Below are 55,504 nucleotides of genomic sequence, written 5' to 3' on the forward strand. Positions count from 1 at the left end.
GGGGGGGGGGGGGGGGGGGGGGGGGGGGGGGGCCGGGGGCGGCCCCCGCCGCGCCGGGTCAGGAGGCGTACACCTCGAACTCGGACAGCTGGCCGGCCGGCCAGCCGGTGTTGCCGGTGAAGGTCAGCCGCACGAAGCGGCGGTCACCGGCGGGCAGCGCGATCGACACGCTGTTGCCGCCCGCCGGGTCGAACGTGTAACCCGCCGCCGCCTTCAGGGTCGAGAACGACGAGCCGTCGGTGGAGCCGAGCACGGTGACGGTCTGGGTGCGGGTCTGCCAGGCCGCCGACGGGGGCAGCTTCAGCACCACCCGGGCGGCCGGCCGGGCACTGCCCAGGTCGACAGTCACCGACTGGGGGAAGGCGTTGTTGGCGCTCTCCCAGTAGGTGTTCGCATTGCCGTCGACGGTGTTGGCGGCGCCGTACACGTCGGCGTGGCTGGTCTCGGCGACCGGACGGCCCGCCGCGAGGTTGCCGGCCGGCGGCGCGGTGGTGGGCGGCTGGGTCGTGGCGGGCGGCGGCGTGGTCGGCGTGGTGGTGCCGCCGCCGTACACCTCCAGCTCGGCGAGCTGGCCCGCCGGCCAGCCGGTGTTCCCGGTGACCGTGACCCGGACGAACCGCCGGTCGCCGGACGGCAGCGCGATCGACACGCTGTTGCCTGCGACCGGGTCGAAGACGCGGCCCGCCGACGCGGCCAGCGTGGTGTACGCGGAGCCGTCGGTGGAGCCGAGCACCGACAGCGTCTGGGTACGCCGTTCCCAGCCGGGCGGGAGCTTGAGCACCACCCGGTCGACGGTGCGGGACGCGCCGAGGTCGACGGTGAGCGACTGCGGGAACGCGTTGTTGGCGCTCTCCCAGTAGCTGGCGGCGTTGCCGTCGACCGCGTTGCCGGCGGCGTACGTCTGGGTGGTGCTGGTGGCGGTCGCCGGGCGGCCCAGGGCCAGGTTCCCGCCGGCCGGCGGCGTGGTCGGCGGCGCGGTGGTCGGCGGGGCCGTCGTCGGCGCTGCCGTGGTCGGCGGCGGGCTGGTGGGCGGCGGGCTGGACGGGCCGTTGCCCCACTGCGGCTGCGGCCACGGCCCGCAGTACGGGGTGGGCGTGTACCAGCCCGAGTTGCCGGCGCCCTGGGTGATCTGGAAACCGCTGCCGACGCAGTTGTGGATCGGGTTGGACTGGGCGATGCCGGTGGCCCGGACGTTGGTGAACCGGACCTGGCTGGGTGCCTGCACCTGGAGCGCGTACGTGCCCGCGCCGTCGATTCGCACGTTGTCGAACGAGATGCCGCTGGTCTGCCCCTCGATCCAGTGCAGCGCCGCGTACGAGCTGTCCAGGATGTCGGTGTCGGTGACGTTGATCGCGGCGCCCTGGATCGGCTCGTTGAGCGCGGAGAACCAGATCGCGCCCACGCCGAACTGCCAGTTGTAGTCGGAGTTGCCGTTGCGGATCAGGGTGTTGCGGGCCACCGTGATGGTGCCGGACACGGCCGTCGGCCCGGTGACGCCCGGATAGCGGTTCGCCACGTGGATGCCGCCGCCGTTGGTGACCGAGTCGGCTGTGACGTTGTCGGCGATGGTGATGTCCCGGCCGCCGTAGGTGACCAGGTGGTTGGCCAGGATCGTCACGCCGATGGTGTTGCGGGTGAATGAGTTGCCCACATTCGGCACGCTCTGCGCCCACATGGCCAGCGCGTCGTCGCCGGTGTTGCGGACGAACGTGTTCGTCACCGTGGAGTTGGTGACGCCCCAGTGGAAGTTCACCCCGTCGGCGGTCTGGTCGAGGATGCGGCTGTTGCGGATGGTGAAGTTGTCCATCGGACCGTCCATCCAGGCGCCGACCTTGGTGTGCTGCAACCACAGGTTGTCCACCACCGAGTTCGTCATCGCGCCGCCGATGGCGTTCACCTGGTCCTCGTCGACGCGTTCCCGGATGTCGCCGATGACGGCGAAGTCCCGCAGCGTGACGTTGCGGCTGGGCCCGCCGGCCTCGTGCGGGCGGATCTCGCCGGAGTAGCCGCCGCCCGGCACGTACTTGCCGTAGATGCCGGCGGCCCGTTTGCGGTCGGTGGGGTGGCGGCCGCCGAGCACCGAGTACCAGGGGCCGGCGCCGCGCAGCGTCACGCCGTCGACCACCACGTGGTCCCAGAGCGTGAACGTGCCGGCCGGGATCCACACCGCCCGGCCCTGCGCCTTCCCCGCGTCCACGGCGGCCTGGAACTTCGGCGTCGAGTCGGTGGCGCCGGTCGGGTCGGCGCCGAAGTCGGTCACCACGTCCAGCACGCCGGACGGCTTGGTGATCTGCGCCCCGACCAGCTCGAAGTCGGCCAGGTCGATGGTGAACGCGGGCGACTGGGCGGTCGAGGAGACCTGGAGGCGGATCTTCGTGCCGGCCGGGTAGGTGGTGCCGAACATGGTGCGGGTCTCGTCGTAGAAGTGGTGCGGGTTGGTGTCGCCCGGGTTGTTGTTGAACGGGTAGCCGCCGTAGTACCAGCCGTACCGGGAGGTGACCGGCACGGCCTTGACCAGCGTGCCGTTGGCGCGCAGGTCGATGGTGGCGTCGCGGCCGGTGCCGGCGGCGTTGTCCGGCAGGCTGTACCGGAACGTGACCGCGTTCGCCGGGGCGGTGAGCGTGAACTCGACGTACTCGCCGACGGCGTCGAGCGTGACCGCCTCCCGGCCGGACGCCTCGGACGGCAGCGTGCCGTAGCGCCGGTCGGGGCCGATCCTCGTGCCGGTGTGTGCGGCCTGTTCGGCCTCCTGCTCCCGGAACGGCACTGTGGCGCCGCGTCCGGTGATGTCGAACGGGGACAGTCCGGCGGCGTGCGCCGGGGTGGCGGTCGTGGTGAGCGCCACGACGACGAGTGCCGAGGCGGCGAGCGCGGCGGCGGCGAGGGCGGCCACGCCGGTGCTGCGGTGGCGGTGCGCGGTGCGGTGCTCGGCCATGCGGGGTGTGCTCCCTTTCGTCGGTGGCCAGATCCCCCCGTGCGGCGTTGCCTCTCCTTCCTCCTCCCCAGGTGGCGGCGTGGCGGCGGCCGGGACGGGCCGCCTGCGCCGCGGTCAGGCCGACCGGGTACGCAGCCAGACCGCGGTGTCCGGTGGCAGCCGGTCGTCGTCGAGTGGGCCGCTGGCGAGCAGCAGCCGGTCGTGCGCGGGCAGTGGCACTGCTTCGCCGCCGAGGTTGACCAGGCAGGTGAAGCCGGGTTCGCGGGCGAACGCGAGCACGCCGTGCGGTGCGGGCAGCCAGGTGAGCGTGCCGTCGCCGAGCGCGGGTTCGGCGCGGCGCAGCGTCAGCGCGGCCCGGTACAGCTCCAGCATCGAGTGCGGATCGCCGGTCTGGGCGCGGACCGTGCGGTCCTTCCAGTCGGCCGGTTGCGGCAGCCACGGCGCGGCGGTCGCGCCGTCGGGGCTGAACCCGAACGGCGGGGTGTCGCCCTGCCAGGGCAGCGGCACCCGGCAGCCGTCGCGGCCCGGGTCGACCCGCCCGGACCGCTCCCACATCGGGTCCTGCCGCAGCTCGTACGGGATGTCCTCGACCTCCCAGAGGCCCAGCTCCTCGCCCTGGTAGACGTAGGCGGCGCCGGGCAGCGCGAGGGACAGCAGCGCGGCGGCGCGGGCCCGGCGGGTGCCCAGTTCCAGGTCGGTGGGGATGCCCTCGCGCTTGGCGGCGAAGCTGAACCGGGTGTCGGCGCGGCCGTACCGGGTGACGTGGCGGGTGACGTCGTGGTTGGACAGCACCCAGGTGGCCGGTGCGCCGACCGGGGCGTGGGCGGCGAGCGTGCCGTCGATGCTCTCCCGCAGCGCTGTGGCGTCCCAGGCGCAGCCGAGGAAGTCGAAGTTGAACGCGGTGTGCAGCTCGTCCGGGCGCAGGTAGTTCGCGAACCGCTGCCGGTCGGGCAGCCACACCTCGCCGACCAGCGCGCGCCCGCCCGGGTACGAGTCGGCGATGCGCCGCCACGCGCGGTAGACGTCGTGCACGCCGTCCTGGTCGCGGAACGGGTGCGGCCGGTCGGGGTGGACCTCGGGCAGCGTGCCGTCCTTGACCAGCAGACCGGCCGAGTCGATGCGGATGCCGTCCACGGCCCGCTCGAACCAGAAGCGCAGGATGTCCTCGAACTCGGCGCGGACCCGGGGGTGGTCCCAGTTGAAGTCGGGCTGCTGCGGGGCGAACAGGTGCAGGTACCAGTCGCCGGGCGTGCCGTCCGGGTCGGTGGTGCGGGTCCAGGTCGGTCCGCCGAACTCGCCGGTCCAGTCGGTGGGCGGCAGGTCACCCCCCGGTCCCCGCCCGGCGCGGAACCAGAACAGCTCTCGCTCGGGCGCGGCCGGCCCGCCGGCGAGCGCGGCCCGGAACCACGGGTGCGCGTCGGAGCAGTGGTTGGGCACCACGTCGACGATGCTGCGGATGCCGAGCGCGTGCGCCTCGGCGATCAGCGCCTCCACCTCGGCGAGCGTGCCGAAGACCGGGTCGATGTCGCGGTAGTCGGACACGTCGTAGCCGGCGTCGGCCATCGGCGACGGGTACCAGGGGCTGAACCAGATCGCGTCGACGCCGAGCGCGGCGAGGTGGTCCAGGCGGGACCGGATGCCGGCGACGTCGCCGATCCCGTCCCCGTCGCCGTCGGCGAAGCTGCGCGGGTAGACCTGGTAGATCACCGCGGAGCGCCACCACGAGCTGTTGTCGGCCATGGACACGGGCACCTGCTTTCTGCGGGGTCGGTTCTGCGGCGGTCGTGCGGCGGGCTCGTCGGCTGCCGGGTTGCAGCCGAGGGTGCCCGGTCAGCCCTTGAGGCCGCCGGTGGTCAGGCCGGACATGATGTTGCGCTGGAAGATCAGGAACAGCACGACGGTGGGGATCGCGGCGATCACCGACGCGGCGATGACCACGTTCATCGGGGTGCCGCCGGCGAAGGCGTAGATGCCGACGCTGACGGTCCGCGTCTCCGGTGACGGCATCACCAGCTTCGGCCAGAGGAAGTCCTTCCAGACCGCCGTCACCGCGAAGATCGCCACCACGCCGAGGATCGGACGCGACATCGGCAGGACGATGGACCAGAGCGTGCGCAGCGGGGAGGCGCCGTCCATCACGGCGGCGGCCATCAGGTCCTCCGGGATGGAGTCGAGGAACCGCTTCAGCAGGAAGATGTTGAACGCGTTCGCCACCAGCGGCAGCCAGATCGCGAACGGCGAGTCGAGCAGGTTGACGTGCACGATCGGCAGGTCGATCACCGTCACGTACTGCGGGACGATCAGCACCATCGCCGGGATCATCAGCGTCGCCAGCATCATGCCGAGGATCAGCTTGCCCAGCACCGGGCGCAGCTTCGACAGCGCGTACGCGGCGGCGGTGTCGAGGACGAGCTGGAACAGCACCGCCCCGGTGGCGTAGTAGAACGTGTTGAACAGCAGCTTCGCCAGGTCCAGGTTGGTCCAGGCGTCGACGTAGTTGCCCGGCTGCGGGTCCTGCGGGAACAGCGTCGGTGGTGTCTGGGCGATCTCCTGGCCGGACTTCAGCGCGCCGGTGACCATCCAGTACAGCGGGCCGAGGAACACCAGCGTGAACCCGGCCACGACCACTGACAGCACGATCCAGTAGAGGACGCGGCCACGACCGCGCCGCAGCTGGGCGTGGGAGACGAGGGTACGGGTGGTGAGGTCGGCGGCCATGTCCTAGTCCTGTCTCGCGGTCAGTCGCAGGTAGACGGCGGAGAACCCGGCCAGCACCACCAGCATGATCACGCCGAGCGCGGCGGCGCCGTTGAGGTCGTTCTGGAAGAACCCGTGCTGGTAGATCAGGTACGCCACGGAGGTCGCCGAGTCCTGCGTACCGGCGCCGTTGGCGAGGATCAGCGGCTCGATGAACAGCTGCATGGTGGCGACGATCTGAAGCATCGCCAGCAGCGCCAGGATCAGCCGGGTCTGCGGGACTGTCACGTGCAGGATGCGCCGCCACAGCCCGGCGCCGTCGATCTCGGCGGCCTCGTACAGCTCGCCGGGGATGTTCTGCAACGCGGCCAGGTAGATCAGCACCGCGCCGCCCATGTTCATCCAGGTCGACGCGATCACCATGGCCGGCATCGTCATGGTGGGCGACTGCATCCACTCCGACGTGGGCAGTCCCAGAGCGGTGAGGATCGCGTTGAACAGTCCCGCCTCGCTCGGGTCGTACGCGTAGAACTTGAACAGGAACAGCGCTGAGGCCGGCGGCAGCATCACCGGCAGGTAGACCAGCACCCGCAGGTAGCCCTTGGCGTGGCGCAGCTCGTTGAGCAGGATCGCCACGAAGAACGGCACCAGGTAGCCGAGCACCAGCGCCAGGCCGGTGAAGACGAACGTGTTCTTCCAGGCGGTCCAGAAGCTCGGATCGGCGATGATCCGGCTGTAGTTGTCCCAGCCCACCCAGGTGGTCTCGCCCCGGCGGGTGCGCTGGAAGCTCATCACGACGCCGCGGACCATCGGGTACCAGGAGAAGACGGCGAAGCACGCGACCGCGCCGATGAGGAACGTGTGCCCGGTGAGGTTGTCCCGGACCTTGCGGCCGAGACCGGCGCGGCGTCCGGCGGTACGCGACGGCGGCGGCGCGACGGGGCCGGTACGGCGGGTGGCGCCGGGGGCGGTGGTGAGCGCCAAGGCGACTCCTGCGGTGCTCGGGGAGGTGGGGCCGGTGCGCCGGCCCCACCTCCGGTCGGATCAGCTCTGCGCGGCCAGCAGCTGGTTGACCTTGTCCTCGGCGGTCTTGAGCAGCGCGTCGATGTTCGCGTTCGGGTTGGTCAGCACCCCGGACATCGCGGCGTCGAGCACCGCGTAGATGGCCTGGGCGTTGCGCGGCTCGCCCTTGATCGGCACCGGGTTGGCCTCGAAGACCGCGAAGTTGGTGGTGTCCACGTTGGCGTTGGCCTTGCGCAGCTCCAGTTCCTGCTTCTGCGCGTCGCTGCCGTTCGCGAACAGCAGCGGCTGGGGCAGACCGACCGGGTAGTTCTGCGGCTTGGCGCGCACGTAGTCGAACTGGCCCTTGCCGGGGGTCAGCTTCTGGTAGGCGAGCCACTTCAGGCCGGCCTTGACCTGCTCCGGGCTCAGGCCCTTCTTGAAGAAGTAACCCTCGCCGCCGCCGAGCGTCGCCTTGGCCGGGCCGTCCTGGCCGGGCAGCGGGCCCATCGCCCAGTCCTGGTACTTGCCCTGGAACTGGCTGACGATCGCCTGGGTCGCGTCCGGCGCGCCGATGAACATGCCGACCTTGCCGGCGCCGGCGTTGGTGAGCAGGTCACCCCACTGGAGCAGCTGCCGGCTGCCCATGCTGTTGTCGCCGTACCGCATGTCCTTGAGGTTCTGCAGGACCTGCTTGCCCATCGCGTTGTTGAAGTCGGCCTTCTTGCCGTCGGCGCTGAGCACCTGGCCGCCCTGGGAGTAGAGCAGCGAGGTGAAGTGCCAGCCGCCGGTGTTGCCGGCGCTGTATTCGGCGTACCCGGCGATGCCGTCGCCGAGCGCGGAGATCTTCTTGGCCGCGGCGCGCACCTCGGGCCAGGTCTTCGGCGGGTTGTTCACGTCGAGCCCGGCCCGCTGGAACAGCGCCTTGTTGTAGATCAGGCCCATCGAGTAGTTCTTCACCGGTACGGCGTAGAGCTTGCCGCCGTCGGTGAAGACGTCCTTGAGCGCCGGGTCGACGCTGTCCCAGGTGGCGATGGTGTCCTTCGTGGCGTACTGGCCGATGTCCATCGCCTGGCCGGAGTCCAGCACCTGCTGGAGGTCGGTCATGTAGCCGTAGAACACGTCGGTGACGGTGCCGCCGGCCAGGCGGGCGGTGAAGTCCGGCGGGTTGTTGCACTGCTCGCCGACGCTGACGCTCTTGACGACGATGTCCGGGTTCTGCCGCTGGAACTCGGCGACATCGTCGTTCCAGTTCTTGAGCAGTTCCTTCTGCGCGCCGACCGGCTGGCAGTCGACCGTGATGGTGACCTTGCCGCCGGCGTCGCTGCTGTCGTCGCTCTTGGTGGAGCACGCCGCAAGGCTGAGCCCGAGGCCGGCCGCGAGCGCGAGCGCCGCGACCTTCCGATACTGCGGTACGGACATCTGTCCATCCCTTCGGGAACGGGTGTATCCATGGCCTTCACTGATGTGCGGTGACCGCGCGGCTGCCTCGGTGGTGGAACGGCAACCGGCGCGCGCCCTGCCTCCGGAAACCGCGCCCCGGGTCAGGTGTGAGTGGAGTCACTGTAACGACGTGAACCATCGGCAGCAAGATGCCGACTCAACAACGCAAGAACACGACTTGGTCACGCAGATCGCGGAGCCGGTGTCACCTCGGGGAACGACGGCAGGCCCCGGGTCCTGGATGGACGCGGGGCGAGGCAGGAGAGGGTCGGGTCAGCGCCGAGGGGCGGGAGCGGTGGAGCCGCGTACCACCAGCTCGGGCTCGAACAGCAGTTCGTCGTGCAGTACGCCGGCGCCGTCGATCTGGGTCACCAGCAGGTCCACGGCAGCCTGGCCCATCGTCTCGATCGGCTGCCGCACGGTGGTCAGCGGTGGATCGGTGCAGGTCATGAACGCCGAGTCGTCGAACCCGACCACCGACACGTCGGCCGGTACGGCGCAGCCCAGGCGGCGGGCGGCCCGGATGGTGCCCAGCGCCAGCACGTCGCTGGCGCAGACGATCCCGGTCGCGCCGCGCTCGATCAGTTTCGTGGCGGCGACCCGGGCGCCCTCCATGGAGAAGCTGGATCGCTCCACCAGGGACCGGTCCTCGCCCCAGCCGGCGGCCCGGACCATGGCGTCGAGCTTGCGGCGCGAGGGCACGTGGTCGGCCGGGCCGAGCACCATGCCGATCCGCTCGTGGCCGAGGGAGCGCAGGTGCCCGTACGCCTGCTCGACGGCGACCGCGTCGTCGGTGGACACCCGCGGGAAGCCCAGTTCCTCGACACCGGCGTTCACCAGTACCACCGGCAGGCCCCGGTCGGTCAGGCGCCGGTAGTGCTCGTGCGAGGCGTCGGCCAAGGCGTACGAGCCACCGGCGAAGATGACGCCGCTGACCTGGTGGTCGAGCAGCATCTCCACGTACCCGGACTCCGGCACGCCGCCGATGGTGCGGGCGCACAGCGCCGGGGTGAAGCCGCGCTGCGCGAGCGAGCCGGTGACCACCTCGGCCAGCGCCGGGAAGATCGGGTTCTGCAACTCCGGCAGCACCAGGCCGACCAGGCGGGCGCGCTCGCCGCGCAGCTTCGTCGGGCGCTCGTAGCCGAGCACGTCGAGGGCGGTCAGCACGGCGGTCCGGGTCGCCTCGGACACGCCGCCACGGCCGTTGAGCACGCGGCTCACGGTGGCCTCGCTGACACCCGCCTTGCGGGCCACCTCGGTCAGGCGCTTCGTCACGGCGGCAATCGTACGTCGGATTCTTGCAAGAAATGAACAGCCGGAGCGGTCAGGTCTTGCCGTCCGGGCGGGCAATCGGTCCGAAAGATGCGAGCAGATTGATGCTTGAAAGGCAACAGGGCGCCGGAATAACATGAGGAGCCTTGTCGATGGCCTGCGCCGCCGAGGCCACCCCTCCCCCGAGAAAGTGGGTGCCCCGATGTCGCGGAGCGTGCCGAGGATCCTCGCGGCGCTGGTCGTCGCCGCCGCCCTGCTCGCACCACCCGGTGCCGCCGCGGCGGGCCCGCCGCGCGGACCGTCCCCCGTGGTGACCCGCGCCGGGCTCGACCCCGCGCTCGTCGCCGGTCGCGGCGCGACGGTGGACTACGTCGAGCAGGAGGCGGAACACGGCCGCACCACGGGCACCGTGATCGGGCCGGACCGGTCGGCGTACACACTGGCCGGCGAGGCGTCCGGCCGCCGGGCCGTGCGCCTGCTGCCCGGCCAGCACGTCGAACTGACGCTCCCCAGGTCCACGAACGCGCTCACCGTGCGCTACAGCATCCCGGACGCGCCGGGCGGCGGCGGGATCACCGCGCCGCTGCGGGTCTCAGTCGGGCACGCGCCCCCGCGCACCATGACGCTGACCTCGCAGTACGCCTGGCTCTACAACCAGTACCCGTTCACCAACGACCCCGGCGCCGACCTGCTGCACCCGGACTGGTGGATCACCGAGTGCTCCTGCGTCCCGGCCGCCACCACGCCCGCGCCGGTGATCGGCAAGCCGTTCCGGCCGCACCACTTCTACGACGAGCAGCGGATGCTGCTCGGCCGTACCCACCGGGCCGGTGAGGTGGTCCGGCTGACCGCGCCGCGCGGCACGGCCGCCGCGTGGACGGTGATCGACCTGGTGGACGCGCACCTCATCGCACCGCCCCGGACGGTCCCCCGCGCGGTGAACGCGCTGTCCTTCGGCGCCGATCCGACCGGCCGGCGGGAGTCCGCCGACGCGTTCGACCGCGCGATCGCGTACGCCCGCCGGGTGGACCGCCCGCTCTACCTGCCGCCTGGTACCTACCAGGTCAACCGGCACGTCGTCGTCGACGACGTGACGATCGCCGGGGCCGGCAGCTGGTACACGGTCGTGCGGGGACGCGAGGTGGCGCTGGAGACGCCGGCACCCGACGGCTCCCGCCACACCGGCGTCGGCTTCTACGGCCGCGACGCCGCCGACGGCGGCAGCAGCGACGTGCACCTGTCCGGCTTCGCGATCGAGGGCGACGTACGGGAGCGGATCGACACCGACCAGGTCAACGCCGTCGGCGGGGCGCTCAACCGCAGCACGATCGACGGCCTCTACCTGCACCACACCAAGGTCGGCATGTGGTTCGACGGGCCGATGACCGGCCTGCGGGTCACGAACACGGTGATCGCGGACCAGATCGCCGACGGGCTGAACTTCCACACCGGCGTCACGCACTCGTCGGTGACGAACTCGGTGGTCCGCAACAGCGGTGACGACGCGCTGGCCATGTGGTCGGAGGGCACGGCGAACGCGTCGAACACGTTCGCGTACAACACCGTGCAGTCGCCGGTGCTCGCCAACGGCATCGCGCTGTACGGCGGCGCCGACCTCACCGTGGCGCACAACCTGATCGCCGACCCGGTACGCGAGGGCAGCGCGATCCAGGTGGGCTCCCGGTTCGGGGCCGAGCCGTTCACCGGCCGGCTGCGGATCACCGGCAACACCACGGTCCGGGCCGGCACGTACGACCTGAACTGGAACATCGGCCTCGGCGCGATCTGGTTCTACGCGCTGGACCGCAGCATCGACGCGGCGGACATCGAGGTTCGCGGTGACGCGTACCTGGACAGCACCTACAACGCGATCATGCTGGTCAGCGACTGGCCGGTGAAGGACAGCGTCCGCATCGACAACGTCCGCTTCCGCGACATCCGGGTCGACGGCACCGGGACGTCGGTGGTCAGCGCGCGTACGGCGGGCGGGGCGAGCTTCGCGAACGTCGACGCCCGCAACGTGGGCGCGGTCGGCGTGAACAACTGCGGGTCGTTCCACTTCACCCCGACCGGGTCGGAGTTCGGCCTGACCGACCTCGGCGGCAACGACGGCGGCTGGCTGGCGTCGTGGCTGCTGCCGAACACCATCACCTGCGACGACCGGCCGCCCGTGGTGCCGCCGCCTCCGCCCTCGCGCTGGTGACACGACGCGACCCCCGCCGGCCGGGCCGGCGGGGGTCGCGGTACGGGTGGCTCAGGCCTCGGTGAGCTGGCCGCGCAGCTTGGTCAGGGCGCGGGCGAGCAGCCGGGACACGTGCATCTGGGAGACACCGACCCGGGCGGCGATCTCGCTCTGGGTCAGGTTGCCGTAGAAGCGCAGCGTGAGGATCTTCTGCTCCCGCTCGTCGAGCGTGGCGAGCGCCGGGCCGAGCGAGGCGCGCAGGTCGGCCAGCTCGTACTCGTTGTCCTCGGTGCCGAGCGTGTCGCCCAGCTCGGTGGCGCTGTCGCCGTCGCCGATCGGGGTGGACAGCGAGACCGCGTTGTACGCGCGGGCGCCCTCCAGGCCCTCCAGCACCTCTTCCTCGGTGACGTCGAGGTGGGCGGCGATGTCGGCGACGGTCGGGGCCCGGTTGAGCGTCTGGGTCAGCGTGCTGTTGGCCTCGGAGATGCGCAGCCGCAGCTCCTGGAGGCGACGCGGAACCCGGATGTTCCAGGTGCGGTCGCGGAAGTGCCGCTTGATCTCGCCGAGGATGGTCGGGATGGCGAAGCCGGCGAAGTCGACGCCGCGCGAGGCGTCGAACCGGTCGACGGCCTTGATCAGGCCGAGCGCCGCGGTCTGGGCCAGGTCGCCGGCCGGCTCGCCGCGACCGCTGTAGCGGGCGGCCAGGTGGTTCGCCAGCGGCAGCCACGCCTCGATGACCTGGTTGCGCAGGGCGGCCCGCTGGGGGTGGTCGGCGGGCAGCGCGGCGAGCGCCGCGATCAGCTCACTGGCGCGGCTCTCCTCACCGGTCTGCGGCGCGCGCTGCACCTCGGTCGCGGTCGATGCCATGGTCATCGTGGTCATGCTGCCCTTCCTGTCCTCGGAGAACGGGTGGCCTCCCACACCGGTCGTGCCAGCCACACTAGACCAAAGGTCACCGCCAAATCAACCGAACGGACGATGGAGATTTCGGTTCATATCCGGACAGAGCAGCGAGGAAGGGTGTCAGCGAGGTAACAGTGGCCGGTAGTCGGCGGCGGTGAGCGGCAGCGCGGAGAGGCTTCCGTCCGCGCGTGGCACCTCCAGCGGCTGCCCGTCCCGGCGGAACGCCACGCTGTACACGTCGGGCCGCTGAGTGAGGCTGCACACGATCTGCCCGAAGGCGAGCACCTCGTCGTTGCGGCCGGTCTCCTCCCCGGCCTGGCGCACGTCGACGGTGGCCAGCGTGCCGGTCAGCGTCGCCCCGGCCACCGCCACCGTCCCCGGCAGCGCCGTGGCCAGCCCCTGACGGCGCTCGCCGCCGTCCGGCCCGGCCAGCAGGTGCTGGAGGTGCGAGTCCACCCCGGGCAACCCGTCCACCCGGCGCTTGACCACGACCAGCCCGTCGTCGCGGACGAAGCAGAACGGCTCGTCCACCCGCCCGTCCCCGTCGGCGGTCGAGGACACGGCGGGGGTCGGGAACGCGCCGGGCGGCGTCTGCACCACGCGGGGCTCGTCGTCCACCGGCACCCCGCAGCCGCCCAGCAGCACGGCCGCCAGCAGGCCGGGCAGGAGCCGCCGGCGGCTCATCGCAGCGCTCCGGGCAGCTCGACCCGGAAGCGGGCGCCGGGCCCGCGGTCCAGCACCGCGGCCGTACCGCCGTGCGCGGCGGCGTGCTGCGCCACCAGCGCGAGCCCGAGGCCGGTGCCGTCGGTGCCGGCCCGGTCGTGCGCCGCCCGGCCCCTGACGAACCGGTCGAAGATGATCTCGCGGTCGCCGGGCGGCACGCCCGGACCGTCGTCGTCGACCTCCAGCACGCCCACGCCGTCGCGCCCGCCGAGGCGTATCGCGACCGGCCCGCCGCCGTACCGCTCGGCGTTCTCCAGCAGGTTCAGCAGCGTCTGGGCGAACCGGCGCCGGTCGACCCACCACAGGCGCGGGGCGTCGCCGCCGACGGTCACCAGGCTCTCCGGCAGCGACCGTTCCCGGCAGGTGGCCCGGGCCAGCTCCACCACGTCGACCGTCTCGCGGTGTGCCGGCTGCTCGGTGCGGGCCAGCTGGATGAGGTCGTCGACCAGACGCTGGAACCGGGTCACCTCGTCGGCGACCAGGCCCGCCGCGGTGGCGGTGCGCTCGTCCTGGTGCTCCCGGCGGCGGTTGAGCACGCTCGCGGCGGCGGCCAGGGTCTGCAGCGGCGAGCGCAGCTCGTGGCTCACGTCGGCGGCGAAGCGCCGGTCCCGCTCGATGCGGTGCACCAGCTTGTCGACCATCTCGTTGAACGAGCTGGACAGGCGGGTCAGGTCGGGATCGGTGGTCGGGTCGAGCCGGGTGGCGAAGTCGCCGGACGCGATCCGTTCCGCCGCGTCGGCGACCGCGGTGAGCGGCCGCAGGCTGTGCCGGGTGGCGTACCAGCCGAGCGCCGCGCCCGCACCGGCGACCATGATCGCCACCGCGATCAGCGCCAGGCCCACCACCTGGAACGTCTCCTCGACCTCCCGCAGCGAGGTCAGCTCGTAGTAGCCGAGCGCGCCGGGCAGCGGCACGCCGACCAGCAGCGCGGGCTGCCCGTCGAGCCGGATGCGCTGCACCGCGGGCTTGCCGTCGGCCACCATCCGCTGCAGCTCCACCGGCACCGAGCTGGCGCCTACGTCGGCGGTACGGGCGTACCAGCCGTCGGGCAGGTGCAGCAGCGGGCGGCGGGCACTGCCGGTGTCGAGCGAGCGCAGCACGGCCACCACGTCCGGGGTGCCGGTGTCCAGGCCGGAACGGACCACGGCGGCGTCGTAGTAGGCGGCCCGGACCGCGGTGCGCTCCCGCTCGTCGAGCAGCGAGCGCCGGGTCAGGTCGTACGAGAACAGGGCCATCAGCGCGGACAGCAGCAACGCCCCCACGGCGAACGCCGCGGTGACCCGGGCGCGCAGGCCGGGACGGGTCATCGCTGGAGTTTGTAGCCGAGGCCGCGCAGGGTGACCAGGTGGCGCGGGTTGGCCGGGTCGGGTTCGATCTTCTGCCGCAGCCGGCCCACGTGCACGTCGACGAGCCGCTCGTCGCCGGTCTCGTAACCCCAGACCCGGCTGAGCAGCTGCTGGCGCGACAGCACCCGGCCGGCGTGCTCGGCCAGCTCGCACAGCAGCCGGAACTCGGTGCGGGTGACCGGCACCGGCTGTCCCGAGCGCCGCACCTCGCCGGCCTCCGCGCTGATCTCCAGGTCGCCGAAGAACTGGGCGGGCACCGGCCCGGACACCGTGCGTACGCGCCGGCGCAGCGCCCGCAGCCGGGCGGACAGCTCCTTGATCGCGACCGGCTTCACCACGTAGTCGTCGGCGCCCGCCTCCAGCGCGGCGACGATGTCGTGGGTGTCGTCGCGGGCGCTGATCACCACGACCGGCACGTCGTCGTCGCGGCGCAGTTGGCGGATGCAGTCGAACCCGTTCATGCCGGGCAGCATCAGGTCGACGAGCACGTAGTCGGCCGGCTTCTCCCGCTGCCGGCGCAGGCCGTCCTCCGCGGTCGGGGCGCCGTACGCCTCGTAGCCCTCCTCCTCCAGGGCGAGCTGCAGCGCGAGCCGGATGCGGTCGTCGTCCTCGATCACCAGTACGGCCGTCATATGGGCATCATGACCGGCGCGGCACGGGTCGCCCAATCGCGTGGGCCGTTCGTGGTTTTTGTCATCGAACCGTCACACAACCGTCCGGTGACCTCCAAGATCCCTGCGCAGAGTGGGGGCTGACCCGATCCCGTCACGGAAGCGACCCGATGCCTGCCAGCCTGCCGTCCCCGCCGGAGTCCGCGGTGCCGCACGTGCGCGTGGACATCACCGACGAACTGGACCTCGCCGGGCTGCCCGAGGTCGCCCACGTGATGGACCGCATCCTCGCGCTCCGGCCCCGCGAGCTGACGATCGACCTCGCCGGGTGCCGCCATGTGGACGCCGCCGCCGTCGCGCTGCTGCTGGACGTGCACCGCCGGCTGGCGCGCCAGGGCGGTCTGCTCACGCTGAGCAGTCCGCATCCGCGGATCCGGCGCATCCTGGAGAACTCCGGGCTCGGTGCCGTACCCGTCGTCGACACGCCCCGTCCGGCCGCGCGCGGCCGGGCCCGGGTCGCGTCCGCATCACGCTGAGGAGGAGTGGTGACCGGCAGCACGCTCGTCGGAGCGCTCGTGGTTGGTCTGGCCGTGGGCGGGCTGGGACGCCTCGTCCTGCCGGGGCGCAAGGCCGTCCCGGTGTGGCTGACACTCGCGCTCGGCGTCGCGGCCGCGCTGCTCGGCGCGATCGTGGTCGGGCTGGTGGACCACCGCACCGACGGATCGCCGGTGCTGCCGCTGATGGTGCAGACCGGCTTCGCCGCCGTGGCGGTCGTGCTGGCGGTGGTCGCCGCCGGCCGGCCGGAGGCCCAGGGGCAGACCCCTCCCGGCACGGGCGGCCGGCGGAAGGAGGAGGTGTGACTGTCGTACCCGCGGACCACCTGATGATGCTCATCTGCGACGGCTGCGGTGACAGCGTCACCGGCGCGGGCGCCACGCTGCCCGACGCCGAGGTGGTGTGGACGCTCGTGTTCGAGCACGACTGGGTCGGCTCGCCGTTCGCGTCCGGACCGCACCACTGCCCCCGGTGCAGCGCCCGGGCGGCCATCGCCGACGACGGCCTGGGCACCGAGGACCTGGAGCAGGTGGGCGGCACCCCGGCCGCCCACGACGTCGCCCCGGCCACCGAGGTCCGCCGCGCCCTCGACGAGCGCTCCCGGCGCGACGACATGGAGCTGGTCGACCTGTCCGGCCTGGAGGTGATCGACTCCGCCGGGCTCAGCCTGCTGGTGCGCGCGCACCAGGACGCCCGGCGCGACGGCCGGCGACTGGGCCTGCTGTCCCCCTCGCGGTTCGTGCTCACCGTGCTGCACACCATGCGGCTCGACGGCGTCTTCACAGTCGTCGACGGCCGCGTCCCGGCGCCGGGCCCCGCGTCCCGGCGACCGGTCCTGACCGAACAGAAGGAGCCCTCCCCGTGGTGATGCCCTGGCCGTACCCCGAGTTCCCGTTCACCGGCGGCGGGCCGGAGCCCGACGACGCGGACACCCGCCTCGCGTCGCTCGTCGCCCAGCGGCTCAGCGCCGACTGGACCACCCGCCGGCAGCAGATCACCGTGACCGTGCAGAACCGGGTGGTCATCCTCGCCGGCCTGGTGGCCGACCCCCAGACGCGCCTGGTCGCCGCCGAGCTGGCGTGGGACGTGCCGGGTGTGTACGACGTCTGCAACGCGTTGCGGCTCTACGGCGGGCGCCGCGGCGGCCGCTGACCGGCGGCGGTTGCACGCATCGGTATCCACCTCTACGCTCGGCCGTGGGAGCGCTCCCCCAGGCCGCCGCGTCGGGCTTTCCGGGCAGGTTCACGACGGGCACCGTCCGATCACCATCCAGACGATGGGACCTTCCCGCATGTTCTCGATTCCCCGCCCGTCCCGGCGGCACCTGCTCGCCGGCGGCGCGGTCGGCGCGCTCGCCCTGGCGGCGGTGGCCGTCCTGCCCTCGCCCGACGCGATGGCGGCGACCGGCTGCGCCGTCACCTACACCACCAACGCCTGGCCCGGCGGCTTCACCGCGAGCGTGGCGGTGCGCAACCTCGGCGACCCGGTGAGCAACTGGACGCTGGGCTTCACCTTCCCGGACGGCGGCCAGCGCGTCGTGCAGGGCTGGTCGGCCACCTGGCAGCAGAGCGGCTCGGCGGTCACCGCCCGCAGCCTGGACTACAACGGCGCGCTCGGCACCGGCGCGAGTACGACAGTCGGCTTCAACGGCTCGTGGACCGGCTCGAACCCGAACCCCACGTCGTTCACGCTCAACGGCACCGTCTGCACCGGCGGCACGAGCACACCGCCGCCCAGCACGCCCCCGCCGAGCACCCCGCCACCGCCGACCACTCCCCCGCCCACCACGCCGCCGCCGACCGGCACCACGCCGGTCGCGATCAACGGCCAGCTCCAGGTGTGCGGGGTCAACCTCTGCAACCAGTACGGGCGGCCGATCCAGCTACGCGGCATGAGCACGCACGGGTTGCAGTGGTTCGCCAACTGCTACACCGACGCCTCGCTGGACGTACTCGCGAACGAGTGGCGGTCCGACCTGCTGCGCATCTCCATGTACGTGCAGGAGCAGGGCTACGAGACCAACCCGGCCGGCTTCACCAACCAGGTGAACACGCTCGTGGACAAGGCCGAGGCCCGGGGCATGTACGCCCTCATCGACTTCCACACGCTGACGCCCGGTGACCCGATGTACAACCTGGACCGGGCCAAGACGTTCTTCGCCAACGTGTCGGCGCGCAACGCCGCGAAGAAGAACGTGATCTACGAGATCACCAACGAGCCCAACGGGGTGAGCTGGTCGACCATCCGCGACTACGCCGAGCAGGTCATCCCGGTGATCCGGGCCAACGACCCGGACGCGGTGGTCATCGTCGGCACCCGGGGCTGGTCCTCGCTCGGCGTGTCCGAGGGCGGCAACTCCGACGAGATCGTGAACAACCCGGTGCGGGCGCAGAACATCATGTACACGTTCCACTTCTACGCCGCGTCGCACAAGGACAACTACCGCAACGAGGTGCAGCGGGCGGCGAGCCGGCTCCCGCTGTTCGTCACCGAGTTCGGCACCGTCACGTACACCGGTGACGGCGCTGTCGACACCGCCAGCAGCAACGCCTGGCTCGACCTGCTCGACCGGTTGAAGATCAGCTACGCGAACTGGACGCTCTCCGACGCCCCCGAGGGCTCGGCGGCACTGCGGCCGGGCACCTGCGCGTCCGGCTCGTTCGGCGGGACGTCGGTGCTCACCGAGTCCGGCGCGTACATGCGCGAGCGCATCCGCACCGCTGACAATTTCCCCACCTCCTGACCGGGCGGCCGGCGGCGATCCTTTCCCCTTCGGGTCGCCGCCGGTCAGCCCTCCACCAGCCCGGCCCGGCGCCACAGCACCCGGCCCGGCCCGGCGACCAGGCCCAGTTCGGTCAGGTGGTCGGCGATCCGCTGCGCGGACCAGCGCAGCGTGGCCCGCCAGTGCGGGTTGGCCCGCGCCGCGGCCCGGCCGGCCGCCGGGTCGATCCCGACCGCCGCGTACGCCCGCGGGTGCACCAGGCGCCGCGTGATCGAGTACGCGGCCCGGCCGATCACCAGCCGCGCGTACGCCAGCGCCACCGGTCCGGCCGCCTCCACCTGCCGGGTCAGCTCGTCGCGGGCGAAACGCACGTGCCGGGCCTCCTCCACCACGTGGATGCGCGACACCATCCGGATCAGCGGCTGCAACGACTCGTCGGCCATGATCTCGCGCTGGAACGAGTCGAGGATCTCCTCGGCGATCAGGATGGCCGCGTACATCTGCGGGCCGGTCGCCGTGGACTTGAGCCAGCGCCCGAGCAGGTGGTCGAACGGCTCGGCGCGGTAGACCGGCGCGCCCGCGGCCTCGATGAGCCGGCCGAACATGATGGAGTGCCGGCACTCGTCGGCGACCTCGGTGAGCGCGTACTGGGCGTGCCGGCTGGTCGGGTCCGCGTCGTAGTACTGCCGGATCAGCATCTGCATGAGGATCGTCTCGAACCAGATCCCGGCGCTGGCCGCGCTGGCGACCTCGTGCTTGGTCAGCTCGACCCGCTGGTCCTCGGTCATGGCGTCCCACAGCGGCGTGCCGTAGAGGCTGCTGCGCGTCGGCGGCAGCCAGTACGCGCCGGGCACCGGTGGTGCCGACCAGTCGATGTCGACCATCGGGTCGTAGCTGGTGCGCACCGAGGCGGAGAGCAGGCGATCGGCGACCGCCTCGCGCGGGAATCCGGCCGTCGTCCGCTCCATGACCCCTCCATATTGACGTAACTTCGAGTAACTGTTACGAGTGGTAGCATGCGACGGACCACCACCGATGTCAATGGCCCCGACGCTCCACCGGAGCCGGCCGCACCCCGCTCCGGCGGGCGGCGCGACCGCTGGGCCGACCACCGCGAACAGCGGCGGCAGGAACTGATCGCGGCCGCCGTGCAGGCGCTGCTGCGGCACGGCCCGAGCGTCGACATGGACCAGGTCGCCGCCACCGCCGGGGTCAGCAAGCCGGTGCTCTACCGCTACTTCGCCGACAAGGCCCAGCTCTGGCTGGCGGTCAGCGAGGTGGTCGCGGCGCGCGTGGTGGCCGCCATCGCCCCCGCGGTGGAGCAGGTACGCGAGGAGCGGGCGCTGGTCGAGGCGACGATCGACGCGTACCTGAGCGTGGTGGAGTACGAGCCGTCGCTCTACCGGTTCCTCGTGCACGAGTCCGGGCATCCCGGCATCCAGCAGGTGGTCACCGGCACCAGCCGGCAGGTCGCGACCGGGCTGGCCCGGGTCATCGGCGACCGGCTGCGCGCGCTCGGCCTCGACGCCGGCCCGGCCGAGCCGTGGGCGTACGGGCTGGTCGGGTTCGTGCAGGCGGTCGGCGACTGGTGGACCACGCACGGGCAGCCGATCCACCGGGCCGCGCTCACCGAATACCTGACCACGCTGCTGTGGAGCGGCATCGAGGGGGTCCGCCGGGGCGCCGACCTGCCACCGGAGCTGACCCGCGCGCACGAACGGATCGACAGGTGACCTGGCAGGGCACGGCCGAGATCGCCGGCACCTCGGTACGGCTGCACGCGGGCGGGCGGTTCGAGCCGGTCGACGGCCGCTACCACTGGGCCGGCCGGGTCGAGCCGGAACCGCGCCTGGTGCGGCTGCTGCGCTCCGGCCGCCGGGACGTGGAGGTCCGGATCGGCGAGCGGGTCACTCGGGCCCGGCTGGCCGAGGTGGACCCGTGGGGCGGCGTCCGCATCACCGGCGTCGGCACGCCGCCCTGGCCGCCGGACGACGAGTGATCCGGCCCGTACCGTGAAGGGATGACGCCTCCCGCCACAGTGCTGCTGGTCTTCGGCCGCGGGGTGGTGGCCGGCGACGACGGCTACCGGCTCACCGCGGAGAGCGTCGCGCGCACCGAGGCCGCGGTGGCCTACGTCCGCGCGCACGCCGAGGCGTTCCGCCGCGCGCCGGACGCCCGGGTGGTGTTCACCGGCGGCTGGCCGCACGGCCCGGCCGGCGCGCCCGCCCCGCCCGCCGGATACCGGGAGGCGGAGCTGATGCGGGCGCTGGCGCGCGACGCCGGGCTCGACGCGTACGCCCGCTCGGCCGCCGAGACCCGCTCCCGCACCACCGTGCAGAACCTGGCGCACACCGTCCAGGACGGGCTGCTCGGCCCGGCGGAGTTCACCGCCCAGCGGCCACTCGGGCTGGTCTCCCACCCGTGGCACCTGCCCCGCGTCCGGCTGCTCGCCGCGCGCGTGCTCGGGCTGTCCGGCCGGGCGCTGGCCGACGTGCCGGTGACCGCGCCCGACCCGGTGCCCGTCCGGCGGGAGCGGGCCGCCCGCGCGTTCAGCCGGATCGGCTTCCTCGGCGTGCGTACCCCGGAGGCGTCGCTGCGCCGCGAGCGCGCGCTGACCCGCGCCGCCGACCGGATCGGACGCCTCACGCCCCGGCGGTGATTCGCCGGAGTGGGCGCGGGGTACGACGGTCCTCGATCGACCCGGCGGGCCGTGCCGGCGGGCGAGTCCACCCGGGAGGTTCCGTGATCGTGCTCGTGCCGGTGTACCGGCCCGGTGACCGGCTTCCGCCGCTGGTCGGTGACCTGCGGGCGGCGCTGCCCGGCGCGGACGTGCTCGTCGTCGACGACGGCAGCGGCCCGGCCGCCGCCGGGGTGCTCGGCGCGGCCCGCGCCGAGGGGGCGACGGTGCTGCGCCGCCGGGTCAACCGGGGCAAGGGCGTGGTGCTGCGCACCGGCTTCCGGTACGCCTCGGCGCACCGTCCCGGACGCGACGTGGTGTGTGTGGACGCCGACGGCCAGCACGGCGTGACCGACGTGTGCGGCGTGGCGGAACGGATGCGCGTCACCGGGGCGCCGACGCTCGGCGTACGCCGCTTCGACGGTGAGGTCCCGGCGCGCAGCCGGTTCGGCAACGCGGCGACCCGGATGGCGTTCCGGCTGGCGACCGGCCTCGACGTGCGCGACACCCAGACCGGGCTGCGCGCCTACCCGGCCGCCCTGCTCGGCTGGCTCACCACCGTCCCGGGTGACCGCTTCGAGTACGAGATGGCGGTGCTGCTGCGGCTGGTCCGCGCCGGGGTGCCGGTCGAGCAGGTGGACATCGCCACCCACTACCACGGCGACAACTCGGGATCGCACTTCTCCGCGCTCGCCGACTCGGTGCGGATCTACCGCCCGCTGGCCGCCTCCGCCGTCGCCCGCCTGGCGGGGCGCTCCGAGGTGGACGCCGTACCGGCCGCCGCCGTCACGACGTCGCGTCCCACACCTGCGACTCGAACTCCCTGAGCTGGTCGCGCAGCGACGGCGGATACGCGGTGCGGTACGGGTGCTCCCCGGCCGGCACCACCCGGACCATCTCGTCGATCATCTCCTGCGGATCGCGCTGGTGGCCGAGGTAGTCGCCGAAGTCGGGCCGGGGCAGCAGGGCGGCGGACTCGTCCCACCACTGGGACATGGTCTCCACGCCGGTGTCGTTGTACCCGGTCCGGTACGGGCCGGGGTTGATCACCGCGACGCGAACCCCGCGTGGTTCCAGCTCGCCCTTCATGGCCCAGGCCAGCGCCTCGATCGCGTGTTTTGTGGCGGCGTAGACGCCGATGAAGGGCCGGGTCCGCACGCCCACCGCGGAGGACACCCAGACCACCTTCCCCGCGCCCCGGGCCAGCATCGGCGGCACCAGTGCCTGCGCCAGGTGCAGGTGGCCGAACACGTTCACCTCGAACGACCGGCGGACCCGCTCCATCGGGATCTCCACCAGAGCGCCGGCCTCCTGCACGCCCGCGTTGAGCACCAGTACGTCCACCCGGTGCCGGGCCGCGGCGGCCCGGTCGGCCGGGTCGGTGACGTCCAGCTTGATCGCGTCCAGCGCTACGCCCGCCCGCTCGGCGTCGGCCCGCAGCTCGCGGACCTGCGGCCAGACCTGCGCGGCGGCGACCACGTGGTGGCCCTCGCGGGCCAGCCCGAGCGCGGTGCCCCGGCCGAGCCCGCTGCCGGCCCCGGTGATCAGGATGTCGGCCATCGGGCTCAGCCCTGCCGGGCCTTCTGCCGCCGGTCGGCCTTGTTGAGCACGAACAGCTTGCCCCGGCGCCGGACCACGATCGAGCCGGCCTTGCGCTTGAGCGCGCGCAGGGAGCTTCGGACCTTCATATCCGCTCCTTCGGTTCCCGCCGGTGTCCGTCCGGCACGGGTACCCGCCGCCGGTGCGGTCATGCCCGGCCGCGCCCGCCCCGGTCGGGACGGGCGCGGCCGGGATGCCGCTGCGGCCCCGCTCAGGCGGCCGTGCAGGTGCTCCCGTTGAGCGTGAACGAGGCGGGCCTGCCGGTGTTGCCGGTGTGGGTGGCCTGGAAGCCGATGTCCACCGAGCCGCCCGGCGGGATCGACGCGTTGTAGGACACGTTGCGGGCGGTCACCGCGCCGCTGGACGGGCTGTACGTGGCGTTCCAGCCTCCGGTGATCGTCTGACCGCCCGGCAGTGTGAACGCGAGGTTCCAGCCGTTGATCGCCGTGGTGGACGTGTTGGTGATCGTCACGGCGGCGGTCAGGCCGTTGTTCCAGGCGTTCACCACGTACCCGACCCGGCAGGCGCCCGACGGCGGCGGCGTGGTCGGCCGCGCCGTGGTGGGGGGCGGCGTCGTGGGCGGGGGCGTGGTCGGCGGAGGCGTGGCGGGCGGCGCGGTGGTCGGCGGCGCGGTGGTCGGCGGCGCGGTGGAGTCCAGGCCGAAGAAGCGGACGGCCTGCGCCGCGTCCACCGGCAGGTTGTGCGTGACCCCCTGCATGCTGATCGCCTCGACGGTCGCGGTGCCGCCGGTGCCGCCGTAGCGGGTACGCGTGTAGCCGGCCTGCGGGCTGTCCGTGTACGCCGGCGTCTGGCTCAGCCCGTTCACGTTCGTCCACTGGTCGATCTGCTCGCCGAAGTTCGGGTAGCGCAGCGTCTCGTCGTTGGTGCCGTGCCAGATCTGCATCCGCGGGCGCGGGCCGGTGTAGCCGGGGTAGGCGTTGCGCACCAGGTCACCCCACTGCTGCGGGGTCTTCAGCACCTGGCCGTTGGCGCACTCGCTGTTCCACTCCGAGCCGTTGGTGGTGGCGAAGCAGCCGAACGGCACACCGGCGAAGGCGGCACCGGCGCGGAACACGTCCGGGTAGTCGCCGAGCAGCACGTTCGTCATCATCGCGCCGGACGAGGTGCCGGTGGTGAAGATCCGCTGCGAGTCGACCGGGTAGCGCTGCCGCACGTAGTCAACCATCGACTTGATGCCCACCGGGTCGCTGCCGCCGTCGCGGCGCAGCGCTTGGGGCGAGGAGACGTCGAAGCACTTGCTGCTGCGCGTCACCGACGGGTAGACCACGATGTAGCCGTACCGGTCGGCGAGCGCCGCGAACTGGGTGCCGGAGTACATGGCCGGGCCGCTGCCGGTGCAGTAGTGGTTCACCACGAGCAGGCCGGGACGGGCCGCGACGGTGTCCGGGACGTACAGGTACATCCGCAGGTTGCTCGGGTTGGTGCCGAAGTTCGTCACCTCGGTCAGCGCGGCGGCCGAGGCCGGCCCGGGGACGGCGAGCGCCGCCCCGACGGCGAGCCCGGCCGCGGCCAGCGCCGCGCCGAGCAGCCGGAGTCTGCTCCTTCTGGACAGCATGGTTCTCCTCGGATGGTGGGAACGCCGCGTGGCGCGGCGTTCTCGCCGGCGAGGCGCCTGCGACGGGCGGCCCGGACCCTCGGAGACGAGATAGACAGTCGCGGATCGATGCGACTCGAATCGAAGTCTAGGCCCCGGTCGGCGAGCCGACAACCGCCGCGGCCACCCGGCGGGCACGGTCCGCGTGGGTCAGCACGTCCACGCTGTCCACGTACTGGTCCACCGCGCCGACCGGCGGCCGGTCGCGCAGCTGCGGGTCGGTGATCGCGGCGCGCAGCGTCTCGACGAACCGGCAGGCGTGCAGCACCAGGAACGGCCGGTCGTGGAACGGCCGGGCGGCCGGGTCCACCGGCGGCGCCGGCGCGGCGTCGTTGGTCCAGCCGGCGACCGTCTCCAGCGCCCGGACCAGGCCGGGCTCCCGGGCCGCCCAGTCGCCCGGGCCGAGCGCGGCGGCGAGCCCGTCCACCACCGGCGCCGCGTCCGGCAGCGTCGCGAACACCGTGCCGAGCCATTTCGCGTACGGGGGCCAGCGCCGGTGCAGCAGCATGCCGAGGCGCATCAGGTCCCGGGCCAGTCCGGCGACCACGACCCGGCTGCCCAGATCGTCGCCGACCTCGGCGCAGCGGCCGGCCAGGTGCTCGGCCTGCGCGACCCGCTGCCACCCGGAGGCGAGCACGTACCGCCACACGTCGTCCGGATACCAGGCCAGCCGGGCGCGGACGTCGGTGAGCGCGCCGTCGAGCCCGTCGTGGAACACCGCTCCCCCGGTCAGCTCGGCCAGCCGCTGCGTCGGCGTCGCCAGCCAGTCCGCCGCCGTCAGTCCGGTGCGCGGGTCGGCGCCGAGCCGCTCCCGCAGCCATCCGCCGAGTTCGTCCACCGTCACGCCGTGCCGGTCGCCGTCGGCGCGGACCGTGCCGAGGCGCGCCTCCGGCCCGCCCGCGTAGCGGGTCGGCCAGCCGAGGAACCGCGCCGGCAACTCCGCGTCCAGCGCCGCCCGGACCGGCGCGACGTCGTGCGCGGCCGCCACGAAGAGCTGGGTACGCGGACCCCAGTCGTGGTCGGTGGAGCGCGGCGTGTCGAGGCCGAGCAGCTCGGAGCCGCCGTCGAGCAGACCGGCGGAGTACGGCAGGCCGGGCAGCCGCCGCGCCAGCAGCGGACCCACCACCTCGTCGTGGAACCGGCGGGCCAGGGTCAGGCCGGGTACGAAGCTCACCCCGCCAGTCTGCTCATGCCGCGCCCCGCGCGCGCCCGGGTTTCCGGCCCGGCGGTCGCCTCCCCCATGTCGTCACAGGGCTGTGGAAGGCTTGTCCGCGTGGCACAACGACAGCCGATCCTCCTGATCGACTCCCCCAGCCTCTACTTCCGCGCCTACTTCGGCATTCCCGAGTCGGCCGCGAAGACCGACGACGGCCAGCCGGTCAACGCCGTCCGCGGCTTCCTCGACATGCTCGCCCAGCTCGTGCGCACCCGCCGGCCCGACCGGATGATCTGCGCGCTCGACCACGACTGGCGGCCGGCGTGGCGGGTGGAGCTGCTGCCGTCGTACAAGGCGCACCGGGTCGCGCCCGAGGGCGGCGAGGTCGTGCCGGACACGCTCTCCCCGCAGGTGCCGATGATCCTGGAGGTGCTGGACGCGCTCGGCATCCCGGCCGTGGGCGCCGACGGCTACGAGGCCGACGACGTGCTCGGCACGCTCTCGGTGACCCAGCCGGGCCCGGTCGAGGTGGTCTCCGGCGACCGCGACCTGTTCCAGCTCGTCGACGACGCCCACCCGGTACGCCTGCTCTACGTCGGCCGGGGCGTGGCCAAGCTGGACGACTGCGACGACGCGGCGGTCCGCACCCGCTACGGCGTGCCCGCCGACCGGTACGCCGACTTCGCGGCGCTGCGCGGCGACCCCAGCGACGGGCTGCCCGGCGTGGCCGGGGTGGGCGAGAAGACCGCCGCCCGGCTGATAGACCGCTACGGCGGGCTGGACGGCATCCTGGCCGCGCTCGACGACCCCCGCTCCGGTTTCGCGCCCGGGCTGCGGGCGAAGCTCGACGCCGCCCGCGACTACCTGGCCGTGGCGCCGAAGGTGGTCCGGGTCGCCACCGACGTGCCGCTGCCCGAGCTGGACCCGGCACTGCCCACGTCCCCCGCCGACCCGGACCGGCTGCTGGAGCTGGCGCAGCGCTGGAACCTGGCCGGCTCGTGCCGCCGCCTCGTCGACGCGCTGGCCGGCGACCGATCGTGATCAGTTGATCACGATGGGCGGTCGGTGCTCCGCCGGGACGGGAACTGCGCGCCGGGCTGCGCCAGCGTCGACCGGGCCCGCAGGCCGACCGGGTCCGGCGCGGGTTCGGCGGCCACGGTCTGCGGCCCCTCGTCGAGCCGCGCGCTGACGTACGCGGCCCCGGCCCGGTCGTCGTCGGACGGCGCGGCGAGCAGCGCGTAGACGAGCCCGACCACGCCGAAGACCACCGCCAGCACGATCGGCACCAGCAGCCCGCTCACCTCGGTGCCGGAGGCCGGACCGCGGCTCTCGTGCAGGTGCACCGACAGCGCGCTCATGCCGGTGAAGTGCATACCGTTGACCGCGATGCCCATGACCAGCGCCGACGCGGCGATGGCGATCCCCCGGCGGACGGTCATCGCCAGCCAGAGCGCCACCGTGGCGGCCACGATCGCGATGACCACGGACAGGGTCACCCGCAGCGGGTCGTAGCCGAGCGAGCCGTCCAGGCGCATGGCGGCCATGCCGGTGTAGTGCATGGCGGCCACCCCGGCGCCGGTGAAGAACCCGCCGGCGATCAGCCGGGGCGCGGCGAGCCGGCCGGTGCCCACGATCGCCAGCCCGATGCCGACCGCCGCCACCGCGATCGCCGTGCTGGCGGCCGTCAGCGGCACGTCGTAGCGGATCCGGGTGCCGCCGACGGCGAACCCGAGCATCGCCATGAAGTGCATGGCCCAGATGGCGGTGCCGCCCAGCGCCCAGGCGGCGAGCAGGCCCCACCAGGCCCGCTGGCCGGCGCTCGTGGCGGTCCGGATCCGCCCGGCGCAGACCAGCCCGAGTGCCGAGCCGAGCACCGACAACGCGTAGCTGAGCGCGGGTGTGATCCATCCGTACTCGAAGTGATTGATCTCGCCCACGACGCCCTTCCCTCACCCTCGGCTCAGCGCGACCCACGGCGCCCGGGGCAATGATGGGATAGGCCCTGACCAGGGCGTGCATCGACCCCCCGACAATTCGCGGGGTGGTGCCGCCGTGACACAGCGATGCGTCGATTTCCGGCAATCGCTGACCGAAAGTGACCGTCAGGCGGAGGCGTGGTAGGCCAGCACGCCACGGTTGACCGCCGCGATGGCCTGCCGGGCGGTAGAACGCAGCTCGGCCGAGGCGCCGCCCGAGTCGGCGACCTGCCCGAGCAGGTCGACCACCTGACGCGCCCAGCGGACGAAGTCGCCGGCCGGCATCTCCCCGTCGATCTGGTGGCCGCTGGCCAGCACCTTCGCCAGCGCCTCGCCGCGCGCCCACCGGTAGATCGGCCAGGCGAAGCCGAGATCCGGTTCCCGGGTCACGGCCAGGCCGCGCGCCGCCTCGTCCGCCTCGATGTCGCCCCACAGCTTCAGCGTCTCGTCGACCGCGTCGGCCACCGCGCCGCGCGGCAGCGACGCCCGCTCGTCGACGTCCCGCCGGGCCTCGAACACCACCACCGACACGGCGGCGGCCAGCTCGGCCGGGGACAGGCCGTCCCACACCCGGCGGCGCAGGCACTCGGCCACCAGCAGGTCCGCCTCGGTCCAGATCCGGGCCAGCATCCGTCCGGCGTCGGTGACCTCGCCGTCGGCGGCCAGGTAGCCGCGCGCCGTCAGCAACGCCACGATCCGGTCGAAGGTACGGGCCAGCGAGCCGGTCCGCCCGGACACCCGCTCACGCAGCTCCTCGGTGTCGCGTTCCAGCCGGCGCCGCCGCTCCGCCCAGCGGGCGTGCTCCTCCCGGTCCGGGCAGGCGTGACACGGGTGGGCGCGCAGCTCGACGCGGAGCTGGCTGAGCCGGTGGTCCTCCCCCGCCGCCTGACGGGACCGGCCGCCCCGCCGGCCGCCGTGCCGGTCCAGGCCGGTGCCGCTGACCGCGGCGGCCAGATCCCGCCGGGCCGCGGGCGATCGGTGGTTGAAGTGCTTCGGCACCCGGATGCGGGTGAGTACCTCGGCCGGGGTGGTGAAGTCGCCGGGGGTGACCCGTCCGGCCCAGCGGTCCTGGGTGAGGACCAGCGGCCGGGGCTCGCCGAACCCGCCGGTGGCCGGGTCCAGCACCACCGCCAGTCCGGCCCGCCGACCGGACGGCACCCGGATCACGTCACCGACCCGCAGCCGCTCCAGCGAGGCGACGGCCGCCGCCTTGCGCTGGGTCTGCCCCTGCCGGGCGATGGCGCGTTCCCGGTCGGCGATGGCCACCCGCAGCGCGAAGTACTCGTCGAAGTCGCCGTGGTGGCAGGCGGCCTCCGCGCCGTACGCGTCGATGGTCTCGGTGTTGCGCTGCACCTGGCGGGCCAGGCCGACCACCGACCGGTCGGCCTGGAACTGCGCGAACGAGGACTCCAGCAGTTCCCGGGCCGGCGCCGCGCCGACGCTGCCGACCAGGTTGACGGCCATGTTGTACGACGGCCGGAAGCTGGAACGCAGCGGGTAGGTGCGGGTGGAGGCGAGCCCGGCGACGTGCCGGGGGTCGGTCTCCGGCGACCAGACCACCACCGCGTGGCCCTCCACGTCGATGCCCCGGCGGCCGGCCCGGCCGGTGAGCTGGGTGTACTCGCCGGGGGTGAGGTCGACGTGGGCCTCGCCGTTGAACTTGACCAGGCGTTCCAGCACCACGCAGCGGGCCGGCATGTTGATGCCCAGCGCGAGCGTCTCGGTGGCGAAGACGGCCTTGACCAGTCCGCGCACGAACAGCTCCTCGACGACCTCCTTGAAGGCGGGGAGCATGCCGGCGTGGTGGGCGGCCAGGCCGCGCTCCAGGCCGTCGAGCCACTCCCAGTAGCCGAGCACCGACAGGTCCTCGCCGGGGATGGCGGTGACCCGGGACTCCACCACCCGGCGGATCTCGGCGCGTTCCTCCGGGGAGGTGAGGCGCAGCCCGGCCGCGAGGCACTGCTGCACGGCGGCGTCGCAGCCGGCCCGGCTGAAGATGAACAGGATCGCCGGGAGCAGTCCCTCCCGGTCGAGCCGGTCGACGATGTCCGGGCGCATCGGACCGCGCCAGCGGGGGCCGCGCCGCCCGCCGCCGGGACCGGCGCTGCGGCCCTCGCCCAGCTCCAGCCGGCGCATCGTGTCCCGGGTGTAGCGCAGCAGCTCGGGGTGCACGTCGTGCTTGCGGGCCGCGTCGGCGTCGTGGAACAGGTCGAACATCCGCTTGCCGACGAGCATGTGCTGCCACAGCGGCACCGGCCGGTGCTCGGAGACCACCACCGCGGTCTCGCCGCGCACGGTGACCAGCCAGTCGGCGAACTCCTCGGCGTTGGACACGGTGGCCGACAGCGACACGAGCGTGACCGACTCGGGCAGGTGGATGATCACCTCTTCCCAGACCCCGCCGCGGAACCGGTCGGCCAGGTAGTGGACCTCGTCCATCACCACGTACGCCAGGCCCTCCAGCGTGGCCGAGCCGGCGTAGAGCATGTTGCGCAGCACCTCGGTGGTCATCACCACCACCGGCGCGTCGCCGTTGATCGCGTTGTCGCCGGTGAGCAGGCCGACGTGCTCGGCGCCGTAGCGGTCCACCAGGTCGTGGTACTTCTGGTTGGACAGCGCCTTGATCGGCGTGGTGTAGAAGCACTTGCGCCGGGTCGCGGACGCGTCGCCGCCGGGCCGGCCGCGCAGCGCCAGGTGCACCGCGAACTCACCCACCACGGTCTTGCCGGCGCCGGTGGGAGCGCAGACCAGCACGCCGCTGCCCCGCTCCAGCGCCTCGCACGCCTCGCGCTGGAAGTCGTCGAGATCGAACCCGAGATCCAGCGAGAATTCGTCCAGGGCCGGGAAGGCGGAGGCCTGCGCGGCCCGGCGGCGCGCCGCGGCGTACCGCTCGGCGGGGCTCGACATGGATCCAAGATTAATCGGTGCCGCCGAGGAGTACCGGTCAAGGCCATCCGGCAGGACGGTCGGAGCGGTCGGTAGGGTGCACGACGTGCCGGACCGTACCGAACTGCCCCACGTCTCGAGCGGCGCCGACGACGCCGTCCGCCCGGGCCCGTCCCGCCGGCCGGTGGAGGCGGTGCTCTTCGACTTCCACGGCACCCTCGCCCAGGTGGAGGAGCCGCTGGCCTGGGTGCTCGCCGCCGCGTCCGCCTGCGGCGTCGAGCTGGACCGGATCCGGGCCACCTCGCTGGCCGACCGGCTGCTCACCGCCGGGCGTGCCGGCGGCCCGCTGCCGGCACGGGTGCCGCCCCGGCTGGCCGAGCTGTGGGCCGACCGTGATCTCTACCCGCACGCGCACCGGGGCGCGTACACCGGGCTGGCCGAGACGGTGGACACCGGCATCGACGGGTTCGCCGACGCGCTCTACGAGCGGGTGCTGGTGCCCGAGGGCTGGGTGCCGTACCCGGACACCGCCCCCGTGCTGGGAGCGCTGCGCTCCGCCGGGGTGAAGGTGGCGGTGGTCAGCAACATCGGCTTCGACCTGCGGCCGCTGTTCGCCGCCTGGGACTTCGACGCGCTCGTCGACGCGTACGCGCTGTCGTACGAGGTGGGGCGCTGCAAGCCGGACCCGGGCATCTTCCTGCGGGCCTGCGGGATGCTCGGCGTCGACCCGGAGCGCACGCTCATGGTGGGCGACACGCCGGCCGACGCGGGTGCCGTGGCGGCCGGGTGCGGGGTGCTGGTGCTGCCCTGCGCCGACGCCGGCCGCCCGAACGGGCTCGGCGCGGTGCTCGACCTGGCCGGGGCCGCCTGAGCGCACACCCCCAGCGGCGCGAACCCGTCGCGGCGCACCGGATACCGTCAGGGGCATGACCGGTGCCCACCCCTTGCCGCCGCGTGCGCCGGGACGGCTCGGCGGGGTCGCGCTGGTGCTCGGCGGGGCGCTGTCGGTGCAGTTCGGCTCCGCGCTGGCCGCGCTGCTGTTCCCGCGTACCGGGGTGGCCGGGGCGGTGACGCTGCGACTGACCATCGGCGCGCTGCTGATGCTCGTGTTCTGCCGGCCGCGGGTACGCGGGTACGGGCGCCGCGACTGGGCGGCGGTACTGGCGTTCGGGCTGGCCCTGGCCGGCATGAACTCGATCTTCTACCAGGCGATCGAGCGGATCCCGCTCGGCCCGGCCGTCACCCTGGAGGTGCTCGGCCCGCTGGCGCTGTCGGTGATCGCCGCGCGCCGGGTGGCCGCCTGGTGCTGGGCCGCGCTGGCGCTGGCCGGTGTGGTCCTGCTCGGGCAGGGCGGGTTCGACCGGCTCGACCCGGCCGGCGCCGCGCTGGCGCTGACGGCGGGCGCCATGTGGGCCGCGTACATCGTCTGCTCGGCGCGGATCGGCGCACGGTTCCCCGGCGCCGACGGGCTGGCCCTCGCCCTGACCGTCGCGGCGCTGCTCACCCTGCCGTTCGGGCTGGCCGACGGCGGCGGTCGCCTCGCCGACCCGGTGGTGCTGGGGCTCGGTACCGGGCTGGCGCTGCTCGCCTCGGTGCTGCCGTACAGCCTGGAACTGGCCGCGCTGCGGCGGCTGCCGACCGCGACGTTCGCGGTGATGATGAGTCTCGGCCCGGCGATCGCCGCGGTGGCCGGCTGGCTGGTGCTCGGCCAGGCGTTGCGCCCGGTCGAGGTGCTCGCCATCGCGCTCGTGGTGGCCGCGAGCGCCGGTGCGGTCCGCGCCGCCGCGCCGCCTCCTGCCGCGCCTCCCCCTTCGCCCGCGCCGCCGGCCGTTCCCGGCCCGCCGGGTGCCGCGGACCTGGCGGGGGTCAGCGCAGCAGCCGCAGCGCCGCCGGCACGGCGGTGACGGTCACCGGCAGGTCGAGGGAGCGTTCCCCGTCGGCGTACGTGGTGATGCCCTCGGCGGACAGCTCCACCGTCCGCGCCCGGTAGACGCGCGCCAACGGGTGCGTGACGTGGGTGCCCCGGTAGATCTGCGGCTTGACCCGCATCAGCGTGCGCCTGTCGAAGCGCCCGCCGACCACCACGTCCAGCAGGCCGTCGTGCGGGTCGGCGTCCGGGCAGATCCGCATGCCGCCGCCGTAGCTGGCCGTGTTGCCGACCGCGACCAGCACCGCGTCCACCTCCTGCGCCACCCCGTCGAGGACCAGCCGGTAGCGGCGTGGCCGCAGCCGGGCCAGCTCCACCACTATCGCCAGGTCGTACCGGCGGGGGCCGCGCGGCCAGCGCATCCGGTTGGCGCGTTCGTTGACGATCGCGTCGAAGCCGGCCGCGAGCACCGCGCCGAACCAGCGGTCGGCCTCCCCGGGCCGGGACAGCCGCGCCAGGTCGACCGGCCGGGCGCGGCCGGCGGCGAGCGCCGCGGTGATCACCTCGACGGCGGCCGTCGGGTCGGCCGGGAAGCCGGTGTCCACCGCGAAGTCGTTGCCGGTGCCCGCCGGTACCGGCCCGAACGGCACGTCGGTGCCGGCGACCGCCTGCAACGCGCGGTGCATCGTGCCGTCGCCGCCCACCGCCACGAGTGCCCCGGCGCCGCCGGTGACCGCGGCGTGGCACGCCGCCTCCGCCTCCTCGGGGGTACGCGCGCGCAGCAGCTCGACCGGGCGGCCCGCCGCGGCGAGGCGCTCCAGGATCCCGGGCAGCAGTCCGCGGTGCCGCCCCCGGCCCGCTGTCGGGTTGGCGAGCACGGCGACGGGGCCGGACGGGACATGATCGTGCGCGGTCACGGCGAGCACCGTACGGCACGGCTCGCGCCGCCCACCAGAGGCAGGTCAGGCGGCGAATGTCCGGCGCACGCCGACGGCGCCCGGCAGGGGGTGCCGGGCGCCGTGGCGGGGGTGGGTCAGGGCAGGTCGATCGGGCGCAGCACCCGGTCCACCGCGTGCGCGATCTGCTTGTTGCCCTTGTTGATGTCGTACCGAACCACCCGCGCGTTGCGGTCGCTGGTGTCGGCGTCGACCAGGCGCACATCGCGGCCGTACCAGCAGCGCTTCACGTCCACCTCGACGGTGGCGCCGAGCGCGGTGGTCAGGTCCGCGCCGTCGGCCTTCAGCGCCGCCTTCCGGTCGATCGTCGCGCCGGGCACGACGTGGTAGAGCAGGACGTCCTCCACGGTGTCCACGCCCAGGCCGGCGACCGCGTCGAACGCGGCCTTCTCGCCGGGCAGCTTCCTCGCGGCGGTGATGTCCCGCACCAGCTCGCGGAACGCGTAGTCGTTCGGCACGAACGCGGTCAGCGCGACGGTGCCGTCGGTGAGCACCTTCACCGGCGAGTCCGGCTTGGCCTGCAACACCGTCAGGACCGCCTTCGTGAGGACGTCGAAGTCCCGCGAGTTGCGGTCGAAGCCGCTCTTGTCGGCGGTGAGCACTGCCGCCAGCGACCGCGTACCCGGCTGCTTGGCGCCGGCCTGGGCGGGCACGGCGACGGCGGTGGTGGCCACCGCCGCGGCGGTGGTGGCCACGGCCAGCCGGGCGGCGAGACGAGCGATGTTCATCGGGGAGCCTTTCGTCGAAGCGACCAGGTCCGTGACTGTCGTCACGACCATTGCTTCGCCCCGACCGTCCCCGGTGGATGCACCCGGATCGACCGACTTCGGATCGACGCTGCTGCGCCTCAGCGGACCACCAGCGGCTTGCTCACCGACGGCACGCCGTCGCCCTTGACCTTCAGCGACCAGTCCCCCGCCGCGCCCAGCGTCACCACGGTCTCGGCGGTGCCGTTGGCCTCGGCCTTCATCTCGGCGACCCGCTTGCCCTCGGGGTTGAGCACGTACAGCGTCCGGGCCCCGGCGGTCTTGTTCGTCACCTTGAACGCGAGCTTCTCGCCGGGCTCGGCGATCAGCGCGTCCACGCCGTTCATCGCGTCGTCGGTCAGCTCGATCGTCACCGACCGGTCGTAGGCCACCTCGGCCGCGGCGCTGGCGAGATTGCCGTCGTCGGAGACGGTGATCCGGGTCCGCACGCCGTCGCCCTGCCGGCCCGGCTTGCAGGCCACCTCGTACGTGCCGGTCTGCAGCGACGCGCGCAGGTCGCCGGTGCGGCCCGCCGGCACGTCCGCGACCTCGGCGATCACCTTGGTGAAGGCGTCACCCTCCCGGCCGTAGACGTAGACCCCGGTGGCCTGCTGACCCCGGTTGGTCACTGTGAACGTGACGGTGCCCGGCGTGAACAGCGTGGTGGTGACCTCGCAGCTGGTGTCGGTGGCGGTCACCGGCACCTGCTGGCCTTTCGGCGCGGGCTCGTCGTCACCGCAGGCGGTGAGCGCGGTGGCCGCGCAGAGGACGGTCAGGACGGCGGCGGTACGGCTCTTCATCGGGTTCTCCGGAGCGCAGGTCAGACGGGCTGACCGGAACGGGGCGCCGACGCACCCCGGCACACCGCCCGGGGGGCTCGGCGGAGTCAGCAGAGTCTAAGCGGGTACGGCGTCCCGGCAAGGCCCGAGGGCGGCCCGATGTCCGCACCGGACCGGCCCCGGGCCGGGGCGGTCCGTCCGCGGGGCATGATGGCGGGCATGCGGCTGGTCTCCCTGCTCCCCTCCGCCACCGAGATCGTGTACGCGCTCGGCCTCGGTGACGACCTGGTCGGCGTCACGTTCGAGTGCGAGGTGCCCGCGTCGTACCGGTCGGGCACCACTGTGGTCGTCGGCGGCCGGGACACCCGGGGCATGAGTCCCGGCGACATCGACGCGTACGTCCGGGCGCAGGTAGCGGCCGGTGCCGACCTCTACACGCTGCACGCCGGCGCGCTCGCCGGGCTGGACCCGGACCTGATCCTCACCCAGGACCTGTGCCGCGTCTGCGCGCTCCCCTCGGGCCGGGTCGCCGACGCCGTGGAGCACCTGGGGTGCCGGGCCGACGTGCTGTCGCTCGACCCGTACACCCTCGACGACGTGCTGGAGTCGATCCGCGCGGTGGGCGCGGCGGCCCGGGTGCCGGATCGCGCGGAGGCCCTGGTCGACGGCCTGCGTGCCCGGCTCGCGGCGGTCGGCGCGGCGGTGGCGGGCCGGCCCCGGCGGCGGGTCGCGGTGGTCGAATGGGTGGACCCGCCGTTCGGCGCCGGGCACTGGATCCCGGACCTGGTCGACGTCGCCGGCGGCGAGCCGGTCGCCACCCACCGGGGCGCCCGGTCCGCGCCGACCACCTGGGAGGCCCTGCGGGCCGCCCGCCCCGAGGTGGTGCTGGTCGCGCCGTGCGGGTTCCGCCTCGACGGCGCGGCCGAGCAGGCCGCCGCGGTGGCCGGGCACTTCCCGGACGCGCAGGTGTGGGCGCTGGACGCGGACGGTCTGATCGTGCGCGCCGGCCCGCGCCTGGTCGACGGCGCCGAGACGATAGCCGCGATCCTGCACCCCGACGCCGTCCCCCCACCCCGCCCCGAAACAGCCCACCGCCTAACCTGACCGGCCCCGGCCCCGGCCCGCGCCCCGGCGATCTTGCAGTTTCGGCCCGGGCAAAGTGCGGATTTCCGGCATCCGAGGGGCGCCAAGCCCAAGATCGGCGCGGGGCGGGGTGTCGGCGTCCTCGGAAGGGCGGCGAGGGCGGAGACGCGGACGCCGTCCCCGTGGAGCGGGGACGGCGTCCCGAGGTGAGCAGGATCGGTCAGGTCATGTCGTCGTAGCGGCGTTCGATCGGCTTCGGGGCGACGATCGGCTCGGGTACGCCGATCGGCTCGGACGCCTCGATCCGGCCACCGGCGGGCACCGGCTCGTCCGACAGGTCCAGCGGTGACACCTCGTCGTCGGCGATGCCGGCGTAGGCCTGACGCCCGCGACCGCGCCGCCTGTCGTTGAGGAACGCCACCCCCACCGCGGCGAAGTAGAGCGCGCAGAGGCAGATCGCCAGCGCGGTCATGCCGAACGGGTCGGGCGTCGGCGTGACCACAGCGGCGAACGCGAAGAACACGAACACCGCCACCCGCCACCAGCTCAGCAGCCGCTTGGCGCTGGCCAGGCCGACGAAGTTGAGCATCAGCACGATCAGCGGGAACTCGAACGCCACCCCGAACAGCAGGATCAGGTTCGTGACGAACGAGATGTAGCGGGTCACCTCGAGGTTGGTCGTGATGTCGTCGCCGGAGACGTTGAGCAGGAACTCCAGCCCCTTGGTGGTGACGAAGAACGCCAGCACCGCGCCGGCCGCGAACAGCGGGGCCGCCAGGGCGGTGAAGACGTACGCGTACCGCCGCTCGTGCCGGTGCAGGCCGGGCGCGATGAACGCCCAGAGCTGGTAGAGCCAGACCGGCGCCGCGATGATCAGGCCCACCCAGAGACCGATCTTCAGATTCAGCAGGAAGACGTCGGCGACGCCGAGCTGCACGAACAGGCACTTGCCGGTTTCCGGATCGATCGACTGCGGCAGGTCGCAGTAGGGCTTCGACAGCAACACCCGGACCGGCGTGGCCAGCCAGATGCCGAAGCCGAAGCCGACCAGGATCGCCAGCGACGCCCGGAACAGCCGGTTACGCAGCTCACGGATGTGCTCCATGAGCGTCATCGAGCCGTCGGCGGCCCGCGCGAAGTTGCTCGGGCCACGCTTCTTCAACCCGAAGGCCACGGTGATTGAGGCCCTCTCGGATCAGTTCTCGCGGACGCGCTGCACCGGGTCGGCCGGCGGGGCCACGGGCTGCTGCGGCTGCGGCGCGTACGGCTGCTGGGCGTACTGCTGCTGGCCCTGGACGTACGGCTGCCCCTGCACCGGCTGCTGCGGCTGGAGCGGCTGGTAGCCGGCCTGCGCGTCGGCCTTCTCGGCGAGATCGCGGTCGTCGTCGTGCAGGCTCTTGGTCTCGGCCTTGATGATCCGCAGCGAGCGGCCCAGCGAGCGGGCCGCGTCGGGGAGCCGCTTCGCGCCGAACAGCAGGATCAGCACGACCACGAGTACGGCGATGTGCCACGGCTTGAGGGCACCCATGGGAAGCTCCAGTCGCTCTGTGTCGGTGAGGGGTGGGTCGTCGCCCATCGTACGTGTGTCGCAGCGGCTTGCCACCCCCGCGGGCCTGCCGGTGCGGGCCCGATCGGTGAAGTTTCGACCAACCCGAAGTGTCCCGTCAACCGTCCAGGTCCGCGCATTTCTGCGCGTAACCACCCGGGAACGCGCAGACGACGCTCACCGGGCCGACCGCCGTCGATCAGTCGCCGCGCTTGGCCTTGATCAACGTGATCCGCTCCTGCGCGACAGCAGCCCGCTCCTGGAGCGACTCGGCCCGCGCCTGCAACTGCTCAGCGGCCGCACGCAGCGACTCGGCCTCGACCGCCCGGCGCTGCAACGCCAGCGCGGAACGGCGCAGCCCGGGCAGGCGGCTCACCACCGGACGGATCGCCAGGGCCAGTACGACCAGCGCGAACACCACGACCCCGAGCACGATCCACGTCACCACGGCGGTCAGCCTATCGGGTGCCGCCGACGGCCGCCGGGTCGGCGCTGCCGGCCGGGGTGGCGTACGCGTCGAGCGCGGCCACGGCCTGGGCGCGGACCTGCTCGGCCAGCTCGGCCGGGGCCACCACAGTCACCTCCGGGCCCAGCCCGAGCACGAACCGCCGGGCCCACCCGAGGTCGGTGACGCGCAACGACACCAGCCACTGCTCGCCGTCGGCCTCGACCCGCTCGCACGGATAATATTCGGTGATCCACCGCTCGCCCCGGCCGATCCGCAGCGTGATCAGCGGCAGGTCGGCCGACGGGCTGAACACGCCGTCGCTGAGATCGTGCGGGCGGGCCTGCGGCGGCACCACCGCCTGCTCCGGCAGCTCCGTCACCGCGTCGATCCGGTCGGCCCGGAACAGCCGCACCCCCTCGGCGCGGCGGCACCACGCCTCCACGTACGCCCGGCCGCCGACCATCAGCATCCGCAGCGGGTCGATGGTGCGTTCGGTGGTCTCGTCCCGGGCCGGGGTGTAGTAGGTGATCCGCAGCGCCCGGCCACGCTCGACGGCGGCGCGCAGCTCGCGTACCCGGGCGGAGTCGCCGGGCAGGCGGACCTCGACCGGCGCGCCGGCCAGGTCACCGGCCGCGTTCTCGATCTTGGCGAGGGCCCGCTCGACCGCCTCCCGGTTGGCCACGCCTGGCGTCTCGGCGATCATCCGTAACGCCACCACCAGCGCCAGGGCCTCGTCCGGGGTGAGCCGCAGCGGGCGGTCGATCCCGGCGTCGTAGGTGATCGTCACCCGGTCACCGTCGAACGCCATGTCGATCAGGTCACCGGGACCGTAGCCGGGCAGCCCGCACACCCAGAGCAGTTCCAGGTCCTCCCGGAGCTGCTTCTCGGTCACCCCGAGGTCGTGCGCCGCCTCGGCGATCTCGATGCCGGGGCGGGCCAGCAGGTAGGGCACCAGGTTGAGCAGCCGGGCCAGCCGGTCGGCGGAGGCACGGCCCGCGCGGGCCGCCGGGCGGGTCACCGGGCACCCCCGGTCACGGCCAGCTCGTCGTGCCGGGCGGCGACCTCCTTGAGCCGCTGGATGACCGCCTCCCGTACCTCCGGTGGCTCCAGCACGCGGACGTCCGGGCCGTACCCGACGATCTGGCCGGCCAGGTAGTCGGCGTCGGCGTACGGCAGCACCAGCCGGTCCCCGTCGGGGCCGGCCTGGCACTCGACCGCCCAGCGGCGCAGCCCGGCGGCGCGGCCGGGGGTGGCCAGCACCGTGGCCCGGCCGGTGCGCTCCACCGGCCCGGACCAGCGGGCCACGTGGCTGATCAGGTCGACGCCGGCGGGCGGCTCGTAGGCGCCCGGCTCGCCGGTCGCCCGGACGGTGCCGACCACCCGGGACAACCGGAAGCAGCGGGTCGCATCGCGGTCGAGGTCGTGGCCGACGACGTACCACCGGCCGCGCCAGCAGACCACGCCCCACGGCTGCACCCGACGGCGGGTGGGCGCGTCCCGGTCCGGGACGCGGTAGTCGAAGGTGACCTCGCGCCGGTCCCGCGCGGCGGCGGTGAGCGGCGCGAACGCCGGGTCGACGGTGACCATCGGCTCCAGGCCCAACGTGGCCTGCGGGTCGACGTCGATGCCGGCGGCGCGCAGCTTCGCCAGCCCCGACGACGCGGCGGCTGCCAGCCCGGCGTGCTGCCACAGCCGGGCGGCGATGCCCACGGCGGCCGCCTCGTCCGGTTCGAGCGGGATGTCGGGCAACGCGTACGCGCGCGGCGCGATCCGGTAGCCCGGCTCGGCGTCGAAGACACTCGCCGTGCCGGTCTCCAGCGGCACGCCCAGCTCACGCAGCTCGGCCTTGTCGCGCTCGAACTTGCGCTGGAACGCCTCGTGGTCCTTGGCGTCGTCCGGGTCGTGCTCGTAGCCGGGCACGGTCGCGGCGATCTGCGCGGCGGTCAGGAAGCGTCGCGTCGACAGCAGGCAGATCACCAGGTTGACCAGGCGTTCGGTACGGGTCCGGGACACGTCCAAACGCTAGCAGCCCGCGCGTCCGGCGCGGGCACCCGCGCGGCGCGGCGCGGGGGTCTTCCCACCCGGCGGCGGGCATCGACCGGTCATAGGGTGATCGCATGGCGGAACCGGAGGTCAAGAGCGAGAGCGTCGGCACCGTCGTGGTGGCCGGCGCGGCGAACCTCGCCATCGCGGTCGCGAAGCTGGTCGCGGGCCTGATCTCGGGTTCCGCGGCGATGCTCTCCGAGGCCGCCCACTCGCTCGCCGACACCACCACCGAGGTGCTGCTCTACCTGGCGCTGCGCCGCGGCGCGCGGCCCGCCGACACCCGGCACCCCTTCGGGTACGGCAAGGAGAGCTATGTCTGGGCGTTCCTCGCCGCGCTGTTCACCTTCGTCGCCGGGGCGGGCTTCGCCATCACGCACGGCATGACCACCATCCTGGTGCACGAGCACAGCGGCGAGTACCTCGTCGCGTACGTGGTGCTGGCGGTCTCCTTCGCGATCGAGTCGGTGTCGCTGGCCCGGGCGGTCCGGCAGGTGCGCGGCGAGTCGCGCCGCTGGGGCACCACCCCGCGCCGCTACCTGCGCCTGACCGCCGACACCACGGTCAAGGCGGTCTTCCTGGAGGACAGCGCCGCGCTGATCGGCCTGCTGATCGCCGCCGGTGGGCTCACCCTGTCGCACCTGACCGGCGACGAGCTGTACGACGGGATCGCCTCGATCCTCATCGGCGTGCTGCTGCTGGTCGTCGCCGCCGTGCTGGCGCGCAGCAACATCTCGCTGCTGGTCGGCCGCTCCGTGTCCGACCGGCTGCACCGGCGCATCGAGCGGGAACTGGCGGACGTGCCGACGGTGGACCGGATCGACACGCTGATGACCATGTTCCTCGGCCCCGACGACATCCTCGTCGCCGCCAAGGTCGACTTCCGCGACGACGCCACCGGCGCCGACATCGAGGCCGCCGCCGACGAGGCCGAACGCCGGCTCACCGGGCACTTCCCGGAGATCGCGTACGTCTTCCTGGACCCCACCCGGTCCCGCTCCCCCGGCCGGCCCGCCCGCACCACGCAGGACGAGGCGGGCCGCCCGGTCGACGACCGGAACCCCTGACCCGCCCGGGGGCCGTCCCGGCGGCGGCCGATAGCGTGCACCGCATGGTGCGATGGCGGTCCGGCACGGTCACGGCGGTACGGCGACGGTGGGCCGGCGCTGCCGAACTGGACGTCGACCTGCCCGACGGCACGCGGATGCGCGCCCTGGCCTACCCGGCCCTGGTCGGCGAGCCGGAGCCCGGCGACCGGGTGCTGCTCAACGCCGGCGCGCTGCTGATGGGCCTCGGCACCGGCGGGTACGCGCTGGTCGTGGCGCTGCCCGACCGGCTGCCGCCGGACCCGCCGCAGGCCGGCGACAGCCGCGACGCCGGGCACCTGGTCAAGGCCCGCTACACGCCGCTGCAACCGATCCTGCTCGGCGTGGACGAGGAGGCGTCGCCGCACCACGACCGGCTGGCCGCCGCCGACACCGTCGACGGCATGCCGGTGGTCACCGCCGACCTGCACTCCGCGCTGCCCGCGATCCTGGCCGGCGTACACGCCGACGCGCCCGGCGCCCGGGTGGCGTACGTGCTGACCGACGGCGGGGCGCTGCCGGCCTGGTTCTCCCGCACGCTGGCCGGGCTGTCCGGGCACCTCGTGGGCACGGTGAGCGTGGGCCAGGCGTTCGGTGGCGACCTGGAGGCGAGCACGCTGCACAGCGGTCTGCTCGCCGCGCGGCACGTGCTCGACGCGGACCTGACGATCGTCGCCCAGGGGCCGGGCAACCTCGGCACCGGCACCCGCTGGGGCTTCTCCGGGGTCGCCGTCGGCGAGGCGGTGAACGCGGTCGCCACGCTGGGCGGGCGCCCGGTCGGGTCGCTGCGCATCTCCGACGCCGACGCCCGCCCCCGGCACCGTGGCGTCTCCCACCACAGCCTGACCGCGTACGGCCGGGTCGCGCTGGCCCCCGCGGAGCTGGTCGTGCCGGACGGCCTGCCCCCCGGACTGGCGGCGGAGGTCGCCGCGGCGCTCGCGCCGCTGGCCGACCGGCACACGATCGTCACGGTGCCCGCCGACGGCCTCGACGCGGCGCTGCGGGCCGCCCCGGTCGGACTGTCCACGATGGGCCGGGGCCTGGACGCCGACCACGCGTACTTCCTGGCCGCGGCCGCCGCCGGCCGGCACGCGGCCCGCCTGCTGACCTGACCGGCGCGGCCCGCTGCCGGGCCGCGTGGCCTGCGTCGCGGACCGGGCTGACCGGCGCGGCGCTCAGCCGAGGAACAGGATCAGCCCGAGCCAGGCGCCCACGATCAGCACCAGCGCCGCGGCCAGCACCCAGGTCGGCACCGTGTAGTCGCCGCGCCTGTTGCGTTCGATCTCGGCGCGGATCTTCTCCCGCCGGCGGTCGATCCAGTTGAGCTTCTCGGTGCCGTCACGGCCCGAGGACGTCTCGCGGCCGGACCCACCGGCGGATTCGGAAGTGTTCATCGCGACGCCAGCGTACCCGTGGACGGGCGGCCGGTGCCCGGCACCGGCCGCCCGCACGATCACATGCTGGCGATCAGCCGTTCCACCCGCTCGTCGTAGGCCCGGAACGGGTCCTTGCACAGCACCGTGCGCTGCGCCTGGTCGTTCAGCTTCAGGTGCACCCAGTCCACGGTGAAGTCACGCCGCTTCTCCTGGGCGTGGCGGATGAACTCGCCGCGCAGCCGCGCCCGGGTCGTCTGCGGCGGCGTCTCCTTCGCCTCGAAGATCTCCGGGTCGGTGGCCACCCGGTCCACCTCGCGGCGGCGCTCCAGCAGCCCGTACAGGCCGCGCCCGCGCCGCAGGTCGTGGTAGGCCAGGTCCATCTGCGCCACCCGCGGGTGCGACAGCGGCAGGTCGTGCTTGCGCTGGTAACGCTCGATCAGCTTCAGCTTCGTGACCCAGTCGATCTCGCGGGCCACCGGGTCCAGGTCGCCGGTCTCGACCGCGCGCAGGACCCGGCCCCACAGGTCGACCACCCGCTTCGCGGTCTGGTCGCCGCCCCGGCGCTCCACGAACTCCGTGGCCTTGGCCAGGTATTCCTGCTGGATCTCCAGCGCCGAGACCTCCTTGCCGGAGGCCAGCCGCACCTTGCGCCGGCCGGTGATGTCGTGCGACACCTCGCGGATGGCCCGGATCGGGTTCTCCAGCGTCAGGTCGCGCATCACCACGCCGGCCTCGATCATCCGCAGCACGATGTCGGCCGTGCCGACCTTCAGCAGCGTGGTGACCTCGTTCATGTTCGAGTCGCCGACGATCACGTGCAGCCGGCGGTAGCGCTCGGCGTCCGCGTGCGGCTCGTCGCGGGTGTTGATGATCGGCCGGCTGCGGGTGGTCGCCGACGAGACGCCCTCCCAGATGTGCTCGGCCCGCTGGGACAGGCAGTAGACCGCGCCGCGCGGCGTCTGCAGCACCTTGCCCGCGCCGCAGATCAACTGGCGGGTGACCAGGAACGGGATGAGCACGTCGGCGAGCCGGCCGAACTCGCCGTGCCGGGACACCAGGTAGTTCTCGTGGCAGCCGTACGAGTTGCCGGCCGAGTCGGTGTTGTTCTTGAACAGGTAGATCTCGCCCGCGATGCCCTCGTCGTGCAGCCGCTTCTCGGCGTCGACGAGCAGCCCCTCCAGGATCCGCTCACCGGCCCGGTCGTGTGCCACCAGGTCGGTCACCGAGTCGCACTCCGGGGTCGCGTACTCCGGGTGCGAGCCCACGTCCAGATAGAGGCGGGCACCGTTGCGCAGGAACACGTTGCTCGACCGGCCCCACGACACCACCCGCCGGAACAGGTACCGCGCGACCTCGTCGGGGGACAGTCGGCGTTGCCCGCGATAGGTGCAGGTGACGCCGTACTCGGTTTCGAGGCCGAAGATTCGCCGCTCCATGATGAGACACTAGCCGCCCGGAGCCTCCGATGGGCAGCGCCGACGCTCGCCGCTTGCGATCTCCCCCACCGGATCGGGGAGGTGGCGGGCTCCGTACGCGAAAGACCCCGCCACCTCGGCGAGGCGGCGGGGTCCGTGAACGCGCGTCACTCGGCGGGCTTGTCCTCCGCGTTGCCCTCCAGATCGGCCGAACCCGCCGACGTGGTCGGCTTCTTCGCCTCCTCCGTGGGCACGGTCGGCGTCTTAGCCCGGCCCGGCGCCGGGGGAACGTCCCCCTCCGCCTCGCCGTCCAGCAGCGCGGTCAGCGCCGCGCCGGTGATCCGCCGGAACGTACGCCCCACCCGGCGCCGGTCCAGGACCGCCACCTCCAGCTGGTTCGCGGCGATGGTGCGGGCCGCCCCGCCCTCGCCGCCGACGCTGCTCAGCGCCTTCATGGCGGCGCGGACCGCCTCCGACAGCGACATCTCCGGCCGGTGCTCGTTCTTCAGCACCCCGGTGATCGCCTCGGCCTGGCCGCCCATCGCCATCCGGCCCGGCTCGTCGTTCACCGAGCCGTCGTAGGTCACCCGGTAGAGGGAGTCGTCCTCGGGCGCGGCACCCACCTCGGCCACGCAGATCTCCACCTCGAACGGCTTCGACTGCTCCGTGAAGATCGCGCCGAGCGTCTGCGCGTACGCGTTGGCCAGCGCCAGGCCGTTCACGTCCCGCCGGTCGTAGCTGAGGCCGTTGAGGTCGGCCATCCGCACGCCCGCGCGGCGCAGGTTCTCGAACTCGTTGTACCGGCCGACAGCGGCGAAGCCGATCCGGTCGTAGATCTCGCTGACCTTGTGCAGCGTGCTGGACAGGTTCTCGGCGACGAAGAGCACCCCGCCCGCGTAGCTCAGGACCACCGCGCTGCGGCCCCGGGCGATGCCCTTGCGGGCCAGCTCGGAGCGGTCGCGCATGATCTGCTCGGGCGAGGCGTAGAACTGCATGGCCACGGCGGCGGTTCTCCTTCTGCGGGACTGCTGACTCGGTGGACGGTGGGAGCGGCCTCAGCCGCCGGGGTTCTCCATCCGGCCGGACACCACGCTCTCCGCGATCGCCGCCGTCTCGGCGTCGGTGAGCCGGTGGGTGCCCTCGGCGGTGGCGGTCATCACGACCGGGTAGATCCGCCGGGTCAGGTCGGGGCCGCCGGTGGCGGTGTCGTCGTCCGCCGCGTCGTAGAGCGCCTCGACCGCGAGCCGCGTCGCGTCCTCGACCGACAGGCCGGTCCGGAACCGCTTCTTCAGCGCGGACTTGGCGAACAGCGAACCGGAACCGATGGCGTCGTAGCCGGTCTCCTCGTACGGGCCGCCGGTCACGTCGAAGCTGAAGATCCGCCCGGCCCGCGCCGGGTCGCTCGCGGCCAGGTCGAAGCCGGCGAACAGCGGGATCACGGCGAGGCCCTGCATGGCCGCGCCCAGGTTGCCGCGGATCATCGAGGCCAGCCGGTTGGCCTTGCCGTCGAGCGAGAGCATCGCGCCCTCGATCTTCTCGTAGTGCTCCAGCTCCACCTGGAACAGTCGCATCAGCTCGATGCCGATGCCGGCGGTGCCCGCGATGCCGACGAGCGAGTACGCGTCGGCCGGGTGCACCTTCTCGATGTCGCGCTGGGCGATCAGGTTGCCCATCGTGGCGCGCCGGTCGCCGGCCATGACCACGCCACCGGCGGCCGAGATGGCCACGATCGTGGTCGCGTGCGGCGCCATGTCGGCGGCCATGCCGGGCGGCAGCGGCCGCCGGCCGGGCAGCATCTCGGGGGCCACCTTGCTCAGGAACGCTGTGAAGGAGGACGTCCCCGCGTTGGTGAACACATCTGGAAGACGCCCGGATGGATCAAAACCCGCTGCCACGTGGTTCCTCTCAGGTACGTGATCGCCCCGGCCGGCCCCACGGGAGTGTCCCGGGACCGGCCAAGACCACCGTTGCAGTTGAAGCAGATTATCCCGCGCACCCGTCCGGTGCGATCATCGTGGTGCCGGCGGTTGACGGCCTGCCCTTCGCCCTGCCGGACGAAACGGACACATGCCCTACTGGCCGCCCTTTTGTACATATCCCCGGACGAACTCCTCGGCGTTCTCCTCCAGGACGGAGTCGATCTCGTCGAGCAGGTCGTCCACGTCCTCGGTGATCTCGGCGTGCCGCTCAGCCACCTCGGGGTTGGCCTCCGCGGTGACCTCCTCGACCTCCTCGCGGGACTTGCCGGACTGGGTCTGCCCACCCTCTTGCGTCGCCATGGTGGTGCCTCCTCCACGATCGCCTGCGATCAACTTACCTCGCGGGAGCGACGAAAGGCCCGTCGCGTGCCCGTTTCCGGCACCCGGCGGGCCTTCCGGCATCGGGGTCACCCGGCGGTGAGCGTCTCCAGCAGATCCTTGGCGCTCTCGCAGCGGTCGAACAGCTCGCCGACGTGCGCGCGGGTGCCCCGCTCGGGCTCCATCATCGGCACCCGGACCAGCGACTCCCGGCCCACGTCGAAGATGACCGAGTCCCAGCTCGCGGCGACCACCTCGGAGGCGTACCGGTCCAGGCAACGGCCCCGGAAGTACGCCCGGGTGTCCTCCGGCGGCTCGGTCATCGCGGTGCGGGTCTGCTCGTCGGTGAGCAGCGTCTTCATCGAGCCGCGCTGCACCAGGCGGTGGTAGAGGCCCTTCTCCGGCCGCACGTCGGAGTACTGGAGGTCGACCAGTTGCAGCTTGTGCGAGCCCCAGGCCAGCTTCTCCCGCTCCCGGTAGCCCTCCAGCAGCCGCAGCTTGGCCACCCAGTCCAGCTCGTCGGCGCACTCGAACGCGTCGCGGCCGAGCCGGTCCAGCACACTCTCCCAGCGGCGCAGCACGTCGGCGGTCTGCGCGTCCACGTCCTTGCCGTAGCGGTCGTCCACGAAGGAGCCGACCCGCTCCAGGTACGCCCACTGCACGTCCAGCGCCGTCAGCTTGCGGCCGTCGCGCATCCGCATCAGGTGCTTGAGCGACGGGTCGTGGCTGACCGCGCGCAGCTCGGCCACCGGGTCGGCGATGCCCAGGTCCGCGCCGAGCGCCTTCTCCTCGATCATGGCGAGGATCAGCGAGGTGGTGCCGACCTTGAGGAACGTGGAGATCTCGGAGAGGTTGGCGTCGCCGATGATGACGTGCAGCCGGCGGTACTTGTCGGCGTCGGCGTGCGGCTCGTCGCGGGTGTTGATGATGGGCCGCTTGAGCGTCGTCTCCAGTCCCACCTCGACCTCGAAGAAGTCGGCCCGCTGGGAGATCTGGAAACCGCTCTGGCCGCCGTCCTGGCCGATGCCGACCCGCCCGGCGCCGCAGACGATCTGCCGCGTGACGAAGAACGGCGTCAGGTACGCCACGATGTCGGCGAACGGCGTCTGCCGGCGCATCAGGTAGTTCTCGTGCGCGCCGTAGCTGGCGCCCTTGTTGTCGGTGTTGTTCTTGTACAGGTGGATCGGGTGGGTGCCCGGGATGGTCGCGGCCCGCCGGGCCGCCTCGGCCATCACCCGCTCCCCCGCCTTGTCCCACCGCACCACGTCCAGCGGGTTCGTCACCTCGGGCGTGGAGTACTCCGGGTGGGCGTGGTCGACGTAGAGGCGGGCGCCGTTGGTGAGTATGACGTTGGCGAGCCCGAGGTCCTCGTCGGCGAGCGCCTCGGCCGGGTCGTACGCGGCGCCGGAGTAGGTGAACCCGCGGGCGTCGCGCAGTGGCGACTCCTCCTCGTAGTCCCAGCGGGCCCGGCCGCCCCGGTTGAGTTCCGGCCGCGCCCCGTAGGCGTTGACCACCTGGGAGGAGGTGACCATCGGGTTGGCTCCGGCCTGACCGGGCACGGAGATGCCGTACTCGACCTCGGTGCCCATGATCCGTCTAACGCTCATCGACCTGCCCGCTCCGCTCGCCGTCCCGGTCCCCGTCACGTCGAGCGTAGTCGGCGTGACGCGCCGAGGGGGCGTGGCGGCAGCGCCGGTCCGCTGTGGCGGCTTCCCCGAGCACGCGCGGAGGCCCGCGGCGCGTACGCCACGGGCCTCCGTCGAGGGTCGGACTAGAGGTATTGGCCGGTGTTGCTGGCGGTCTCGATGGACCGTCCGGCCTCGGCGCCCTTGCCGCCGGAGACGAGCGTGCGGATGTAGACGATCCGCTCGCCCTTCTTGCCGGAGATGCGGGCCCAGTCGTCGGGGTTGGTGGTGTTGGGCAGATCCTCGTTCTCGCGGAACTCGTCGACGCAGGCGTCGAGCAGGTGCTGGAGCCGCAGCCCCTTGCGCCCGGAGGTGAGGAACTCCTTGATGGCCATCTTCTTGCCCCGGTCCACGATGTTCTGGATCATCGCGCCGGAGTTGAAGTCCTTGAAGTAGAGGACTTCCTTGTCGCCGTTGGCATAGGTGACCTCGAGGAAGCGGTTCTCCTCGGTCTCGGAGTACATCCGCAGGACCACCGCGTCGATCATCGCCGCGACGGTGGCCTGGGCGTCGCCGCCGTGTTCGGCCAGGTCGTCGGCGTGCAGCGGCAGGCCGGCGAGGATGTACTTGGAGAAGATGTCCTTCGCCGCCTCGGCGTCCGGCCGCTCGATCTTGATCTTCACGTCGAGCCGGCCGGGGCGCAGGATCGCCGGGTCGATCATGTCTTCCCGGTTGGAGGCGCCGATGACGATGACGTTCTCCAGGCCCTCGACGCCGTCGATCTCGCTGAGCAGCTGCGGGACGATGGTGTTCTCCACGTCGGAGGAGACGCCGGAGCCGCGGGTGCGGAACACCGAGTCCATCTCGTCGAAGAACACGATCACCGGGGTGCCCTCGCCGGCCTTCTCCCGCGCCCGCTGGAAGATCAGCCGGATGTGCCGCTCGGTCTCACCGACGTACTTGTTGAGCAGCTCGGGGCCCTTGATGTTGAGGAAGAAGCTGGTGTGGCGATCCTTCCCCTCCCGCTCGGCGATCTTCTTGGCCAGCGAGTTCGCCACCGCCTTGGCGATCAGCGTCTTGCCGCAGCCGGGCGGGCCGTAGAGCAGGATGCCCTTCGGCGGCCGGAGCTGGTGCTCGCGGAACAGGTCGGAGTGCAGGAACGGCAGCTCCACCGCGTCGCGGATCTGCTCGATCTGTGCCTGGAGGCCACCGATGTCCTCGTAGTTGACGTCGGGCACCTCCTCCAGGACCAGCTCCTCGACCTCGCTCTTCGGGATCCGCTCGTACGCGTACGCCGAGCGGGGCTCGATCATGAGCGAGTCGCCGGCCCGGATCGCGCTGCCGATCAGGGTCTCGGCGAGGTGCACGATGCGCTCCTCGTCGGAGTGCGACACCACGAGCGCCCGGTCACCCGGAGCGCCCTCGGGGCCCGCCAGGATCTCCTTGAGCATCACCACCTCGCCGACCCGCTCGTAGCCGAACGCGTCGACGATGTTGAGCGCGTCGTTGAGCAGGACCTCCTGGCCACGGCGCAGCTCGTCGACCTCCAGCGAGGGCGAGACGGCCACCCGGAGCTTGCGCCCGCCGGTGAACACGTCCACCGTGCCGTCGTCGTGCTTGGCCAGGAAGACGCCGTAGCCACTCGGCGGCTGGGCGAGACGGTCGATCTCCTCCTTGAGCGTCACGATCTGCGCGCGAGCCTCCTTGAGGGTGCTCACGAGCCGTTCGTTGTTCTCGGTCAGCCGCGCCAACTGTGCCTGGGTGGCCGCCAGCCGCTCTTCGAGCTGCCGGACGTGTCGGGGGCTTTCGGTCAACTTGCGCCGCACCAGAGCGAGTTCCTCTTGCAGGAACGCGACCTGCGTGGAGAGATCGTGGGCTTCCTTTTCCCACCGTGCGGCGCGCGAGTCCGCGTCGTCGCTGCGTGCCACGTCCCACCTCCCCGGGGGGCTTGAACGTTCTGACCTAACACTAGCCGCTATGAGCCCGATTCGGTCCACAGCAACGCGCTCGTCACCGAAGCTTGATCGCGAAGGGCTGGTCGCGGGGCGGGTACGGGCGTTCGGGTACCGTCGGAGTGTGGGACGGGAGAACATGGGGGGTGCTTCGTGACCGACGTCGCGACCGACCAGTTGCAGGTCTGGGTGGATCAGGACCTCTGCACCGGTGACGGGCTCTGCGTGCAGTACGCGCCGGAGGTCTTCGAGTTCGACGTCGACGGCCTGGCGTACGTCAAGGGCCCGGACGGCGAGCTGCGGCAGGCCACCGGCGCCCGGGTGGACGTGCCGGAGCACCTGCGCCTCGAGGTGATCGACTCGGCGAAGGAGTGCCCGGGCGAGTGCATCCACGTCGTGCGCGGCAGCGACGGCGTCGAGGTGGCCGGCCCGGAGGCCGAGGACTGAGCGGAGACGGACACGACGGGCCGGGGACACGCGTCCCCGGCCCGTCGTGCGTCCGCCTCAGAGCAGGGGCCGGCCGACGACCGAGGCGACCAGCCGGGCGAACTCCTCCAGCCGGGCGATCTGCCCCGCCCCGCCGTCGTCGAGGGTCTTGCCGAAGCGCAGCGCGTCGTGTCGGGGCGCGCCGACCGCCTCGTCGCTGGGCGGCGCCTCGTCCAGCGAGCTGAGCAGCAGGTACACGTCGATGCTGTCGACCCGTACGGTGCCGTTGTCGGCGCGCATGAGCCGCCGCCGGCAGCCGACCTCGGTGACGGTGGACAGCGGCACCACCCGCAGCGACGAGGTCATCGCGCCGGGCGGCCCCTCCCCCGGCGGCACGTCCTCGCCGTGCCAGAGCACCAGCCGGCTGCCGTCGCAGACGACGACCTCCTGCCACACCCCGTTCACCTCGTTGACGAAGCGCTCCAGCGTGAAGCCGAGCACGGACGCGCCGCGCAGCACGCCGTCGAGCGCCTCCAGCGCGATGTCCGGGTCGCGCAGGTACGCCCGGGCGGCCGACTCCAGGTCGGTGTAGGGCGACCAGTCCGGGAAGACGGCGGGCAGGTCGCCGTTGCCGTAGCCGGGGTTGCTCACGCCGCCTCCCGCCGACCCGCGCCGCGGCGCCACCATCGGTTTCGGTCACCGGCACGGGCGCGCCGCCCGACGCGCGCCCCGATCCGCTCGCTCATGCCACCGTCTCCACCCGCTCAGGTGTCGTCCCCACCGGCACACATGATCCGCCCGTGCGCGCGCGTCCGCGCGGCGGGGGTCAGGACTGCTCCGGCTCCTCCGCCGCGCGGGCGGCCGCGGCGGCGCGCAGGGCGTCGCGGCGCTGCGCGTACGCCTCGGCGCCCTTGCTGGGCTTGCGCCGGCGCGGCGGCGCGGTGACCCCGGGGGCGAGCTTGCGGGCGGAGACGAGGAACGCGGTGTGGGCGATCATCCGGTGGTCCGGGCGCACCGCGAGCCCTTCGGCGTGCCAGTCGCGCACCAGCGACTCCCAGGCGCGCGGCTCGGTCCAGCCGCCGCGCTCGCGCAGCGCCTCGACCAGCTCGGACAGCTGCGGGGTGGTGGCCACGTAGCCGATCAGCACGCCGCCGGGCACGAGCGCCCGCTCGACCATGTCGAGCATCTCCCACGGGGTGAGCATGTCGAGGATGATCCGGTCGAAACCGGTCTCGGTGCAGTCGGCGACGTCGCCGACGTGCAGCCGCCAGGCCGGGTGCGGGCCGTTGAAGAACGCCTCGACGTTGCGGCGGGCGATCTGGGCGAAGTCGTCGCGCAGCTCGAACGAGTGCAGCTCGCCCTCGGTGCCGACGGCCCGCAGCAGCGAGCAGGACAGCGCGCCGGACCCGGCGCCGGCCTCCAGCACCTTGGCGCCGGGGAAGACGTCGCCCATGGCGACGATCTGCGCCGAGTCCTTCGGGTAGATCACCTGGGCGCCGCGCGGCATGGACAGCACGTAGTCCGACAGCAGCGGCCGCAGCGCCAGGAACGCGGTGCCGCCGCCGGCGGTGGTGACCACGCTGCCGTCGGGCAGGCCGATCAGGGTGTCGTGCTTGAGGATCCCGCGGTGGGTGTGGAACTCCTTGCCCGGCTCCAGCGTCACGGTGTGCATCCGGCCCTTCGGGTCGGTCAGCTGGACCCGGTCGCCCGGCCGGAACGGCCCGCGATGGACCGGGGGCAACGCCGGGACGGTGGAGATCTCTGCGGTCACGTGTTCGTCTTCCGTTCGGGTTCCAGGAGCTGGGCGAGATCCGCGATGTGCAGCACGCCGACCACATCTTCGCCTGCCGTCACGACGTACTGCGCGCCCGGGTGGGTGCGCACGGTCTCCAGCACGCGCTCGCCGTCCGCCCCGAGCGGCAAGGCCGGCACGGCGGACAGGTCGCGGGCCACCTCGTCCACCGCGACCCACGGCCTCCGTTCCGGGGGTACGGCGGCGACGCGGGCCGGGTCGACCAGGGCGACGGTACGGCCGGCCGAGTCGACCACGCCGAGTGCCGCCTCGGGGGTGCCCGCCTCGTCGCGGCGGCGCTGGGCCTCGGCCAGCGGCGTGCCGGTGGGCACCGGCAGCACCGTGCGGGCCAGCCGGGCCAGGTCGACCAGGTGCAGCCGGCGGCCGATGCGCGCCAGCCGGATCGACTGGCCGGCGCCGCGCCACAGCGTCAGCGCGACGAGCAGCAGCAGTGGCAGGGCCAGGGGTGCCAGCGCCCGGCGCATGGTGAGCACCACGACCAGCACCAGCGTGCCCAGCGCGACGGCCCGGCCCACCCAGCCGGCCACCTCGGTGCCGCGGTGCCGGTCGTGGGTGAGCGCCCACACGGCGGCGCGCAGCGCCCGTCCGCCGTCCAGTGGCAGGCCGGGCAGGCTGTTGAAGATCGCCACCACCACGTTGCTCACCGCGAGCTGGAAGGCGAGCTGGTGGCCGAGCGTGCCGGCGGGCAGGGCGAGGGTGGCGGCGACCGCGCCGGCGCCGAGCACCGCGGAGACGGCCGGGCCGGCCAGGGAGATCAGCAGCTCGACCCGAGGGCTGGGGGCGTCGCGGTCCATCTCGGTGTAGCCGCCGAGCAGTTCCAGGGTGATCCCCCGCACACCGATGCCGTACCGGCGGGCGGTCAGCGCGTGCCCCAGCTCGTGCAGCAGCACGGAGCCGAGCAGCGAAATCACGAAGCCGAGGCCGACCAGGTAGCCGCCGAGCGGGCCGAGGTCGAGCTGACGGCGGGCCAGTGCCGCGTACAGCACTGTGACCACGACGGTGAGCAGCAGCATCGAGGCGTCGACGCGCAGCGGCACCCCGAGGACCCGGCCGAGGCTGAGCCCCGGCCGGCGGGGTCCTCGGCTCCGCTGCTGCACCGGCCCGATGCTACGTGAGCTGAGCTTCGGCGAGCCCCGCAGCCGTGGACGACTGAGGGCGCCACGGTTGCGGATCATGCTTCGGTGCGGCGACGCCGGTCCTGTCACACGCGTGCCCTAACCTTCCGGGCATGACGGCGGAACCGATGATCGACAGTCACGGCGACCAGACGGCGGCACCGGCGCCGGTCACCGTGCGGGCCTCGTTGTCGCCGTCGCGGGCGGCCGACTTCAAGACCTGCCCGCTGCTCTACCGGTTTCGCAGCATCGACCGGCTGCCCGAGCGGCCGACCGTCGAGCAGGCCCGGGGCACGCTCGTGCACGCGGTGCTGGAGCGGCTGTTCGACCTGCCGGCCCCCGCGCGCACCCCGGAGTCGGCCGGTGACCTGGTCGCCCCGCAGTGGGACCGACTGGTCACCGAGGAGCCGGAGCTGGCCACGCTGTTCGCCGACGGCGACGCCGTCGGGCCGCAGGAGTTCCTCCGGTCGGCGACGGCGCTGCTGGACGGCTACTTCGCGGTGGAGGACCCGCGCCGGCTGGAGCCGGCCGAGCGCGAGGCGCTGATCTCCGCGGTGGTCGACGACGAGCTGCTCATCCGGGGCTACCTCGACCGGCTCGACGTCGCGCCGGACGGCGCGCTGCGGGTGGTCGACTACAAGACCGGTGGGGCGCCGCGGGAGGCGTTCGAGGCGCGGGCGCTGTTCCAGCTCAAGTTCTACGCCCTGGTGCTGTGGCGAACGCGGGGCGTGGTGCCGCGGGTGCTGCGGCTGCTCTACCTCAAGGACGCCGAGGTCTGCGACTACGCGCCGGACGCCGACGAGCTGGTGCGCTTCGAGCGCACGGTGGTGGCGCTGTGGCGGGCGATCGAGCAGGCCACCGCCCGGCAGGACTTCCGTCCCCGGCCGAGCCGCCTGTGCGACTGGTGCAACCACCAGGCGCTGTGTCCGAGCTACGGCGGGACGCCGCCGCCGTTCCCGACGTCCGCCGCCGCACCCGACCCGCTGGTGGACGCCCGCTCCCGCCCGGTGGCGCCCGGCGCCGACGAGTGACCTCCGCTCCTGCCGGCGGGTGCCCCGGGCTGACGCCTGGCCGGACGGCCTCCTATCGGCGGGCGATCCCGCGCAGGGCCAGCACGCAAGAGCGCCCGCGATCCCGCTGGGTAACCACCCCCGCCTGACCGCCCGCTTCCCGCCCCGTGGGTCATGCGGGCCACTTCGGGGAGGTGGCGGGGTCGGGCGGTGCGCGATGCCGCAACCTCCCCGAGCAGGCGTGGATCACCATCGGCGGCGACCGAGCACCCCGGCCACTTCACCGAAGTGGCGAGGTTGACGGGAGCGGGACGCAGCCACCTCGGGGAGGTGGCGGGATCGGGCGGTGCGCGATGCCGCAACCTCCCCGAGCAGGCGTGGATCACCGCCGGTGGCGACCGAGCACCCCGGCCACTTCACCGAAGTGGCGAGGTTGACGGGAGCGGGACGCAGCCACCACGGCGAGGTGGCGGGATCGAGCGGTGCGCGATGCCGCAACCTCCCCGAGCAGGCGTGGATCACCATCGGTGGCGACCGAGCACGCGCGGCACTTCGCCGAGGTGGCGGGTCGACGGAGATGGGATGCGGCCACCCCGGGGAGGTGGCGGGGTCGACGAGGGCGGGACGCGCCACCTCGGGGAGGTGGCGGGGTCGACGAGGGCGGGACGCGCCACCTCGGGGAGGTGGCGGGGTCGACGGGGGTGGGACGCAGCCACCTCGGCGAAGTGGAGTCGATCATGGGTGCGGGCGTGCCCCACCATCGGCGACGGGCTCGCCGAGCGGAGCGCGGCGCTCCCCGAGCCGGGCGTGTCCGGCACCGGGTCACCGCGGAGCGAGTCCGGCACCGGGTCACCGGGGGGGCGAGCCGGGCGCCGGGTCACCCCGCGGACGAATGCGATGCCGAGCCACCGTGGGTCACCGGCGATCCACCGCGAGCCCGGCACAGACCGCCCACGATCCCGCGTGAGCCCGCACACCGCCCACGATCCCGCCCGAGCCCGTTACGCAGACCGCCCGCGATCCCGTGAGGGCCGGGCGCGCGGAGCCCGGCCAACCTGCGGGATCGGGGCGGCCTGATCGGCGACCGCGCGGGCGGCGCCCTCTACGGTGGTTACCGCGGCCTGGTTCACGCCGGGTGGGCGTGGGCGTGCGCTGATGCCCGGCCGGACCGCCGCCCGGACGACGAGGGGGACGCATGACCGAGGGCGCCGTGTCCCGGCCGGTGCGGGTCCTGCTCGCCGACGACCAGCCGCTGCTGCGTACCGGATTCCGGATGGTGCTCGGCGCGGAGGACGACCTCGACGTGGTGGGTGAGGCCGGCGACGGCGCGGAGGCGGTGGAGCTGTCCCGGCGGCTGCTGCCCGACGTGGTGCTGATGGACATCCGGATGCCGCGCCTGGACGGGGTGGCCGCCACCCGGGCGATCGTGTCGGCCCGGCTGCCGGTACGCGTGCTCGTGCTCACCACGTTCGCGCAGGACGAGCACGTCGTCGGGGCGTTGCGGGCCGGGGCGGGCGGCTTCCTGACCAAGGACGTGCCGGCCGAGGACCTCGTGGCCGCGATCCGCACGGTGGCCGCCGGGGGCGCGGTGATGTCCCCGCGCGTCCTGCGCCGGCTGCTGGACC

55 protein-coding genes (1 of these 55 cut by a window edge) are annotated in these 55,504 nt (G+C 73.3%); 19 read left to right on the plus strand and 36 right to left on the minus strand.

Going from position 1 to position 55,504, the window contains the following annotated elements; genetic code table 11:
- Nucleotides 1–58 precede the first annotated feature (58 nt).
- The 6 genes from M8C11_RS25090 to M8C11_RS25115 form a co-directional block, all read right to left on the minus strand.
- The gene (locus M8C11_RS25090; RefSeq protein ID WP_252453721.1) at nucleotides 59–2,935 is read right to left on the minus strand and encodes a discoidin domain-containing protein; all 2,877 of its coding nucleotides are present in this window, start codon (nucleotides 2,933–2,935) and stop codon (nucleotides 59–61) included.
- 114 nt (nucleotides 2,936–3,049) lie between these two features.
- A complete protein-coding gene (locus M8C11_RS25095; protein WP_252453825.1) occupies nucleotides 3,050–4,675 on the minus strand; it encodes a glycoside hydrolase family 13 protein in 1,626 nt (541 codons plus the stop codon).
- Between the two features lie 90 nt (nucleotides 4,676–4,765).
- Nucleotides 4,766–5,653 carry a carbohydrate ABC transporter permease gene (locus M8C11_RS25100; protein ID WP_252453724.1) on the minus strand — a complete coding sequence of 296 codons (888 nt, stop codon included), beginning with the start codon at nucleotides 5,651–5,653 and terminating at the stop codon, nucleotides 4,766–4,768.
- 3 nt (nucleotides 5,654–5,656) lie between these two features.
- A complete protein-coding gene (locus tag M8C11_RS25105; protein WP_120570048.1) occupies nucleotides 5,657–6,616 on the minus strand; it encodes a carbohydrate ABC transporter permease in 960 nt (319 codons plus the stop codon).
- A 60-nt stretch (nucleotides 6,617–6,676) separates the two neighbouring features.
- Nucleotides 6,677–8,053, minus strand: a complete 1,377-nt coding sequence (locus M8C11_RS25110) for an ABC transporter substrate-binding protein (protein WP_252453727.1) — start codon at nucleotides 8,051–8,053, stop codon at nucleotides 6,677–6,679.
- 294 nt (nucleotides 8,054–8,347) lie between these two features.
- Nucleotides 8,348–9,349, minus strand: a complete 1,002-nt coding sequence (locus tag M8C11_RS25115; RefSeq protein WP_091428158.1) for a LacI family DNA-binding transcriptional regulator — start codon at nucleotides 9,347–9,349, stop codon at nucleotides 8,348–8,350.
- Between the two features lie 199 nt (nucleotides 9,350–9,548).
- Here M8C11_RS25115 and M8C11_RS25120 point away from each other — a divergent pair, with 199 nt between their 5' ends.
- Nucleotides 9,549–11,549, plus strand: a complete 2,001-nt coding sequence (locus M8C11_RS25120) for a glycosyl hydrolase family 28-related protein (RefSeq protein ID WP_252453730.1) — start codon at nucleotides 9,549–9,551, stop codon at nucleotides 11,547–11,549.
- Between the two features lie 51 nt (nucleotides 11,550–11,600).
- Here the strand turns inward: M8C11_RS25120 and M8C11_RS25125 are convergent, their stop codons facing one another.
- The 4 genes from M8C11_RS25125 to M8C11_RS25140 all read right to left on the minus strand — a co-directional run bounded on the left by M8C11_RS25125 (nucleotide 11,601) and on the right by M8C11_RS25140 (nucleotide 15,132).
- Entirely contained in the window at nucleotides 11,601–12,410 is an 810-nt protein-coding gene (locus M8C11_RS25125; protein WP_091428154.1) for a SigB/SigF/SigG family RNA polymerase sigma factor, read from the minus strand.
- 141 nt (nucleotides 12,411–12,551) lie between these two features.
- Nucleotides 12,552–13,115 carry a GerMN domain-containing protein gene (locus tag M8C11_RS25130; protein ID WP_091428152.1) on the minus strand — a complete coding sequence of 188 codons (564 nt, stop codon included), beginning with the start codon at nucleotides 13,113–13,115 and terminating at the stop codon, nucleotides 12,552–12,554.
- A complete protein-coding gene (locus M8C11_RS25135; RefSeq protein ID WP_252453733.1) occupies nucleotides 13,112–14,461 on the minus strand; it encodes a cell wall metabolism sensor histidine kinase WalK in 1,350 nt (449 codons plus the stop codon). Before M8C11_RS25135 ends, M8C11_RS25130 begins: the two co-directional genes overlap by 4 nt.
- A complete protein-coding gene (locus tag M8C11_RS25140) occupies nucleotides 14,458–15,132 on the minus strand; it encodes a response regulator transcription factor (RefSeq protein WP_091428148.1) in 675 nt (224 codons plus the stop codon). Before M8C11_RS25140 ends, M8C11_RS25135 begins: the two co-directional genes overlap by 4 nt.
- 149 nt (nucleotides 15,133–15,281) lie before the next feature.
- Here M8C11_RS25140 and M8C11_RS25145 point away from each other — a divergent pair, with 149 nt between their 5' ends.
- The 5 genes from M8C11_RS25145 (at nucleotide 15,282) to M8C11_RS25165 (ending at nucleotide 18,409) form a co-directional block, all read left to right on the plus strand.
- Complete coding sequence (locus M8C11_RS25145) at nucleotides 15,282–15,647, plus strand: STAS domain-containing protein (protein ID WP_091428145.1); 366 nt, start codon at nucleotides 15,282–15,284, stop codon at nucleotides 15,645–15,647.
- A gap of 9 nt (nucleotides 15,648–15,656) precedes the next feature.
- Nucleotides 15,657–15,971 carry a hypothetical protein gene (locus tag M8C11_RS25150; protein WP_120573797.1) on the plus strand — a complete coding sequence of 105 codons (315 nt, stop codon included), beginning with the start codon at nucleotides 15,657–15,659 and terminating at the stop codon, nucleotides 15,969–15,971.
- Nucleotides 15,968–16,534 carry an STAS domain-containing protein gene (locus M8C11_RS25155; RefSeq protein ID WP_091428142.1) on the plus strand — a complete coding sequence of 189 codons (567 nt, stop codon included), beginning with the start codon at nucleotides 15,968–15,970 and terminating at the stop codon, nucleotides 16,532–16,534. Before M8C11_RS25150 ends, M8C11_RS25155 begins: the two co-directional genes overlap by 4 nt.
- Entirely contained in the window at nucleotides 16,528–16,818 is a 291-nt protein-coding gene (locus M8C11_RS25160) for a BON domain-containing protein (protein WP_091428140.1), read from the plus strand. Before M8C11_RS25155 ends, M8C11_RS25160 begins: the two co-directional genes overlap by 7 nt.
- Nucleotides 16,819–16,957: 139 nt before the next feature.
- Nucleotides 16,958–18,409: a cellulase family glycosylhydrolase gene (locus M8C11_RS25165; protein ID WP_252453827.1), complete on the plus strand. Its 1,452-nt coding sequence runs from the start codon at nucleotides 16,958–16,960 to the stop codon at nucleotides 18,407–18,409.
- Nucleotides 18,410–18,453: 44 nt separating this feature from the next.
- Here M8C11_RS25165 and M8C11_RS25170 read toward each other — a convergent pair whose 3' ends face one another.
- A complete protein-coding gene (locus tag M8C11_RS25170) occupies nucleotides 18,454–19,356 on the minus strand; it encodes a diiron oxygenase (protein ID WP_120570056.1) in 903 nt (300 codons plus the stop codon).
- 48 nt (nucleotides 19,357–19,404) lie between these two features.
- On the opposite strand from M8C11_RS25170, the gene M8C11_RS25175 reads away from it, so the two are divergent.
- From M8C11_RS25175 to M8C11_RS25190, 4 genes are all read left to right on the plus strand, one after another.
- A complete protein-coding gene (locus M8C11_RS25175) occupies nucleotides 19,405–20,121 on the plus strand; it encodes a TetR family transcriptional regulator (RefSeq protein ID WP_120570057.1) in 717 nt (238 codons plus the stop codon).
- Nucleotides 20,118–20,387 carry a DUF4873 domain-containing protein gene (locus tag M8C11_RS25180; RefSeq protein ID WP_121684503.1) on the plus strand — a complete coding sequence of 90 codons (270 nt, stop codon included), beginning with the start codon at nucleotides 20,118–20,120 and terminating at the stop codon, nucleotides 20,385–20,387. The genes M8C11_RS25175 and M8C11_RS25180 overlap by 4 nt, the downstream gene beginning before the upstream one ends.
- A 21-nt stretch (nucleotides 20,388–20,408) precedes the next feature.
- Nucleotides 20,409–21,047: a YdcF family protein gene (locus M8C11_RS25185; RefSeq protein WP_252453736.1), complete on the plus strand. Its 639-nt coding sequence runs from the start codon at nucleotides 20,409–20,411 to the stop codon at nucleotides 21,045–21,047.
- An 83-nt stretch (nucleotides 21,048–21,130) separates the two neighbouring features.
- The gene (locus M8C11_RS25190) at nucleotides 21,131–21,892 is read left to right on the plus strand and encodes a glycosyltransferase family 2 protein (protein WP_252453738.1); all 762 of its coding nucleotides are present in this window, start codon (nucleotides 21,131–21,133) and stop codon (nucleotides 21,890–21,892) included.
- Here the strand turns inward: M8C11_RS25190 and M8C11_RS25195 are convergent.
- The 4 genes from M8C11_RS25195 to M8C11_RS25210 form a co-directional block, all read right to left on the minus strand.
- The gene (locus tag M8C11_RS25195) at nucleotides 21,852–22,625 is read right to left on the minus strand and encodes an SDR family oxidoreductase (RefSeq protein WP_252453740.1); all 774 of its coding nucleotides are present in this window, start codon (nucleotides 22,623–22,625) and stop codon (nucleotides 21,852–21,854) included. The two genes, M8C11_RS25190 and M8C11_RS25195, sit on opposite strands and share 41 nt — an antisense overlap.
- A 5-nt stretch (nucleotides 22,626–22,630) precedes the next feature.
- On the minus strand, nucleotides 22,631–22,753 hold the full coding sequence (locus M8C11_RS25200) for a ribosomal protein bL36 (protein WP_091428126.1): 123 nt from the start codon (nucleotides 22,751–22,753) through the stop codon (nucleotides 22,631–22,633).
- A gap of 122 nt (nucleotides 22,754–22,875) precedes the next feature.
- Nucleotides 22,876–24,240, minus strand: coding sequence for a PHB depolymerase family esterase (locus tag M8C11_RS25205; protein WP_252453744.1), 1,365 nt, complete (start codon nucleotides 24,238–24,240; stop codon nucleotides 22,876–22,878).
- Nucleotides 24,241–24,367: 127 nt separating this feature from the next.
- Nucleotides 24,368–25,453 (minus strand): DUF4037 domain-containing protein, encoded by a 1,086-nt coding sequence (locus M8C11_RS25210; protein ID WP_252453746.1) that lies wholly within the window; start codon nucleotides 25,451–25,453, stop codon nucleotides 24,368–24,370.
- 66 nt (nucleotides 25,454–25,519) lie between these two features.
- Between M8C11_RS25210 and M8C11_RS25215 the strand changes: the two genes are divergently transcribed.
- Nucleotides 25,520–26,476, plus strand: a complete 957-nt coding sequence (locus tag M8C11_RS25215; protein ID WP_252453748.1) for a 5'-3' exonuclease — start codon at nucleotides 25,520–25,522, stop codon at nucleotides 26,474–26,476.
- Between the two features lie 8 nt (nucleotides 26,477–26,484).
- Here M8C11_RS25215 and M8C11_RS25220 read toward each other — a convergent pair whose 3' ends face one another.
- On the minus strand, nucleotides 26,485–27,372 hold the full coding sequence (locus tag M8C11_RS25220; RefSeq protein WP_091428121.1) for an MHYT domain-containing protein: 888 nt from the start codon (nucleotides 27,370–27,372) through the stop codon (nucleotides 26,485–26,487).
- Nucleotides 27,373–27,537: 165 nt separating this feature from the next.
- Nucleotides 27,538–30,318: an RNA helicase gene (locus M8C11_RS25225; protein ID WP_091428119.1), complete on the minus strand. Its 2,781-nt coding sequence runs from the start codon at nucleotides 30,316–30,318 to the stop codon at nucleotides 27,538–27,540.
- An 85-nt stretch (nucleotides 30,319–30,403) separates the two neighbouring features.
- On the opposite strand from M8C11_RS25225, the gene M8C11_RS25230 reads away from it, so the two are divergent.
- A complete protein-coding gene (locus M8C11_RS25230) occupies nucleotides 30,404–31,168 on the plus strand; it encodes an HAD family hydrolase (protein ID WP_091428207.1) in 765 nt (254 codons plus the stop codon).
- Between the two features lie 55 nt (nucleotides 31,169–31,223).
- A complete protein-coding gene (locus M8C11_RS25235; RefSeq protein WP_252453750.1) occupies nucleotides 31,224–32,201 on the plus strand; it encodes a DMT family transporter in 978 nt (325 codons plus the stop codon).
- On the opposite strand, the gene M8C11_RS25240 is transcribed toward M8C11_RS25235, so the two are convergent.
- From M8C11_RS25240 to M8C11_RS25250, 3 genes are all read right to left on the minus strand, one after another.
- Nucleotides 32,164–33,090, minus strand: a complete 927-nt coding sequence (locus M8C11_RS25240; protein WP_252453752.1) for a diacylglycerol kinase family protein — start codon at nucleotides 33,088–33,090, stop codon at nucleotides 32,164–32,166. The two genes, M8C11_RS25235 and M8C11_RS25240, sit on opposite strands and share 38 nt — an antisense overlap.
- A 107-nt stretch (nucleotides 33,091–33,197) precedes the next feature.
- The gene (locus M8C11_RS25245; RefSeq protein ID WP_374669100.1) at nucleotides 33,198–33,848 is read right to left on the minus strand and encodes a fasciclin domain-containing protein; all 651 of its coding nucleotides are present in this window, start codon (nucleotides 33,846–33,848) and stop codon (nucleotides 33,198–33,200) included.
- Nucleotides 33,849–33,967: 119 nt separating this feature from the next.
- Nucleotides 33,968–34,666, minus strand: coding sequence for a hypothetical protein (locus M8C11_RS25250; protein ID WP_120570070.1), 699 nt, complete (start codon nucleotides 34,664–34,666; stop codon nucleotides 33,968–33,970).
- A 138-nt stretch (nucleotides 34,667–34,804) separates the two neighbouring features.
- Between M8C11_RS25250 and M8C11_RS25255 the strand changes: the two genes are divergently transcribed.
- A complete protein-coding gene (locus tag M8C11_RS25255) occupies nucleotides 34,805–35,749 on the plus strand; it encodes an ABC transporter substrate-binding protein (protein ID WP_252453754.1) in 945 nt (314 codons plus the stop codon).
- Between the two features lie 199 nt (nucleotides 35,750–35,948).
- On the opposite strand, the gene tatC is transcribed toward M8C11_RS25255, so the two are convergent.
- The 5 genes from tatC to M8C11_RS25280 all read right to left on the minus strand — a co-directional run bounded on the left by tatC (nucleotide 35,949) and on the right by M8C11_RS25280 (nucleotide 39,735).
- A complete protein-coding gene (gene tatC / locus M8C11_RS25260) occupies nucleotides 35,949–36,902 on the minus strand; it encodes a twin-arginine translocase subunit TatC (protein WP_252453756.1) in 954 nt (317 codons plus the stop codon).
- A 21-nt stretch (nucleotides 36,903–36,923) separates the two neighbouring features.
- Nucleotides 36,924–37,256 carry a Sec-independent protein translocase subunit TatA gene (tatA, locus tag M8C11_RS25265; RefSeq protein WP_120570072.1) on the minus strand — a complete coding sequence of 111 codons (333 nt, stop codon included), beginning with the start codon at nucleotides 37,254–37,256 and terminating at the stop codon, nucleotides 36,924–36,926.
- Nucleotides 37,257–37,473: 217 nt separating this feature from the next.
- The gene (locus M8C11_RS25270) at nucleotides 37,474–37,722 is read right to left on the minus strand and encodes a hypothetical protein (protein WP_120570073.1); all 249 of its coding nucleotides are present in this window, start codon (nucleotides 37,720–37,722) and stop codon (nucleotides 37,474–37,476) included.
- A 10-nt stretch (nucleotides 37,723–37,732) separates the two neighbouring features.
- Nucleotides 37,733–38,740 (minus strand): YafY family protein, encoded by a 1,008-nt coding sequence (locus tag M8C11_RS25275; RefSeq protein WP_120570074.1) that lies wholly within the window; start codon nucleotides 38,738–38,740, stop codon nucleotides 37,733–37,735.
- Entirely contained in the window at nucleotides 38,737–39,735 is a 999-nt protein-coding gene (locus tag M8C11_RS25280; protein WP_121682912.1) for a YafY family protein, read from the minus strand. The genes M8C11_RS25275 and M8C11_RS25280 overlap by 4 nt, the downstream gene beginning before the upstream one ends.
- A gap of 104 nt (nucleotides 39,736–39,839) precedes the next feature.
- Here M8C11_RS25280 and M8C11_RS25285 point away from each other — a divergent pair, with 104 nt between their 5' ends.
- Nucleotides 39,840–40,832 carry a cation diffusion facilitator family transporter gene (locus tag M8C11_RS25285; protein WP_252453758.1) on the plus strand — a complete coding sequence of 331 codons (993 nt, stop codon included), beginning with the start codon at nucleotides 39,840–39,842 and terminating at the stop codon, nucleotides 40,830–40,832.
- 44 nt (nucleotides 40,833–40,876) lie between these two features.
- Nucleotides 40,877–41,962, plus strand: coding sequence for a DUF3866 family protein (locus tag M8C11_RS25290; protein ID WP_252453760.1), 1,086 nt, complete (start codon nucleotides 40,877–40,879; stop codon nucleotides 41,960–41,962).
- A 63-nt stretch (nucleotides 41,963–42,025) separates the two neighbouring features.
- On the opposite strand, the gene M8C11_RS25295 is transcribed toward M8C11_RS25290, so the two are convergent.
- From M8C11_RS25295 to arc, 8 genes are all read right to left on the minus strand, one after another.
- Nucleotides 42,026–42,244 carry a hypothetical protein gene (locus tag M8C11_RS25295; RefSeq protein WP_252453763.1) on the minus strand — a complete coding sequence of 73 codons (219 nt, stop codon included), beginning with the start codon at nucleotides 42,242–42,244 and terminating at the stop codon, nucleotides 42,026–42,028.
- A gap of 59 nt (nucleotides 42,245–42,303) precedes the next feature.
- On the minus strand, nucleotides 42,304–43,662 hold the full coding sequence (gene pafA, locus M8C11_RS25300) for a Pup--protein ligase (RefSeq protein ID WP_013286109.1): 1,359 nt from the start codon (nucleotides 43,660–43,662) through the stop codon (nucleotides 42,304–42,306).
- A gap of 146 nt (nucleotides 43,663–43,808) precedes the next feature.
- Nucleotides 43,809–44,642, minus strand: coding sequence for a proteasome subunit alpha (prcA, locus tag M8C11_RS25305; protein WP_252453766.1), 834 nt, complete (start codon nucleotides 44,640–44,642; stop codon nucleotides 43,809–43,811).
- A gap of 54 nt (nucleotides 44,643–44,696) precedes the next feature.
- Nucleotides 44,697–45,536, minus strand: a complete 840-nt coding sequence (gene prcB / locus M8C11_RS25310; RefSeq protein WP_199733259.1) for a proteasome subunit beta — start codon at nucleotides 45,534–45,536, stop codon at nucleotides 44,697–44,699.
- Nucleotides 45,455–45,736: an endonuclease domain-containing protein gene (locus tag M8C11_RS30750; protein WP_374669106.1), complete on the minus strand. Its 282-nt coding sequence runs from the start codon at nucleotides 45,734–45,736 to the stop codon at nucleotides 45,455–45,457. Before M8C11_RS30750 ends, prcB begins: the two co-directional genes overlap by 82 nt.
- Nucleotides 45,714–45,920, minus strand: a complete 207-nt coding sequence (locus tag M8C11_RS25315; RefSeq protein WP_013286106.1) for a ubiquitin-like protein Pup — start codon at nucleotides 45,918–45,920, stop codon at nucleotides 45,714–45,716. The genes M8C11_RS30750 and M8C11_RS25315 overlap by 23 nt, the downstream gene beginning before the upstream one ends.
- A 107-nt stretch (nucleotides 45,921–46,027) precedes the next feature.
- Nucleotides 46,028–47,545, minus strand: a complete 1,518-nt coding sequence (gene dop, locus M8C11_RS25320; protein ID WP_121685617.1) for a depupylase/deamidase Dop — start codon at nucleotides 47,543–47,545, stop codon at nucleotides 46,028–46,030.
- 164 nt (nucleotides 47,546–47,709) lie between these two features.
- Complete coding sequence (gene arc / locus M8C11_RS25325; protein ID WP_091428079.1) at nucleotides 47,710–49,491, minus strand: proteasome ATPase; 1,782 nt, start codon at nucleotides 49,489–49,491, stop codon at nucleotides 47,710–47,712.
- 177 nt (nucleotides 49,492–49,668) lie between these two features.
- Here arc and M8C11_RS25330 point away from each other — a divergent pair, with 177 nt between their 5' ends.
- Nucleotides 49,669–49,962 carry a ferredoxin gene (locus tag M8C11_RS25330; protein ID WP_252453769.1) on the plus strand — a complete coding sequence of 98 codons (294 nt, stop codon included), beginning with the start codon at nucleotides 49,669–49,671 and terminating at the stop codon, nucleotides 49,960–49,962.
- Between the two features lie 57 nt (nucleotides 49,963–50,019).
- On the opposite strand, the gene M8C11_RS25335 is transcribed toward M8C11_RS25330, so the two are convergent.
- From M8C11_RS25335 to M8C11_RS25345, 3 genes are all read right to left on the minus strand, one after another.
- A complete protein-coding gene (locus tag M8C11_RS25335) occupies nucleotides 50,020–50,592 on the minus strand; it encodes a hypothetical protein (protein WP_120570080.1) in 573 nt (190 codons plus the stop codon).
- 175 nt (nucleotides 50,593–50,767) lie between these two features.
- Nucleotides 50,768–51,712 carry a tRNA (adenine-N1)-methyltransferase gene (locus tag M8C11_RS25340; protein ID WP_120570081.1) on the minus strand — a complete coding sequence of 315 codons (945 nt, stop codon included), beginning with the start codon at nucleotides 51,710–51,712 and terminating at the stop codon, nucleotides 50,768–50,770.
- A complete protein-coding gene (locus M8C11_RS25345; protein ID WP_252453829.1) occupies nucleotides 51,709–52,767 on the minus strand; it encodes a M50 family metallopeptidase in 1,059 nt (352 codons plus the stop codon). The genes M8C11_RS25340 and M8C11_RS25345 overlap by 4 nt, the downstream gene beginning before the upstream one ends.
- 215 nt (nucleotides 52,768–52,982) lie before the next feature.
- On the opposite strand from M8C11_RS25345, the gene M8C11_RS25350 reads away from it, so the two are divergent.
- Together M8C11_RS25350 and M8C11_RS25355 are read left to right on the plus strand one after the other, a co-directional pair.
- Entirely contained in the window at nucleotides 52,983–53,900 is a 918-nt protein-coding gene (locus M8C11_RS25350) for a PD-(D/E)XK nuclease family protein (protein ID WP_252453772.1), read from the plus strand.
- 1,174 nt (nucleotides 53,901–55,074) lie between these two features.
- Nucleotides 55,075–55,504, plus strand: partial view of a response regulator transcription factor gene (locus M8C11_RS25355; RefSeq protein ID WP_120570083.1) — the 5' portion only. The gene runs 254 nt beyond the window's last position; only the first 430 of its 684 coding nucleotides appear in the window; the start codon lies at nucleotides 55,075–55,077; the stop codon falls past the right edge of the window.

This window comes from Micromonospora sp. CPM1 (genome assembly GCF_023896895.1).
Lineage (GTDB): Bacteria > Actinomycetota > Actinomycetes > Mycobacteriales > Micromonosporaceae > Micromonospora > Micromonospora tulbaghiae.

Excerpts from the sequence above, each read along its gene's own strand:
- M8C11_RS25145 (WP_091428145.1), top strand. The coding sequence starts at position 15,282 with ATGCCTGCCAGCCTGCCGTCCCCGCCGGAGTCCGCGGTGCCGCACGTG.
- M8C11_RS25185 (WP_252453736.1), top strand. The coding sequence starts at position 20,409 with ATGACGCCTCCCGCCACAGTGCTGCTGGTCTTCGGCCGCGGGGTGGTG.
- M8C11_RS25225 (WP_091428119.1), bottom strand. The coding sequence starts at position 30,318 with ATGTCGAGCCCCGCCGAGCGGTACGCCGCGGCGCGCCGCCGGGCCGCG.
- M8C11_RS25205 (WP_252453744.1), bottom strand. The coding sequence starts at position 24,240 with ATGCTGTCCAGAAGGAGCAGACTCCGGCTGCTCGGCGCGGCGCTGGCC.
- M8C11_RS25285 (WP_252453758.1), top strand. The coding sequence starts at position 39,840 with ATGGCGGAACCGGAGGTCAAGAGCGAGAGCGTCGGCACCGTCGTGGTG.
- M8C11_RS25135 (WP_252453733.1), bottom strand. The coding sequence starts at position 14,461 with ATGACCCGTCCCGGCCTGCGCGCCCGGGTCACCGCGGCGTTCGCCGTG.
- M8C11_RS25095 (WP_252453825.1), bottom strand. The coding sequence starts at position 4,675 with ATGGCCGACAACAGCTCGTGGTGGCGCTCCGCGGTGATCTACCAGGTC.
- M8C11_RS25215 (WP_252453748.1), top strand. The coding sequence starts at position 25,520 with ATGTCGTCACAGGGCTGTGGAAGGCTTGTCCGCGTGGCACAACGACAG.
- M8C11_RS25165 (WP_252453827.1), top strand. The coding sequence starts at position 16,958 with ATGTTCTCGATTCCCCGCCCGTCCCGGCGGCACCTGCTCGCCGGCGGC.
- M8C11_RS25125 (WP_091428154.1), bottom strand. The coding sequence starts at position 12,410 with ATGACCACGATGACCATGGCATCGACCGCGACCGAGGTGCAGCGCGCG.
- M8C11_RS25140 (WP_091428148.1), bottom strand. The coding sequence starts at position 15,132 with ATGACGGCCGTACTGGTGATCGAGGACGACGACCGCATCCGGCTCGCG.
- M8C11_RS25200 (WP_091428126.1), bottom strand. The coding sequence starts at position 22,753 with ATGAAGGTCCGAAGCTCCCTGCGCGCGCTCAAGCGCAAGGCCGGCTCG.
- M8C11_RS25120 (WP_252453730.1), top strand. The coding sequence starts at position 9,549 with ATGTCGCGGAGCGTGCCGAGGATCCTCGCGGCGCTGGTCGTCGCCGCC.
- pafA (WP_013286109.1), bottom strand. The coding sequence starts at position 43,662 with ATGGAGCGGCGAATCTTCGGCCTCGAAACCGAGTACGGCGTCACCTGC.
- M8C11_RS25100 (WP_252453724.1), bottom strand. The coding sequence starts at position 5,653 with ATGGCCGCCGACCTCACCACCCGTACCCTCGTCTCCCACGCCCAGCTG.
- M8C11_RS30750 (WP_374669106.1), bottom strand. The coding sequence starts at position 45,736 with ATGTACAAAAGGGCGGCCAGTAGGGCATGTGTCCGTTTCGTCCGGCAG.
- M8C11_RS25130 (WP_091428152.1), bottom strand. The coding sequence starts at position 13,115 with ATGAGCCGCCGGCGGCTCCTGCCCGGCCTGCTGGCGGCCGTGCTGCTG.
- M8C11_RS25245 (WP_374669100.1), bottom strand. The coding sequence starts at position 33,848 with ATGAACATCGCTCGTCTCGCCGCCCGGCTGGCCGTGGCCACCACCGCC.
- M8C11_RS25235 (WP_252453750.1), top strand. The coding sequence starts at position 31,224 with ATGACCGGTGCCCACCCCTTGCCGCCGCGTGCGCCGGGACGGCTCGGC.
- M8C11_RS25250 (WP_120570070.1), bottom strand. The coding sequence starts at position 34,666 with ATGAAGAGCCGTACCGCCGCCGTCCTGACCGTCCTCTGCGCGGCCACC.
- M8C11_RS25090 (WP_252453721.1), bottom strand. The coding sequence starts at position 2,935 with ATGGCCGAGCACCGCACCGCGCACCGCCACCGCAGCACCGGCGTGGCC.
- dop (WP_121685617.1), bottom strand. The coding sequence starts at position 47,545 with ATGAGCGTTAGACGGATCATGGGCACCGAGGTCGAGTACGGCATCTCC.
- M8C11_RS25170 (WP_120570056.1), bottom strand. The coding sequence starts at position 19,356 with ATGGAGCGGACGACGGCCGGATTCCCGCGCGAGGCGGTCGCCGATCGC.
- M8C11_RS25195 (WP_252453740.1), bottom strand. The coding sequence starts at position 22,625 with ATGGCCGACATCCTGATCACCGGGGCCGGCAGCGGGCTCGGCCGGGGC.
- M8C11_RS25295 (WP_252453763.1), bottom strand. The coding sequence starts at position 42,244 with ATGAACACTTCCGAATCCGCCGGTGGGTCCGGCCGCGAGACGTCCTCG.
- M8C11_RS25345 (WP_252453829.1), bottom strand. The coding sequence starts at position 52,767 with ATGCTGCTGCTCACCGTCGTGGTCACAGTGCTGTACGCGGCACTGGCC.
- tatA (WP_120570072.1), bottom strand. The coding sequence starts at position 37,256 with ATGGGTGCCCTCAAGCCGTGGCACATCGCCGTACTCGTGGTCGTGCTG.
- M8C11_RS25110 (WP_252453727.1), bottom strand. The coding sequence starts at position 8,053 with ATGTCCGTACCGCAGTATCGGAAGGTCGCGGCGCTCGCGCTCGCGGCC.
- M8C11_RS25350 (WP_252453772.1), top strand. The coding sequence starts at position 52,983 with ATGACGGCGGAACCGATGATCGACAGTCACGGCGACCAGACGGCGGCA.
- M8C11_RS25315 (WP_013286106.1), bottom strand. The coding sequence starts at position 45,920 with ATGGCGACGCAAGAGGGTGGGCAGACCCAGTCCGGCAAGTCCCGCGAG.
- M8C11_RS25255 (WP_252453754.1), top strand. The coding sequence starts at position 34,805 with ATGTCCGCACCGGACCGGCCCCGGGCCGGGGCGGTCCGTCCGCGGGGC.
- M8C11_RS25290 (WP_252453760.1), top strand. The coding sequence starts at position 40,877 with ATGGTGCGATGGCGGTCCGGCACGGTCACGGCGGTACGGCGACGGTGG.
- M8C11_RS25175 (WP_120570057.1), top strand. The coding sequence starts at position 19,405 with ATGCGACGGACCACCACCGATGTCAATGGCCCCGACGCTCCACCGGAG.